Raw genomic sequence first — 50,550 nt, 5'->3', positions numbered from 1 at the left:
GCACGCCGTCCGGAATGCCGCTCTGCACCAGGATGGTGGTCGAGATCGCCGGATCGCCGCGGAACACCGGCGGGCCGACCGCGAGGTCGAAGGCGTGGTCGGTGTAGACCGCCTTGATGTGCGCGGCCGAGTCGTTGTTGACCAACTGTGCGTCGATGCCGATGGCGGCGAGTGCTTGGCGCAGATAGTCGCCGAACTGCTTGGTCTCGTTGAAATAGGGAGCGGGCAGCAGCTTGAGCGANNCTCGTCGAGCAGCGCGTTGGCCTTGGCGACGTCGAAGGCATAGGTCGGCACGTCGGCGGTGTAGAACTGCGGATCGTTCTTCGGCACCGGACCGGTGGCCGTCGCGGCATAGCCGAGGAACACCGTCTTGACGACGAAATCCTTGTCGATGGCATGCGCGATCGCCTGCCGCACTTTCACGTCGGCCAGCTCCTTGCGGCGATGGTTGATCTCGACGACGAGCTGATAGGTCAGCCCTTCGTAACCCTTGGAGATCACCTTCAGGCCCGGCACTTTCGAGATGCGGTCGAGATCGGCCAGCGGCACGGCGGAAAAGGCTGCCAGCTGGATCTCTTCAGCCTCGAGCGCGCTCGCCGCGGACGTGCGATCCGGCAGCACCTGATAGATGATCTCGTCGAGATAGGGCTCGTCCTTGCCCCAGTAATCCGTGTTCTTGGTCAGCCGGTAATATTGGCCGGCCTTGTACTCGCCAAATTTGAACGGCCCGGTGCCGATAGGCGCGTTGTTGGCCGGGTTGTCCTCGATCTTGCCCACCTTGTAGATGTGCTTCGGCACCACGCTGCTCAGCGCCGGCAGCGCGTTGCGGATCAGCTGGAACGGCGTCGGCTTGGCGAACTTGAACACGGCGGTGAGATCGTCAGGGGTGTCGACGCTGGCCAGATCCTTGAACACGGTGCGGCCGAGATTCTGCAGCGGCTTCCAGATCTGCAGTGCCGAGAAGGCGACGTCGGCCGAGGTGAACGGCTTGCCGTCATGCCATTTGACGCCGTCGCGCAGTTTGAACGTCACTGAGAGCCCGTCGGCAGCACCCTCCCAGCTCAGCGCCAGCCGTGGAGCGAGCCCGTCCTTGCCGTCGAAGGAGGCTTCGGCCAGCGTTTCGACGATCTTGCTGGAGATGAAGAACACGCCGTTGGAGGCGACGATCGCGGGGTTGAGGTTGCGTGGTTCGGAATCGGCGGCAAGCACCAGCCGGCCGCCCTTCTTCGGCGTCTGCGACCAGCCTGATGTCGGCATGGCGGTGGAGGCCAGCAGCATTGCCGAGCCTGCAAGCATCGTGCGTCTGGAAATCGTGAAACCTGACATGATCGAACTCCGTCCTCTCCGCGACCCGGTCGGGTGCGCCAATATCCCTCAGACGCCGGCAAGCCCGCCGGCATCCTTGCGGTGGCGATTATGAGCCTTGCCGAGGGTTTCGCCAGAGACGGAATTGGCGCATCCTCGCTTGGCTTTGAAATTTTCGTTCGCTGGACCAGTTTGGAGGGAGCGGCTCAATTCGAGGTAATTTGGTCGGACCAGATTGCCCCGGTATGCGGCGGATGACGATATGATGACATCAAACGGCGTTGTTTTTCCTATTTCTGGCTAGACCAGAGCGGGCAAAATGGTGCAGATTTGAGCCATAGCTAGGGGATCGGGAGCAGAACGGCCGGCGATCCCAGGCAATTCAGGGAGAGAGAGATGAACATTGCTCCGGGCAAGAATGCCGTCGGCAATATCCCGTTCGACCAGGCGCGGGTCGACCGGCTGATGGAGGAGGCCGGCATCGATGTGCTGCTCGCCACCTCCAAGCACAACACGCAATATCTGCTGGGCGGCTACAAGTTCATCTTTTTTGCTGCCATGGATGCGATCGGCCACAGCCGTTACCTGCCGATCGTCGTGTACGAAAAGGGCGGGCCGGACCATGCCGCCTATATCGGCAACCGCATGGAAGGTGGCGAGCATCAGAACAACCCGTTCTGGACGCCGACGCTGCACGCCGCCTGCTGGGGCACGCTCGATGCCGCCAATCTCGCCGTCGAGCACCTGCAGAAGATCGGCAAGGGCAATGCCCGCATCGGCATCGAGCCCGGCTTCCTGCCGTCGGACGCCTATACGCTGATCCGCAAGACGTTGCCGGACGCCAGACTGATCGATGCGACCGACATGCTGGAGCGCATGCGCGCCATCAAGACCGATGCCGAGCTGGAGAAGCTGCGCACGGCCTCCGAACTGATCACCGATTCCATGCTGGCAACCATTGCCTGGGCGCGCGAAGGCACGACCAAGAGCGAGATCATCGAGCAGCTGCGGCGCGAGGAAACCAATCGCGGCATCCATTTCGAATATTGCCTGCTGACGCTGGGCTCCAGCCACAACCGCGCCGCCTCACCGCAGGCGTGGAAGCAAGGCGAGGTGCTGTCGATCGATTCCGGCGGCAACTATCACGGCTATATCGGCGACCTCTGCCGGATGGGCATTCTCGGCGAGCCGGATGCCGAACTCGAAGACCTGCTGGCCGAGGTCGAAACAGTGCAGCAGGCAGCCTTCTCCAAGGTCAAGGCGGGCACGCTGGGCGGCGACATGATTTCCCACGCCGAGGGCGTGCTGAAGGCCTCGAAGGTCGCGGCCTATACGGATTTCTTCGCCCACGGCATGGGGCTGATCACGCATGAAGCACCGTTCCTGATGACCAACCACCCGGTGACCTATGAGGGCACCTATGCGGCAAAGCCGCTGGAGAAGAACATGGTGCTGTCGGTGGAGACAACCATGCTTCACCCGACGCGCGGCTTCATCAAGCTGGAGGACACGCTGGCGGTTACCGAAACCGGCTATGTGATGTTCGGTGATCGGGGCAGGGGGTGGAACAGGGGTGCAACCGCCTAGCTGGTACTGAAGGGCGCTGCCCCCTCACCCGGATTGCCATCCGAATTGCGAAGGGCAATTCGGGGCAATCCGACCTCTCCCCGAGGGGAGAGGAGGGAGCCGGCGATGATGCTCGTCTCTTCTCCCCTCGGGGAGAAGGTGGCCGCGAAGCGGCCGGATGAGGGGGCCTCTCAGCAAACGCGGGAACGGAGGAAAGATCACTGCCCCGGCGGAATCAGCCTGAAATCCGGCAGCTCGCGCAGGACCAGTTCCGGGCCGGCCGGCGAATAGACGACGAAAAGCTGCATCGGCCCGTCACCGGTGTTGAGCGTCGAATGAAAGCGGCTTTCCGGCACATAGATGGTGCAGCCGGGGCCGACCTTCTCGACCGCCGGATTGCCCTTCTCGTCCTCAACCATCTGCTCGCCATGGCCCGAGATGACGAAGATGATTTCTTCCGCGCCCGGATGGTTGTGGCGCGTGTGGCCCTTGCCGGAAGGCAGGTCCACCACACCGCCGGAAAACCGGGTCGCGCCATTCACTTCAGGCGCCACCGTCAGCGCCAATTTTCCCCAGTCGAAGCCGAAGGCGCTGACGTCCTTCGGGTAGACAAACATTTTGCTCGTGTCGGTCATCGTCTCATCCCTTCCTTTTCTTCGTGGTCTTGTCGCTGCCAAGTGTCACGGCCTTGAAATCCGCCGTCTGCCGGGCGATCGCCGCCTCGGCCGGCAGCCGTTCCATCGAGCTGGCGCCATAGAAGCCGTGCAGGCCCTTGGCATGGGAGAGAATGTAGCGGGCGTCGTCCGGCATCGAGATCGGTCCGCCATGGCAAAGCAGGATGACATCCTTGCGCACCGAGCGGGCAGCATTGGCGATGGCGTCGATCTCGACGACGCAGTCGTCGAGCGACTTGGCTGACGTCGCACCGATCGAGCCGCCGGTGGTCACGCCCATATGGGCGACGACGATGTCGGCGCCGGCTTTGGTCATGGCGCGGGCCTCATCCGGGTTGAAGACGTAGGGCGTGGTCAACAGGTCGAGCTTGTGCGCCTCGGCGATCATGTCGACCTCGAGCCCGAAGCCCATGCCGGTCTCCTCAAAGCTCTGCCGCATCTGGCCGTCAAACAGGCCGATGGTGGGAAAATTCTGCACGCCGGAAAAGCCCATTGTCTTCAGCTCTGCCAGCAGCAGCGGCATGATGACGAAGGGGTCGGTGCCGTTGACGCCGGCCAGCACCGGCGTCTTCTTGACCACCGGCAGCACCTCGTAGGCCATCTCCTTGACGATCTCGTTGGCGTTGCCATAGGCGAGCAGGCCGGCGGCCGAGCCGCGCCCGGCCATGCGGTAGCGGCCGGAATTGTAGATGATGATGAGGTCGATGCCGCCGGCCTCTTCGGCCTTGGCCGACAGGCCGGTGCCGGCGCCGCCACCGACGATCGGCACCCCCTTGTCGATCATTCCCCTGAATTTCTTCAATATGTCCTTGCGCGGTATGGCGGGCATTTTTTTGGATCTCTCACTGTCTGGCGATGTCGAGGAAGGCCGATGTTGCAGCCTTTGCGAATTCCGGGTCGTTGATGTGCAGCGGCAGACGCGCCACGCGGCGCGTGCGGTTTGGCTTGATGGTGCGCTCGATGGCTTCGAACAGGACGGCGTCGGCTTCCGGGTCGAAGAAGGTGCCGCCCTCGATGTCGAGCGCAGAGACGCCCTTTTCCGGGATGAGAAAATGCACTGGCCCCTCGCAGCGGGCGAGCCTGGTGCCGATCCACTCGCCGATCGCACGGCATTCCTGCGCCGTGGTGCGCATCAGCGTGACGTTGGGGTTGTGCTCGTAGAACAACCGGCCGCGATAGCGTTCCGGGATGGTCGAAGGCGCCCAGAAGTTCACCATGTCCAGCGCGCCGACCGAACCGACATAGGGCAGCCTGGTGCTGGCGATCGCGCCGAAACGATCGTCTGTCGCCGGCAAGACACCGCCAAACAGCAAGTCGCAAACTTCGGTCGTGGTGATGTCGATGATCCCGGACAGCAGGCCGCTCTCGGCCAGCTTCTCCATGCTCCGGCCGCCGGTGCCGGTGGCGTGGAAGACCATGCAGTCATAGGTCGAACGGAGCTGGTCGGCGATGGCGGTCACGCAAGGCGTGGTGACGCCGAACATGGTGAGGCCGATCGACGGTCTGCCGTCGGGCGGCGGCGCCGGGCTGGCCGCCATGCCTGATATGGCTTGAGCCGCATTGTGCAGCACGACACGGGACAGCCGGTTCAGCCCGGCCATGTCGGTCACAGCAGGCATCATGATGATGTCGGAGACGTCGACATAAGGCGCGGTATCGCCGGAGGCGAGCGTCGAGACCATGATCTTGGGCAGGCCGAGCGGCAGGGCGCGCATGCCCGACGTGATGATCGATGTGCCGCCGCCGCCGCCAATGCCGATCATGGCGGCGATGTCGTTTCGCGATTGGGCAAAGCGGGCGAAGGCGGCGCCCATTGCGGCAACCGCGGTGCCGCGGTCGTCGATATCAAGCACGGCGCCGCGGCCATCGGGGTGGTGGCCGGCAATTTCCTTTGCGGTGATGTCGACGGGAATGGTTGCGTCGCGCGTTCCGACATCGACGCGGGACACCGCTGCGCCCGCAGCAGCGATCGCATTGGCCAGGAAGGCAAGCTCCTCGCCCTTGGTGTCGGCGGTGCCCACCACATAGATGCGCTTCATCGCGTTTCCCCGCCGGCTGTTTGCCCGGCCTTTCCGCAAGCGAAGGCCATTGCAATTTTTTGAGACGCGCGTATCGTATTGATATGGATGTCTCACGTCAACAATCCACGGCGAGCGACGACACTGAGCGGGGAAACGGCCAGGCGACAGAGCGCGGGCCGCGCGCGCGCACGAAACGGCTGATGCTGGAGACAGCAACAAGGCTGATGCAGGCGGGCGTCACGCCCTCGGTCAGCGAGGTCGCCGAGGCGGCACAGGTTTCCCGTGCCACTGCCTATCGTTATTTCCCGAGCCAGGCCGCACTGGTGCAAGCGGTGGTCGACGAGGGGCTGGGGCCAATCCTCACCTGGCAATCGACCTCCACCGATGCCGAGCGCCGGGTCGCCGAGCTGTTCGACACGGCCATGCCGCGCATCGAGGCCTTCGAAGCCACGTTCAAGGCAGCGCTGAAGCTGTCGCTCGATCAATGGGCGCGGCGTCAGGCCGGCACGCTGGGTGGCGAGCCGGCTTTCACGCGCGGCCACCGCATCGACTTGCTGAAAGAGGCGATCGCGCCGCTCAAGGGCCGTTTGCCGTCGCGCGACTTCAAGCGGCTGGCGCAGGCGCTGTCGCTGATGTTCGGCGTCGAGGTGCTGATCGTGCTCAAGGATATATGGGGGCTGGACAGTCGCGGGACGATGTCGGTCGCGCAATGGGCGGCCGGGGCGCTGGTGCGTGCGGCGGTTGCGGAATCGATCGGCGGCGGTGACAGCATCGATCCGGCGGCGGTCGCGAAATAGCGCTATCTGGTTCGACCAGATTTGCATGCCGACTACCGATCTTAACCGCAGTGCGGGGTGCCGGACAACACCCATGCGTATCACTGAGTAGGAAAATCTTGGTAAAACAGGCAGATAAAGCAGGAATCCGATAGCAACGGGCAAGTCGAGCTGCCAAGAAAGGGCTTGACGTGCATGCAGAATTGGTAATACCAGATCAGGTAAGAAAAGCGGATCGAAAGTGAGGGCTGCGATCCATTTTCCGGCAGGGCGAGGAGGCTCGGAACCGGAAAGGTGCGATCACGGGAGGAACTACCAGGGCCGGTCCCGTTGCCGGCTCGCATGACAAGGTAGAATGCGCACAAGGGAGGAAATCATTATGCGCAAGTTAGTGACCAGCGTACTTGCTGGTATCGGCTTAACGCTTGCCTGCGGAACGTCCGTTTACGCGCAGGAAAAGTCGCTCACCATCTTCTGGGCGGAATGGGATCCGGCCAACTATCTGCAGGAACTCGGCAACGAGTACGAGAAGGAAACCGGCGTCAAGATCACGGTGGAGACGACGCCCTGGTCCGACTTCCAGACCAAGGCCTTCACCGAGTTCAACGCCCATGGCGACGCCTATGATATGGTCGTCGGCGACTCGCAATGGCTCGGTGCCGGCTCGACCGGTGGCCACTATGTCGACCTCACCGACTTCTTCAACAAGCATAAGCTCGGCGAGGTGATGGCGCCGGCGACAGTAAAGTACTACGCCGAATATCCGGGCGGCAGCAGCAAGTACTGGGCCATCCCGCTTGAAGGCGACGCCGTCGGCTGGTCCTATCGCAAGGACTGGTTCGAGGATCCCAAGGAAAAGGAAGCGTTCAAGGCCAAGTACGGCTACGACCTCGACGTGCCGAAGGATTTCAAGGCGCTGCGCGACATCGCCGAATTCTTCTACCGGCCGGATCAGAAGCGTTACGGCATCGCCATCTACACCGACAATTCCTATGACGCGATGGCGATGGGCTTCGAGAACGCGCTGTTCTCCTATGGCGGCGAACTGGGTGACTATTCGACCTACAAGGTCGATGGCTTCATCAACTCCGACAAGGCGGTCGCAGCACTCGACGCCTACAAGGAACTCTACAAGTTCACGCCTCCAGGCTGGGCCAAGTCGTTCTTCGTCGAAGACAACCAGGCGATCACCGAAAACCTGGCCGCGATGAGCATGAACTACTTCGCGTTCTTCCCCTCGCTGATCAACGAGGCGTCGAACCCGAACGCCAAGAACACCGGCTTCTTCGCCAATCCTCCCGGCCCCGGTGGCGACCAGTTCGCCGCGCTTGGCGGGCAAGGCATCTCCATCGTTTCCTACTCGCAGAAGCAGGAAGAGGCGACGAAGTTCCTGGAATGGTTCATCAAGGACGAGACCCAGAAGAAGTGGGCGGCACTTGGCGGCTACACCTGCAGTGCGGCCGTGCTGAAGTCGCCTGAATTCCAGAACGCCACGCCCTACAACAAGGCCTTCTACGAGACCATGTTCAAGGTGAAGGATTTCTGGGCGGTGCCGGAATATGCCGAACTGCTGCAGCAGCTCAACCAGCGCGTCTATCCCTACATGATCGGCGGCGAAGGCACCGCCAAGGAAACGCTGGACGCACTGGCTGCCGACTGGAACGCGACCTTCAAGAAGTACGGCCGCGGCCAGTAACAATCGTGCTCACGGAGGGGGCGTTGGTGCCTCCTCCGTTTCTTTTTCTGCAAACGGGAGCAGGGTCTTGGCGACCACGATGATCACCACACTGGACAGGTCTTCAAGAGCGGCCGCGCGCGGCCTCAGCGACATTTCGATCCGCAACCTCTTCATCATTCCGACGGTCCTGTTCCTGATCGTCTTCAACATCTTTCCGCTGATCTATTCGCTCGGCTATTCCTTCACCGATTTTCGTGCGTCGACCAACGCGCCGGCGAATTTCGTCGGGCTGCAGAACTATCGTGACCTGCTCAACGACCCCTATGTCTGGTCCAACTTCGCCATCACTGCGAAGTACGTCATCATCTCGGTCGCCGGACAGTTGCTGGTCGGTTTCGGCGTCGCGATGCTGCTCAACCGCGACATCCCGCTGAAGGGTCTGCTGACAACGCTTCTCCTACTGCCGATGATGCTGTCGATGGCCGTCGTCGGCCTGTTCTGGAAGCTGCTCTACGATCCTTCCTTCGGCATCATCAACTATGCGCTCGGCCTCGGCACCTTCGAATGGCTGTCGGATCCGAAGATGGCGCTTTACGCCGTTGCGCTGACCGACATCTGGATGTGGTCGCCCTTCGTCATGCTGTTGTCGCTGGCCGGTCTGTCGGCGGTGCCGAAGCACCTCTACGAAGCCGCCGCGATCGATCGTGCCGGGCCGTTCTACACCTTCTTTCGCATCACGCTGCCGCTGGTCGCGCCGATCCTGATGATCGCCGTCATCTTTCGCACCATGGAAGCGTTCAAGACCTTCGATCTCGCCTACATCCTGACCAGCCAGCCGACCACCGAGCTGATCTCGATCCGGCTCTACAAGATGGCGTTCCAGGAGTGGCAGACGGGGCGCTCCTGCGCGCTCGCCTACATCGTGCTGATCATGGTGCTGGCCATCACCAACATCTACGTCAAATACCTCAACAAGGTGAAGGAGCGCTGAGATGGCTGCCGTCCGCACTTCTTCCGAAATCGGCTTCAACCGTGTCGCCATCGTCGCCATTCTGGTGGTGACGCTCATTTTCCTGGCACCGATTTACTGGATCGCCTCGACGGCGTTCAAGCCGCGCAACCTCGCCACCACCATCCCGCCGACGGTCGTCTTCCAGCCGGAAATTTCGCCTTTCGTGAAGCTGTTCACCAAGCGCTCGCAATTGCGCAGCCCGCCGACGCCGGAAGAATATGCTGCCGCCCCGTGGTGGGAGCGCGTCGTCTTCGACGGCGGCGAGAAGATCGTGCGCGACGGCAAGGGTCAGGTGCAGTGGTCGGGATATCCAAGCCGCTTCCTGAACTCGCTGATCATCGCCATCACCTCGACGGTGCTGGCGGTCGGCATGGGAACGTTCACCGCCTATGGCTTCTCGCGCTTCAAGGTGAAGGGGGAGGCGGATCTGCTCTTCTTCATCCTGTCGACGCGCATGCTGCCGCCGGTCGTGGTGGCGATCCCGATGTTCCTGATGTACCGGGCGGTCGGCCTCAACGATTCCCATATCGGCCTGATCATCCTCTACACCGCCTTCAACCTGTCCTTCTCGGTGTGGCTGATGAAGGGTTTCATGGACGAGATCCCGAAAGAGTATGAAGAGGCGGCCCTGGTCGACGGCTATACGCGCATGGAGGCCTTCTTCAAGATCGTGCTGCCCGAGGCGGCCACCGGCATCGCCGCCACTGCCGTGTTCTGCTTCATCACCGCGTGGAACGAATATGCCTTCGCGCTGATCATGACCAACCGCCGCGCCCAGACCGCGCCGCCGTTCATTCCCAGCCAGGTCGGCTCCGGCCTGCCGGACTGGACGGTGATCGCCGCCGGAACCTTCCTGTTCCTGCTGCCGGTCGCGATCTTCACCTTCCTGCTCCGTAACCATCTGTTGCGCGGCATGTCCTTCGGAGCGATCCGCAAATGAGCTTTCGCGCCATCAATCAGAAATATCTGGAGCCCGGCAGCCAGGTGCTGATGGTGCTCGGCATCATCGCGCTCTGCCAGCCCTGGAACCTGCTGTTGCACACCTACGGCCTGACCATCATCCTGATCGGGCTGATCGGCTTCAACATCACCTCGAAGATCGCGCCTGAGGAGAAGGCCGGCACCGGCCAGGTGCGAAATCCGGGAGCACAGCATTGACCCAGATCGAGCTTCGCGGCGTCCAGAAATTCTTCGGCGCCGTCCAGGTCATCAAGGACCTCAACCTGAAGATCTCCGACAACGAGTTCATCGTGCTGCTCGGCCAGTCGGGTTGCGGCAAGACGACGACGCTGCGCGCCATCGCCGGACTGGAGACGATCGACGAGGGCGACATCCTTATCGACGGCAAACCGATCCAGCATCTGAAGGCCGCCGACCGCGACATCGCCATGGTCTTCCAGTCGTTCTCGCTCTATCCGCATATGAGCGTCTACGAGAACATCGCCTTTCCCCTACGCGCCACACGCAAGAGCAAGGCCGAGATCGAACAGGAAGTGCGCTCGGTTGCCAAGACGCTGCAAATATTAGACCTGCTCGACAAGAAGCCGTCGGCGCTTTCAGGCGGCGACATGCAGCGTGTGGCCATCGGCCGGGCGCTGGTGCGGCGGCCGAAGGCGATGCTGATGGACGAGCCGATCGGCGCGCTCGACGCCAAGCTGCGCGAGGAGATGCGGGCCGAGATCAAGCGGCTGCACATCAAGCAGGGCTCGACCACCATCTATGTCACGCACGACCAGATCGAGGCGATGAGCCTCGCCGACCGCATCGTCATCATGCATGAAGGCGTGCTGCAGCAGGTCGGCTCGCCCGACGAGGTCTATTCGCACCCGGCAAACCTGTTCGTGGCACAGTTCGTCGGCAGTCCGGTGATGAATGTCGCCGATGCGGCGGTCGCCGAGACGGCGTCCTCGGTCTCGGTGACGGTCGGCGGGGCTGCCGCCGGCTTCGAGTTCCCGCGGGCGCTGCTGTCGAAGCTCAACGGCCATGCCGGCAGCCAGCTGGCGCTCGGCATCCGGCCGGAAGGCGTCCTCATCCGCCGCGATGCGGCCGAGGGGTTCCTGCCGGTCGAGACGCAGATCGTCGAGCCGCTCGGCTCCTTCGACATTGTCGACCTCAAAGTCGGCTCCAAGATGCTGCGCGCACGCACCAAGAGCGGGTTCGTCAGCGGTCCCGGCGAGAAGGTGTTCGCCAGGATCGATCCGGCCCAGGCGCATTTCTTCGACACGGCAAGCGGCAAGTCGCTGGAAGTGAGATTGTGATGGCCGAAGGGCACGAAAGGTCAACGATTTGGCCTTTCGAACAATCGAACGCCCGGAGCCATAGCGGAGGGCAGACGCCCTCGAAAAAGAAATTGAGACGGTAGACATGGCCCATATCCAGCTCAAGAACATCTCGAAGACCTTCGGCAACCACACCGCCTTGACCGGGCTCGATCTCGACATCGCCGACGGCGAATTCTTCGTGCTGCTGGGCGAGACGGGCGCCGGCAAGACGACGACGCTGCGGCTGATCGCCGGGCTGGAGAAGCCGAGCGAAGGCCAGGTCTTCATCGACGGCGTCGACGTTGCCGACTGGGGTGCGGCCGAGCGTGACGTGGCGCTGGTGCTGCAGCAATACTCGCTCTATCCGCGCTATACGGTGCGCGAAAATCTCGAGTTCCCGCTGAAGCCGAAGATCCGCCGGCTGCCCGACGCCGAGATCAAGGATCGCGTCGACCGCGCTGCCCGCACGCTGAGGATCGAACATCTGCTCGACCGCAAGACCGACAAGCTGTCGGGCGGCGAGATGCAGCGCGTCTCCATCGGCCGCGCCATCGTGCGCAAGCCGCGCGTATTCCTGATGGACGAGCCGCTGTCGGCGCTCGACGCCAAGCTGCGCGAGGCGCTGCGCACGGAACTGAAGAACCTGCAGATGCAGCTTGGCGCCACCTTCCTGTTCGTCACCCACGACCAGATCGAAGCGATGTCGATGGGCGACAAGGTCGGCGTGCTCAACCACGGCCGCATCGTCCAGACCGGCACACCGCACGAGATCTACAACAATCCGCGCGACACCTATGTGGCGAGCTTCGTCGGCTCGCCGCCGATGAACCTCATCGACGGCAAGCTAGTTAACGGCCGCGCGGTGATGGCACCGTTGAATTTCGAACTGCCTTTTTCAGGGGGAGCCAAGGCGAGTGCGGCGACCGATGGTCGCCCGCTCGTCTTCGGCATTCGTCCCGAGGATGTCTATCTCGAGAGCGGCGCCCCAGTCGAGGCGCGTGTCCACGACGTCGAGAACCATGGCGTCGAAAAGATCCTGACGCTGCGCGTCGGCGACGCGACGCTACGTGCCACCGTGCCGGCCAGGACCGATGTGGCCATCGAGCAGTCGGTGCGCTTTGCCTGGAATCCGGACAAGGTGGTGCTGTTCGACAAGGGCAGCGGCGTCAGCTTGCGGCACGCTGGATAGAGCGAGCTGCTTGCGTCCAGCCGTAGCGGGCGTGCACAACGCGGACAGAACCTCAACTGGCCTGGCGGATATCAGCCTGTTCCTCGGCGCGTAGGTGGCTGGGCGCCGAGCCGATGACGCGCTTGAAGGCGCGGCTGAAGGCGGCGTCCGATTCATAGCCGAGACGCGCGGCAACGACGGAGATCTTCATCCTGTCGCGGACCAGCCATTGTCGCGCCTGATGCATTCTGACCTGGGTGACATATTTTGCCGGCGTTTCACCAACGATGGTGGCGAAGCGCTCGGCAAATCCCGATCGTGAAGCGCCCATCATCCGGGCCAGCGACTCGACCGTCCAGTCGTGGTTCGGTTCGAGATGGATGGCGGCCAGCACGCGGCCGATTTCGCGGTCCCTGACCGCGGCGATCCAGCCGGACGAGTCGCCACAGCCGCGCTCGACCCATGAGCGGATGACGGTGGCGGCAAGCACGTCAGCGAGCCGCGCCAGGATGCCGCCGGAGCCGACGCGTTCCATCGTCACCTCACGCGCCATCGATTCCAAAAGATGCGGAATGCCGGGCTCGTAGGCTTCCAGCTCATGCGTGCGCATCACGTCCGGCATCATGCCGAGCAGGGGATGCAGGCCATCGAGATTGAAATACATACTGGCGCAGAACAGCAGCGTTCCCGGTTTGCAGTCCTTGCTGCACATCTCTTCGTTCGAAGTGCAGTAGACGTCCTTGCAGACTTCCTCGAGCTCGTAGCCGTGGATCGGCCAAGCCTGGGCGCCGGGTTCGCTGGCAAGCACATGGGCACCACCGCGCGGCAGCAGGATCGCATCGCCTGCATTGAGCTCCACCCATTCGCCGGAGGGCTGCTTCAGCCAGCAACCTCTACGGCCGATGAAATGAAACCGCGCTGCGGGTTGAGCCGGGAACTGGATGCCCCAGGGCTCCTTCATTTCGCAGCGGCCATATTCGACGCCATCGAGGCGCAAACCGCGCAATATGTCGGTAAGCGGGTCGCCAGTGATTGGAATTTTGGACGAATGATCAAACATGATGGTGTTTCTAGCATGGAAACTCCAGGTGGTCACTCCCTATGTTGCATTGCAGCCAAATGCTGCGCTGCAAACACATCGGAGACTGACCATGGCCGAACCCGCGACAGGCGTCATCGACGCTGCTCTTCTGAACCCTGCAGACTCCGACGAACGAACCGAACCGGCCTGGGGTGCCGTGGTTTCGCTGGCACTTGGGGTGTTTGGTCTGGTGACGGCTGAATTTCTGCCCGCCAGCCTGCTGACGCCGATGGCGCGCGATCTCGGCGTCAGCGAGGGCGTGGCCGGACAGGCAGTGACGGCAACCGCGATCGTCGGCGCCATCGCCGCACCCACCATGGCCATCATCACCAGGCGTATGGACCGCAGGCTGGTGATGTGGATGCTGACGGTGTTCCTGATCCTGTCCAACCTTCTGGCCACCTTTGCCTCATCGCTGCCCGTGCTTCTGCTTGCCCGTGTCGTGCTCGGCGTTGCGCTCGGCGGCTTCTGGGCGATGTCGGCGGCCATGGCGCTGCGGCTGGTGCCGATGCGGCTGATGCCGCGCGCCATGTCGATCATCCTCACCGGGGTTTCGCTGGCGACCGTCTGCGCGGCGCCGGTCGGCGCCTATGTCGGCGACATCTGGGGCTGGCGCACGGCCTTCATGATTGCCACTGTCGTTGCCGCCTTGGCGCTGCTGGTGCAACTGGCCACCATTCCGAAATTGCCGCCCGTGGGTGTGGCGAGCTTCCGCACCTTGCTCGATGTGCTGGAGCGTCCGTCGATCAGGGTCGCCCTGCTGGTCGTGCTGCTGGTCGCTTCGGGACACTTTGCCGGTTTCACCTATGTCCGCCCCTTCCTCGAGAAGGTGCCCGTGCTTGACATCGAGACGATCTCGCTGGTGCTGCTGGCCTATGGCATAGGCGGCTTCTTCGGCAATGTCGCCGGCGGCATCCTGGCCGAACGCAGCCTCAAGGCAGCGGTCGCTCTGGCACCCCTGCTGATTGCTCTGGCAGCCGCCTCGATGCTGGTTTTCGGCGCTTCGCCCACGGTCGCCGCTGCCGCGGTTGCGGTCTGGGGCTTTGCCTTCGGCGCGGTGCCGGTCGGGCTGCAGAGCTGGCTGGTGCGGGCCGCGCCCGATCAGGCAGAGAGCGCCGGCGGACTGATGGTGGCGACGTTCCAGGTGGCGATTGCGCTCGGTGCTGTCTTCGGCGGCTTGCTGGTCGACCATGCAGGCGTGGCCAGCGCCTTCGCCTATTGCGGCGCGGCGACATTGCTGGCGGCCATCGTGGTGTTCCTGCGCGGCCCGAAGCGGGCCGAGTAGCCTGGACGCAAATCAGGCTCCCCTGACACTGCGCGTCGGCCCGAGAACCATCACGGTTTTCGGGCCGCTGCCGTTGTGACGGCGGCGACAAAGCGGTTCAGGCTGTCCTCGACATAAGCGGCCACTTCGATCACCGGGTCAAAGCTCCACCACAGCAACGAGCCTTGCCAATGCGAGGCCATCAGCAGGCCGATGTCGCGTGGCGGGTCGGGCGTTTCAGCAAAACGAGCTGCAAGAGCGTCGCACAGGAACGCCTTCCAGGCCGCACCCCGCGCCCTGAGCACGGGATCGCGCAGATCCTCGCGCAGGACCAGCAGGCCTTCGGCATAGGATTCGATGCCGCCATAGAATTGCGACAGCGCCACCAGAAGCGCGACCGCGCCGGCTGGGGTTCTGGGAACGGTGGCTGCCAGCGTTCTGGTGTTCTCGTCGAGACTGTCCCAGGCGTGCAGCAAGGTTCGCTGTTTCAGTTGCGCCTTGTTCTTGAAGCGCTGCACCAGCGTTGCACCAGAGAGACCACAAGCCTTTGCCAGACGTTCGAAGGTGAGTGCTTCGGGACCATGCTCGTGGATCAGCCGGTGCGCGGTCTCCAGCACCTGCTCGTCGGACTGGGTTTTTGGCCGGGTCATCTTGACATCCTGATATAACCGAATGATCATTTATATATGCTGTGAACAGCACAGGCCAGCCCGTGTCTGATCGATGAGTCCGTTTTTGGGAGAGTTCAATGACGTTGCAAGGGAAAGTTGCCCTGGTCGCCGGCGGGACGCGCGGCGCCGGACGAGGCATAGCGGTCGAACTCGGCGCTGTCGGCGCCACCGTCTATGTCACCGGGCGCAGCACGCGCGCCCAACAATCCGAATATGCCCGGCCCGAAACCATCGAGGAGACGGCGGAAATGGTGACTGCGAACGGCGGCAGGGGCATCGCCGTGCAGGTGGATCATCTCATGGCTGACGATGTGCGCAGGCTGGTCGAGCGAATCCGCGCCGAACAAGGCCGTCTCGATATACTGGTCAACGATATCTGGGGCGGTGAAAAGCTGTTCGAATGGGACAAGCCGGTCTGGGAGCACAATCTGGACAACGGCTTGCGCATGCTGCGCCTGGCCATCGACACGCATCTGATCACCGCCCATCATGCGCTGCCCCTTATGATCGAACGGCCCGGCGGCCTGCTCGTCGAGATCACCGATGGCACTGCCGAATACAATGCCGAGCACTATCGCCTGTCGCCCTTCTACGATCTTGCCAAGGTTGCGGTGAACCGCATGGCATGGGTCCACGCCAAGGACCTTGCAAAACACGGCGCCACCTCGGTTTCGTTGACGCCCGGCTGGATGCGCTCGGAAATGATGCTGGAGATTTATGGCGTCGCCGAAAAAAACTGGCGCGATGCTACTGCCGCAGTGCCGCATATCGTCATTTCCGAGACGCCACGCTTCGTCGGCCGCGCCGTTGCCGCTTTGGCCGCGGATCCGGATCGCTCGCGCTGGAACGGGCAGTCGCTATCCAGCGGCGGGCTGGCGCGGGTCTATGGCTTTACCGATCTCGACGGTTCGCGGCCCGATGCCTGGCGCTATGTGCCGGAGATCCAGGATGCCGGCAAACCCGCCGATGCAACGGGTTACCGGTAAGGCGATCCGGAATCGCTCAGGCCGAACGTCCATCGAAATCGAAGACTGGCAAGGTGGACGGGTCGATATCGGCGACGCAGTTGAGGTTGACGTAGGCGCTTCGTTCGTTCCCTTCGCCGACGTCCTCCGCAAAGGGATGGATGCCGCAGGCCCGGCAGAACCGGTGCGCGATGGCATGGTTGCCGAATGTGTAGGTGCCGAGATCGTCGCCCCAGGCCAGGACCTGCAAGGTCCCGTGCGGAATGGCACACAACAGGGCGCCCTTGCGTGAGCAAATCGAGCAATTGCACCGCACGGCGCCGGTCAGTTCGGCCTTGAATTCGAAGGCGACCTTGCCGCAGTGGCAGCTGCCTTTATAGAGCATCGGATTTTTCCTCGTATTCGACAGGGTGCAAAACCGCCTGCGCCGGGTTAAGTCTCGGCAAGCCATGCCCCAAGGACGTTCAAGGCGTCTGGAGTCCGACACCGAAAATGCAATCAGTCCGTGATCACCTGGAAATCATCCTTGCGCGCCTTGCCGCCCGTGCCGGTGAAGAGCGCGTGTTCACGAAGCTCTATGCCGAAGCCGCACGAGCGGCGGCTGACGCCAGCGATGCCCGCAAGCGGGCAGGGGTGAAGCTCGGACCACTCGACGGCACCATTGTCTCGATCAAGGATCTGTTGGATGTCGCCGGCGAACCAACCACGGCCGGTTCGCTGATGCGCAAGACCGCCGCGCCCGCCTTGTGCGATGCCGCCATTGTCAGCCGGCTGCGGCAGGCCGGCGCGGTCATCATCGGCAAGACCAACATGACCGAATTCGCCTTTACCGCGATCGGCGACAATCAGCATTTTGGCACGCCCGGCAATGCCGTTGACGCCGGTCGCATTCCGGGCGGCTCTTCCTCGGGCGCCGGCGTTTCAGTCGGCGAGGGGACGAGCGAAGTATCGATCGGTTCCGACACCGGTGGTTCGATACGCATTCCGGCTTCACTCAACGGTGTTGTCGGCTTCAAGCCGACAGCGCGACGCGTGCCGCTCGCCGGCGCGTTCCCACTGTCGGCCACGCTGGACTCGATCGGGCCGCTGGCCCGAACCGTCGCTCAGTGTGCCGCCGCCGACGCCGTGATGGCTGGCGCGGAAGCGGCAGCGCTGGCGCCCATTGCCTTGGCTGGGCTTCGCATAGGCATCCCGCGTGGCGTCCTTTTCGAAGAGACGGATGGTGAGGTCGCGGCAGCGTTCGAGCGCTGTCTCGGCAAGGCCGAACGGGCCGGCGCACGGATCGCGGACCTGCCGATCGATGATCTGCTTGCCGACATGCGCGCGGCGACCAAGCGTGGTTCGATCGCTGCGATGGAAGGGGCCGAAGTGCATGCCGACTGGCTGGCGACAGGGGCATCGGTGCCGGTCGACCCGCATGTCAGCGGGCCTTTGTCGCGGGCGGCAATGCTGCCGACGCCTGTCTACATCAGGGCAATGCGCCGTCGTGCAGCGCTCGTCGCTGCCATGGACGAGCGGCTGGCATCGGTCGATGTGCTGGCTCTGCCGACCACACCGGTGACGGCGCCGACCATCATTTCGATGTCTGAGGATACCGAGCTGCGCGACCGCACCGAAGGCCTGCTGCTGCGCAACACGCAGGTCGCCAACCAGTTCGACCTTTGTGCGATCTCGCTGCCGATGCCAGGCACAGCACTGCCCGCCGGATTGATGCTGGTGGCACGCAATGGGCATGACCGGCGTCTGTTGCGGCTTGCTGCTGAAATAGAATCGCTGCTTGGCTCGTGACCAGGGCTGGACTGACTATCAGTGCGACGAACAGTGCTTGCGTTCGCTGTCCTTGGCGGTCCGTACGATGCGGGTCGCGACCAGCCAGGGCAGGCTGTAGTCCTTGCCGGTGATGGTCCGGGTGCGGTGCTCGATCGACCCCCTGACGACGATCTTTCCGCTGTAAAGCACGTCGGACTGATCGGTTATCGCCTTGTCGGCCTGCGGCAAGCCGCTGGTGTCGATCGACACGCCCTTGATGATCGTGCCGGTGGCAAGGTCGAGTGCGCTGTTCGACGGGCAGGGCGCCTGGAAGCAGCGCACCCCATTGTCGCAATAGACATAGCTGCTCTCGGCTGCGGCAAATGCCGGCAAGGTGCAGATGGACGAGGCAATCAGAAATGCGAGGCGAACACCGGACATGCCCGCAACGTCGCGGAGAATTGGGGCGAAACCGCGATGCGCTATATGTCGAGCGGAAACCGCCGCCGGTAGTGATCGACCACTTCGGGATTGCGCAGGTTGACCGGCAGCTTGCCAGCCAGCACCAGCAAGGCCTCGCCCGCCGCGCCGACGCCCATGCGCATCATCGATTCCTCGGTGATCCCCGCCATGTGCGGCGTGACGATGACATTGTCGAAGCCGAAATAGGGATGGTTCGACGGCAGTGGCTGCGTCGAAAACACGTCGAGCGCAGCGCCGCCGATGCCTCGCTTCTGCAAGGCCTCGATCAGCGCGTCGTCGTCGATGACCGGCCCGCGCGACACGTTGATCAGCAGCGCATGCGGCTTCATGCGGGCGATCCGCTCTCGGTTGATCAGGCCGCGCGTCTCCGGCGTCAGCGGACAGCACAGAACGATGATGTCGCTTTGCTCGACCAGGGCGTCGATTGACAGGAAGCCGACCTTCTCCGGCGCCGGCTGCATGCTGCGCGTCGTTGCCACCACCTTCAGGTCGAAGCCGTGCGCCGCGATATGGCCGACCGCCTGGCCGACGGCGCCGAGGCCGACGATGCCGATCGTCTTGCCGGCAAGCTCGCTGTTGGAATTGGCGTGCTCGCGGCCGGCAAGCCAGCCTTTGGCGCGCAGGTCGCGGTCGACGACACGGAAGTTGCGAAGCAAAGCGAGCGCCGCAAACATGACGTGTTCGGCAACCGAGCGGGCATTGACCGCCGGCACGTTGGCCACCAGCACGCCGGCGGCGGTCGCTGCTTCCATCGGAATCATGTCGAGCCCGGCGCCATGGCGGATTGCCGCCCTCAGCTGCTTGGCGTCGTCGAAAAGCTGAGGCGGCAGCGGAGCGCGCACGATGACGATGTCGGCGTTCTTCGCCTCGGAGGCCAGCGTGGCTGGATCGATGGCGGAGGCGACGACGAGCTCTCCGGCGCCGGCCAGCATGGCCGAGGCGCGCGGGTGCAGGGGGTGTGTCGTGAGGATACGGGCCATGTCGGTCAGGCTCTTTCGAGCGCCGGGCTTTGTGGTTCCTCGCCATGGCCCTCGATCAGGCCTTTCCAGTAGCTCTCAGCACCCTGCAGATGGGCGCTCATCAGCGCCTGGGCGAGATTGCCGTCGCGGCGCAGCAGCGCCTCATAGATCTGGATGTGCTCGGCATGCGAGCGCACGCTGCGCTCCGGGTCATTGAAATAGATCGGCAGGCGCTGCTCGCCCATCATGTAGTAGACGCTGCAGACATTGTGGAAGACGCTGTTCTTGGTGGCGCGCACGATCTCGAGGTGGAATTCGCGGTCTTCCCTGGCAAGGCCTTCGCCTGCGGCGATACGCTCTTCCGAAGCTTTCAGGATTTCGCGCAGCCGCTCGAAATTCTCCTCGGTGGCGCGCGAACAGGCAAGTTCGGCCGCCTTGATCTCGTGGATCTTGCGCAACTCGACCGTCTCGTAGATCTGGATCGGATCGAGCGGCAGGCCCGCGCGGGCAAAAAGCGCCATGGCTTCGACGCTGGCCTGCTTGGTGTCGATGTAGATACCGGACTTGGCGCGCCGCTCGACGATGCGCATGGCTTCGAGGATGGCGAGCGCCTCGCGGATCTGGCCGCGGCTGACAGCGAAATGCTCCGCCAGTTCGCGTTCCGACGGCGTTCGGCCGGTCTCCTTGTCCGAATGGGAGAACAGGTAGGCGGCGAGTTCCGCGAGAAGGTTCTTTTCTTTCATCGTCAACCGCGTTGCGCGTGCGCCTCCAGGAACCGCTCCGAAATGGTGAATCCCAGACCCGGCATTTCCGGGATCGCTATCATACCGTCACTGGCTTCGACAGTCTCTTCGATCAGATCATGGATCATCGGGTTGGCGCCGAGCGAATATTCGACTGTAAAACTAGACGGCGAGGCGGCGCAGACATGAAGCCCGGCGAAGAAGCAGGGTGCGCCGGCCCACAGATGCGGCGCAAAGCGCAAATTGAAGGCGCTGGCGATGGTGCCGATCTTCATCGCCTCGCTGATGCCGCCGCAGAAGGCGGGATCGGGCTGGAAGATGTCGGCGGCCTTGAGCACGGCGAGGTCGCGGAAGGCATAGCGTGTCGCCTCGCTCTCGCCGGTGGCAATCGGGACGGCGCCGGATGCCCGCACCTCGGCCATGCCGGACTTGTCGTCGGCGATGATAGGCTCCTCGAACCAGGCGAGATCCAGATCGTTGACGAGGTGGATGAAGCGCTTGGCTTCGGCCACCGTGTAGGTGCCGTGCGCGTCGACCATAAGCTCGACATTGGGGCCAAGCGCCTGCCGTGCGGCGCGCACGCGGGTGGCGGACACATGCGCTGCGCCGTCCATGGCGCCAACCCGCATCTTCAGCGCCTTGAAGCCGCCCTGGGCGATATAGGACTTCAACTGCTCGCCGATGGCGTCGGCGGCCGCCCAGCCGCCGGAGGCATAGGCCGGCATGCGATCGAGCTTGCGGCCGCCGAGCAGCCGCCAGACCGGCACGCCGAGTGATTTGCCCAGGATGTCCCACAGCGCGATGTCGACGGCGCTGATGGCGGCGATGCTCATGCCGCGCCGCGCCAGCTGCGGCATGGCGTGGCCGGCGCGCGCGGCGCTGTCGTGACGCACGCCATTGTAGAGCATCTCCCAGATGACGCCGATGTCGGCCGGATCGCGGCCGATCAGCTGCGGCCCGACCTCATGGTTCAGCATGTGGACGAGGGCGCCGTAGCTGCCGGCGCTGCCGGCGGCGTTCTTGCCTTCGCCCCAGCCGACCAGCCCGTCATCGGTCTCGATGCGCAGGATGGCGGCGTCGAAGGTCGTCACCTGGCCGAAGTCGCTGCGGTGTTGCCGAGCGGCTTCGATCGGGACGCGGACCCACCAGGCTTGGACGGTCTTGATGCGCATATTCTTCCCCAGCCCTGCCGCCGTCTGGCGGAAGGGCAAATTTCCCAACAGGCAGCCGGCTACTTGATCAGCGGCAGCAACGTTTCGGCGTTGATGCGCATCTGGTCGGTGTAGAATTTTTCCGTGAGCACGCTGGAGCCGTGGTCCTGGATGAACTTCAGCTGTTCGGGCGAGATGTCGACCGGATTGCGCTCGACCATGTCGGGATAGGGTGCCGCCGGCGTCCGGTCGACGGGCGCAACGAATTCGTTGGTCAGCGCGCCGTCGTAGCCGATCTCCCGCAAGGTGGCGACGATCTTCGGCCAGTCGATCTGGCCGAGGCCGGCGGCGAAGCGGTTGTTGTCGGCGACGTGGAAATCGAACAGGCGCTTTCCGGCCTGCCGGATCGCGTCATAGACGTTAAATTCTTCCATATGGATGTGGTAGGCATCGAGGCAGACGCCGCATTCGGGACTGACCGCGTCAGCCAGCGCCAGGGCCTGGGCGCCACGATTGAACAGATAGGTCTCGAAGCGGTTGAGCGGTTCGACCGCAATCTTGACGCCGACCTTCTTGGCATGGGTGAAGCATTCACGGGTCGCGTCGACAACCCACTTCCACTCCTCTTCCTCGGTGCCGTCAGGCACCACCTTGCCGACGGTCGCCGGAACCAGCGTGATGATCTCGCCATCGAGTTCGCTGACCATGGTCAGCACGTCCTTGACATACTGAACGGAGCGCTCGCGCTGGCCCTGGTTTTTGGCCGCCAGGTTGCGCTCACCCAGCATCAAGGTCACCGCGCCCCAGCAGCGGATGCCATGCTCCTTCAGCAGCGCGCGCGTCTCCTTGGTCTTGTATTGCTCGGGCTCGCCGGAAATCTCGATCGACTCATAGCCGAATTTCTTGATGCGCTTGAGCGTCGTCTCCAAGGGTTCCGCGCGCATCCAGTTGTGCGTCGAAAGATGCATGGTCTGTCCTTCCCAATTCGTCTCTATGGTTCGCCTGCGACATGCATCGCCAAAAGGCGACGCAAGGGTTCCTCCCCAAGGCATCCCCAGCCTTTTCTTGCAAACTGGTTCGACCAATTGGGCCTGAAGTGAGGTCTACAGCAAATTCTGCGGGACGGCAAGAAGTGCGGGAATGCAACTTTCTGCGCGAATTATTTCATTGATTATATTGAGATATATATCCCTATCCCGTGTGATCGCGGGACCTTGATGGCGTATCGCGAGGCTTGACCAAATTCGCATATTTGGTAATACCAGAATGGTGGTGCGTGCAAGCGCCCGTTGAGAAAAGACCAAAGTGGCTGGCCCTGCTTCCAATCGGCGCTATGCTCGGTCGCGAGAACAATGAGGGAGGATGCCGATGCCGACGACAATGAAGGGCCCTGGACTGTTTCTGGCGCAGTTCGCGGGCGACGCCGCGCCGTTCAACTCGCTTGCGTCGATCACCAAATGGGCGGCCGGTCTCGGCTACAAGGGCGTGCAGATTCCGACCTGGGACGCGCGGCTGTTCGATCTCAAGAAAGCGGCCTCTTCCAAGGCCTATTGCGACGAGGTGAAGGGCATCTGCGCGGACGCCGGCGTCGAGATCACCGAGCTGTCGACGCATCTGCAGGGGCAATTGGTGGCGGTGCATCCGGCCTATGATGCACAGTTCGACGGCTTTGCGCCGGCTTCGGTGCACAACAATCCGAAGGCGCGGCAGAAATGGGCGGTCGAGCAGATGAAGTTCGGCGCCAAGGCGTCGAAGAACCTTGGCCTGAAGGCCTCGGTGACCTTCTCTGGAGCCTTAGCCTTCCCTTACCTCTACCCGTGGCCGCAGCGGCCGGCCGGGCTGATCGAGGAAGCCTTCGCCGAACTCGGCAAGCGCTGGAAGCCGATCCTCGATGTCTATGAGGACAATGGCGTCGATGTCGGCTACGAGATCCATCCCGGCGAGGACGTGTTCGACGGTGCGACCTTCGAGATGTTCCTCGATGCGGTCGGCGGCCACAAGCGCTGCAACATCAACTACGATCCGTCGCACTTCCTGTTGCAGCAACTCGACTATCTCGAATTCATCGACATCTATCACGAACGCATCAAGGCGTTCCACGTCAAGGACGCCGAGTTCAACCCGACCGGCCGGCAAGGCGTCTATTCCGGCTATCAGAGCTGGACCAACCGCGCCGGCCGGTTCCGGTCGCTGGGCGACGGGCAGGTGGATTTCGGCGGCATCTTTTCCAAGCTGACGCAGTACAATTATGATTCCTGGGCGGTGCTGGAGTGGGAGTGCTGCCTGAAGCATCCGGAAGACGGCGCGGCCGAGGGCGCGCCCTTCATCCAGCACCACATCATCCGGGTGACGGAGAAGGCATTCGACGACTTCGCCGGTGGCGCTACGGACAAGAAAGTGCTGCGCGCCATGATGGGAATCTGACGCGGTCTTCCCTCCCCCTCGAGGGGAGGGTGGTCCGAAGGGCCGGGTGGGGTCGGTTCACGCCGCGCTCCACGCCCGGCAACCCCACCCGATCCGCTGCGCGGATCGACCTCCCCACAAGGCGGAGGTGAGCAACAGCTAAGGAGAAAAACATGGTCGGCGCATCGAAGTCGGAAACGGGAGGCGGCCCGATCCGCTACGGCATGGTCGGCGGCGGGCAAGGCGCCTTCATCGGCGCGGTGCACCGAATCGCGGCGCGCCTGGACAATGACTTCGTGCTGGTCGCCGGCGCTTTGTCATCCGACCCGGCTCGCGCAAAGGCCTCGGCCGCCGAGCTCGGGCTCGACCCCGATCGCAGCTACGCGTCCTATGCCGAGATGGCCAAGGCCGAGGCCAAGCGGCCCGACGGCATCGAGGCGGTGGCCATCGTCACGCCCAACAATGTGCATGTACCGGCGGCAAAGGCTTTCCTGGAGGCCGGCATTCACGTCATCTGCGACAAGCCGCTGGCAACCACACTGGCCGAGGCCAAGAAGCTGGCCGCCGTGGTCGAAAAGACCGGCAAGGTGTTCGTGCTGACGCACAACTACACAGCCTATCCTATGGTGCGGCAGGCGCGCGAAATGGTGGCCAAGGGCGTGCTCGGCGATATCCGCATCGTGCAGTCCGAATATCCGCAGGACTGGCTGACCGAGGATCTGGCCGCCACCGGCCAGAAACAGGCGGCGTGGCGCGGCGATCCGAAACAGGCAGGCGCCGGCGGCGCGCTGGGCGATATCGGCACGCATGCCTACAACCTCGCCCGCTTTGTCTCCGGGCTCGAACTCGATTCCCTTTCGGCCGATCTCGACGCCTTCGTGCCGGGACGGCTGCTCGATGACAACGTCAACGTCATGCTGCGCTTCAAGCCTGCGGGCAAGACGCATCCGGCCAAGGGCATGATCTGGGCAAGCCAGGTGGCGCCTGGCCACGAGAACGGGCTGAAGCTGCGCATCTATGGCTCGAAGGGTGGGCTGGAATGGGTGCAGGCCGACCCGAACTATCTCTGGTACACGCCGTTCGGCCAGCCCAAGCAATTGATCACTCGCAACGGTGCCGGCGCGCTGCCGGTGGCAGGCCGTGTCAGCCGCGTACCGTCAGGCCATCCCGAGGGCTATCTCGAAGGCTTCGCCAACATCTACCAGGAGGCCGCGCGCGCGATCCGTGCGGCGCGCAAGAAGGGCGGCAAGCCGGCAAAGGATGTCGTCTTCCCGACCATTCAAGACGGCGTCGAAGGCATGGCCTTCATCGAGGCCTGCGTGAAGTCTTCGAAGAAGAATGGGGCGTGGACCAAGCTCTAAAATAAAAGATCCGGGGGGATCCAAGGGGAGGGGCGTCGATGAAAATCGGCATGTGCATGTTCTTGTGGACGACGGCCGTGTCGAAGAAACACGAGCCGTTGCTGCGCGACATCAAGACGACCGGCTTCGATGGCGTCGAGATACCGATCTTCGCCGGCACGCCGGACGACTATAGAAAGCTCGGCGAGCTGCTCGACCGGATCGGGCTGGAGCGGACCGCGGTTTCAGCCATGGGCGATCCGGCGATGAACCTGATCTCGGCCGATGCGGCAACGCGCAAGGCCGGTGTCGACTATATGAAATGGGCGATCGACTGCGCCAATGCGCTTGGCGCCAGCACGCTGAGCGGCCCTCTGCATTCGACGCTCGGCGCCTTTTCCGGCGCTGGGCCAACGGCCGCCGAGAAAAAGCGCTCGGTCGCCTCGCAACGCGCCATCGGCGACCACGCCGGCAAGAGGAACGTCACCATCGGGCTCGAGGCGCTCAACCGCTTCGAATGCTATCTCCTCAACACGATGGCGGATTTGTCGGAGCATATCGACGCCATCGACCGGCCGCACATCAAGGCGATGTACGACACTTTCCACGCCAATATCGAGGAGGCCGACCCGATCGGCGCCTATACAAAACACCGCCGGAATGTCGTGCATATCCACATCTCGGAGAATGATCGCGGCGTGCCCGGGCGCGGCAACATTCCGTGGAAGGAGACATTCTCGGCCATCCGCAAGAGCGGCTACGACGACTGGCTGACGATCGAGGCGTTCGGGCGTTCGCTGAAGGATTTGGCGGCGGCGACCAAGGTGTGGCGCGACTTTTCCGAGAGCCCGGAAGCGGTTTATCGCGAGGGGTATAGGCATATCAAGAACGGGTGGAAGAAAGCGGCTTAGCATCTGATCGACGCAAAGACCTGTCGAGCGCAGCGCGACGAAGTGCGGGTCGACCCTTGGTGTGAGGCGCGATGATGATTGCGCCTGGTCCATTTTCTATCTGCGTTCGCGGCGGTTGCCAGGTGGTTCCCCCACTCCGTCTCGGCTTCGCCGAGCCACCTCTCCCCCCCTCCGGAGGGAGAGGAAAGGAAGCCTGGTGGCGCGGGGAGAGGAAGAAAGCCTCGGCCTTGGAGGACAGGCGCCGGCTCGGACAGCCTTGCGCCTTTCCTCTACCCCGTCGATCGGGGGAGAGGTGTCGAGCGAAGCTCGACGGAGTGGGGGTCGACCCTTTGGCGCCGGGCGAGGCGATGCGTGCGCTTCTGCGTCACAAGGCTAACCCTGCTCGGCCTGGATCCTGTTGTAATCGTGGATCGTCTGGCTCAGCCGGCGGCGCAGGAAATTGGAAATGTTGTCGAAAATGAACACGACGAGCAGGATCAGCAGCACCATGTAGAAGACGTTGGCCCAATTGGAGTTGGTGCGCATCGCTTCCCACAGTTTCAGGCCGATGCCACCGGCGCCGACGGCGCCGATGATGGTCGCGCCGCGGGTGTTGGATTCCCACTGATAGAGTGTCTGGCTGATGAAGACCGGCACCACTTCCGGCAGCACGCCGTAGCGCTGCACGAGGAGGCCGTTGGCTCCAGTCGAGGTGACACCCTCGCGGGGCTTGTCGTCGATGTTCTCCAGTGCCTCGGAATAGGTTTTGCCGAGCGTGCCGATCTCGGTGAAGAAGATGGCAGCGCTGCCCGCCAGCGGTCCCGGCCCGAAGGCGCGGGTGAAGAACAGCGCCCAGATCAGCATGTCGATGGAGCGCATGAAGTCGAAGAAGCGCTTGAGCACCTGGTTGACCAGCCGGCTGGGCGTGATGTTGCGGGCGGCGAAGAAGGCCAGCGGGAAGGCGACGATGCCGCCCAGCATGGTGCCGAGAAAGGCCATGACGATGGTCTGCAAGAGTTTCGTCCAGACATCGCCATGCTGCCACTGGGCGTTGTTCCAGATGTTGTCGCCGGCCAGCGCCAGATTGGACGTGCCCGGTTTCAGTTCCGGTCCGGAGACGATCAGCGAGGCCACTTCGCTTGCCGACTTGCCGAAGAAGGGCGAGCGCGTGTCGAAGACGAAGTTTGCCCAGCCGAGAAAACGCTTGCGTATCCTGACGCGGTCAACTGCGACGCGGGCCTCGCCGGCAAAGCCCATGTCGGCGACGACCTCATCTTCATGCGCGGTGATCCAACCGGGAACCGGTCCGGAGATCAGCGGCTTGCCGGTGCCTAACCCGACTGCAACGGTTTCACCGTTGGCAATTATCGTCGCTTGCGTCTTGTTGAAGGTGATCGACTTGGCTGTGCCGTCGATCAGGATCGTCACCGAACCATCGGCATTGGTCTTGACCCAGTCCGGGTTGGGATTCGGGCCAAGCACCGAGAAGCGTGGATATTTGGCGGTGATCTGGGGCTCATCGAGGCGGAAGATCGGCTGCACGTCGTAGCTGATCCACTGGGTCAGGAACAGCGGCAGCCGCTCCCAGTGCGATTCCCGCATGACTTGCGGCAGATTGAAGAACCACAGCGCATAGAGCAGGTAGAGAAAGGTGCCGCCAAGCAGCAGCAACGGCCCAAAACGCTTGTGGAACGGTCGGTGGAACACCTGAGGAAAGCGTTCCTCTATCGACTGGATTTGATCGGCGGTCATGGTGGCCATGGGTAGTCTTCCTGCTTTGCCATGATCTTTGGACAAAACGGGTTCCCGTTTGTCCGAGAAAACCGGATGCCACTTTTCGGGATCATGATCATGCTCCCATCACGAAGGCCTGCTCGCCGACCAGCTTGCGGCGCAGCCAGGCGGAGAACTGGTCGACGATGAAGATCGTCGTGAACAGGAGCAGCACGAGGGCTATCGTCTTGGCGCCGAAGCCGCGCGAGATGGACAGCTTCAGCTCCTCGCCGATGCCGCCGCCGCCGACCGCGCCCATGATGGTGGAGATGCGCACGTTGATCTCGATCCGCAGCAGTGTGTAGGACATGAAGTTGGGCAGCACCTGCGGCAAACCGGCAAAGCGCACCCGCTCGAACCAGTTGGCGCCGACCGCCCTCAGGCCTTCCTCGGCGCGCATGTCGATGTTCTCGTTGATCTCGTAGAAGAGCTTGCCCAGTGCGCCGATCGAATGCAGGCCGATGGCGATGATGGCGGCGATCGGGCCGATCGAGACGATGGCCGCGAACAGGCCGGCGATGACGATCTCGGGAAAGGCGCGCAGCAGTTCCATGAAGCGCTTGACGATCAGCCGCAGCACCGGATGCGGCGTCAAATTGCGCGCCGCGATGAAGGAAAACGGCACGGCAAAGACGAAGCCGATGAAGGTCGAGACCAGCGCCACGTTGAGCGTGGTCAGCATCAGCTCGAAATATTCAGGAATGTAGAAGCTGCCCCAGACATAGGCGCGGCCAAGCGGAAAGTTGAATTCCTGGGTACCGGTGTCATGCGGGGAAGCGACGTCGAACATCGCTCGCCAGACATCGTTCCAGTCCTTGGGGACGAGCCAGCTCAGGAAATCCAGCAAATGCGGCAGCCGGTCGAAGAAATGCCCGGCATTGGCCTCGTCGGCGAACCACATGGTGCTGCCGAGCGCGACAAGGAGCAGGCCGACACCGATGGCGGTGTAGAGCCGGCGCAAGGACGTCTGGCGACGCCAGGCGTCGGCCATCTGGTGAGTGGCGCCGGAAGGGGCTGTCACGGAAAGGGTCATGATCGGAGATGCAAAAAGGGCGGTGCTTTGAACACCGCCCTTCCTGATTTCGCCGTTAGCCGCCGATGGCTGCCTTACGGGCTTCGACGATGACGTTGTAGAAGTCCGGCTTCACCGGAACGTAGCCGGTAAAATCGCCGCCTTCGACGCCTTCGAAGCAAGCCTTGTCCTTCTTGGGCAGCTGCGTGAAGAAGTCGGCGAGCTTGGCGGTCATCTCGTCGCCGAGCGCGGTGCGCACGACAAGCGGGCCGTTCGGGATCAGGCCCGAGCGCCAGACTTCGACGAAGTCGTTGGGGTCGACGGCGCCCTTGGCGACTTCCTTGTGGAAGGTGCCGGAGGTGTAGCCGTCCTTGAAGTCACCGATGCCGGAGGAATCGTCCACCGCCACGTCGACCTTGCCGTCACGCACGGCCAGGACGTTGTTCTCGTGGCCGCCGTTGAACTGGGTCGAGGCGAAGAAGGTTTCGTTCGAAGCGCCGGTGTCCTTCGGGATCTGGGTCAGCGGGATCAGGTAGCCGGAGGTCGAATCCGGATCGGCGTAGCCGAGCTTCTTGCCCTTGGCCGACTTGATGTCGGTGATGCCGGAGGATTTCAGCGCCAGACCGATCGAATAATAGCCGGTCGCGCCGTCGGTCTGCTGGGTGGTGAGGATCGGAGTGACCGCCTTCGGGTCCTTGAGAACGACGCTGGCATAGCCGGAAGCGCCGAGTTCGGCGAAGTCGAGCGTGCCGCCGAGCAGGCCCTGAATGACGCCGTCATAGTCGGCGGCGGGGAACAGCGAGACCTTTTCGAAGCCGAATTCGGTCTTCAAATGGTCGGCGAGGCACTGGTAGTTGCGCAGCCGGTCGGTTTCGTTTTCACCGCCGAGAATGCCGACGCGAAATTCCTTCATATCGGCCGCGTGGGCCATGCTGGTCGCCATGGCGAGCACCGAAACGGCGCTGAAAACCATCTTCCTGAACATCTGCTATCTCTCCTGTAGGTTCCGGCCCCGCGCCGGCAGCGTTATCGATTTTGACAGGTGCCCTTGACGCGGGCTGGCGATCCAGGCCGCTCTCAGTACCCCGGGAATGCGGGCTCGAGCGGTCCGGCGGATGCGGCAATCTTTCGGCTGAAGGCAACGCTGGTCGAGGTGATGGCCTCGGAGATTTCCTGGCCATTGCTGTCGGCGCCATAGACGAGACGCACGGCCTCGCGGTTGAGCTCTTCCGGCGGGCCGTCGAAGACGACCTTGCCGGCGGCCATGCCGATGATGCGGTTGCAATAGGTGCGGGCAGTATCCAGCGTGTGCAGATTGGTGACGACGGTGATGCCTTCGCGCAAATTGATGTCCTGCAGCGAATCCATCACCACCTTGGCGTTGAGCGGGTCGAGCGACGCGATCGGCTCGTCGGCGAGGATCACTCTGGGCTGCTGCATCATGGCGCGGGCAATGGCGACGCGCTGCTGCTGGCCGCCCGACAAGGTGCCTGCGGGCTGCAGCGCGGTGCGCGCGATGTCGAGCCGTTCGAGTGCCGCGACCGCCTCGGCGCATTCTGCGCGAGAGAACATGCCGAACAGGTTGGTGATGGTCGAACGGTGGTTCAGCTTGCCGAGCAGCACGTTGGTCAGCACGTCGAGGCGCGGCACCAGGTTGAACTGCTGGAAGATCATGGCGCAGTCACGCTGCCAGCGCCGCAGCGGCGAGCCGCGCAACTGGGAGACCTCGGCGCCGTCAAAAAAAATCGACCCCTGGCTGGGATCGATGAGACGGTTGATCATGCGAAGAAGGGTTGATTTGCCGGCGCCCGAACGGCCGATAATGCCAACCATCTGACCCTGCGGGATCGCGATGTTGATGTCGCTGACGGCAGTGTTCTTGCCGAATCGTCGGGTGACACCGCGGATTTCGAGTGTGGCAGAGGTTGCTGGCATGGGGCAGGTTCCAGTCCGGACCATTGATCGTCAGGCTCTCGCCTAACGCAGCCACATGAACCTGCCGTGTCGCGATGATGTCAGTTTTGTTACGCTCCACAGGCGTGGAGTTACGGCCGGCCCAGGACCAGCAGTTCCTCGAAGTGCTCCATGTCCCTGAAGCTGCAGAAGGCGGGCGCCTTGATTTCGACTACGGGAGCCTGCTGCTCGAAAAGTGTCAGGCAATCGTCGAACAGGTCCTGCCATGCGTCGGTACGATCCTCCGCAAGACGCCGGATCTGGTAGGCGAAGGTGATGTGGAAGACGTAGGTATCGTGATCGGGATGCCGGTAACCGAACGGCACGGCCAGCGCGTCGCGCCAGGCGCGCATGATGCGCAAATCGTCGTCGGTCGCGCCGGCAACGGTGAGGCCGGTCGGCAGAACTTCGACGACCTTGATGTTGAACGGGCCGAAGCCCTCGAAGCCCTTCAGCCGCTCCAGATAGAGGCGGGTCATGGCGTCGATGCTGGTGTCGAGAGGCACGTCCTGCGGCCAGTAAGGCAGCCGGCGGCGATATTCGATGATGCCCTGGAACAACGTCATGTGTAGGCTGGAGACGGGCGTGAAGGCGAGTCGGTCGGCGTCAGGCATGGCCAGCATGCGGTCGCGCACCGCAAGCACCACAGCCTCGGACGGCGAACCGCTGACCAGATGACTGACGACCGTGTTGCCGGGCTCGATCAGGAAATTGCCTGACGTGTCGTAGCGCGTGCCGAGATGAACCGGCGGCTTCGGATTGGAGCCGGCAAAGAATGCGGCGAGCGACGGTCTGACAGAAACAGGCATTGCAATCTCCAAAGGGAAAGACCGCGTCCTGCCCCGACGATGTGTCAGGGATATGAAACAGGTTCGCCCATGACGATGATGTGATGGCTTATCCGCCGTATTTTTCCAGAAAAGCCTCAGCCTCAAGCGAACGAAAATCATCAAGGGCGGTGCGCAGTCTGGCATGGTCCCAGTCCCACCAGGCGAGTGCCTGATAGCGTTCGGCAGTGCGACGGTCGAAGCGCTCGCGGATCGGCTTTGCCGGCACGCCGCCGACGATGGTGTAGGGGGCAACATCCTTGGTGACCACCGCGCCGGCGCCGACCGCGGCGCCATCGCCGACGGTGACGCCGGGCAGGATGGTCGAGCCGTGGCCGAGCCAGGTGTCATGGCCGATGGTGACCCGCCTGGCGCGGCGCTGGGCGAAGAACTCGCTCTCGTGCTCGGCGTCGTCCCAATAATCCGAGGCGCGATAGGTGAAATGGTGCAGCGTCGGCCGCCAGGTCGGATGATTGGTGGCGTTGATGCGCACGCTGGCTGCAATGTTGGAAAACTTGCCGATCGTTGCGCACCAGACTGCGCAATCCTGCATCATGTAGGAATAGTCGCCGAGCTCGCTTTCCGACACCCGGCTGCGGTCGGCGATCTCGGTCCAGCGACCGAGCGTCGAGTTCTGCACGTCCGCTGTCGGATGGACCAGCGGTGTCTCCGACAACTTCCTGGTCATGCGGCGATTTTTCCGGGCGCGAAAGTGGTGACGTCGATGACGCGGTCGGCAACCGCCTCGCGCACGTCGTGGTCATGGAAGATGCCGAGCAGGGCGACACCAGCCGCTTTCTTGGCGGCGATGAGTTCGATCACGACGTCGCGGTTCTTGGCGTCGAGCGAAGCGGTGGGTTCGTCGAGCAGCAGGATCGGGTGCTCGGTGATGAAACCGCGCGCGATGTTGACACGCTGCTGCTCGCCGCCGGAGAAAGTCGCTGGCGGCAATGCCCAAAGCCTCTCCGGCAGGTTGAGCTGCGCCAGCAAGGCGCGTGCCTTGCCGCGTGCAATTTCGCGATCCTCGCCGCGCTCGACCAGCGGTTCGGCGACGACATCGAGCGCCGAGACGCGCGGCACGGTGCGCAGGAACTGGCTGACATAGCCGATCGTTTGCCGGCGTATGGCAAGCACGGTGCGCGGGCTGGCGGTGGCGAGGTCGATCAGCCCGTCATCGTGCGTGACGATGATCTGGCCTTCGTCGACGGCGTAGTTGCCGTAGAGCATCTTCAGGATCGAGCTCTTGCCGGCACCGGACGGGCCGCCGAGCACGGTGCATTCGCCGGCCCTGATCGAGAACGAGACACCGGCCATAACAGGCAATTTGATGCCGTCGCGCAGATGCATGGTGAAGCTCTTGGCGACGTCGGAGACAACGAGGGGGGTTGCCATCAGAAGGTTCTCCCATCTTCGGTCGCTTGCGGGCCAGCACCCCCCTCTGCCTTGCCAGGCATCTCCCCCGCAAGGGGGGAGATTGGCAGCCTCTTCGCCTCGCTTTTTCTGCAACGTTGGAGAGTGGCGAGACCGGGAGTGACATCCAATCTCCCCCCNNGGCAGGCCAGAGGGGGGTGTACAAGCGCCATCATCAAACCTGCAAGATCGAGGAAACAAGCAATTGCGTGTAAGGCGCGCGCGGGTCGTCGAGCACGCGGTCGGTGAGGCCGCTTTCGACGACGCGGCCATCCTTCATCACCATCATGCGCTGCGACAACAGCCGTGCCACGGCAAGGTCGTGGGTGACGACGATGGCCGCCAGGCCAAGGTCGGTGACCAGCCCGCGCAGCAGGTCGAGCAGGCGCGCCTGGACCGAGACGTCGAGGCCGCCTGTCGGCTCATCCATGAACACCAGCCGTGGGCCGGTGACGAGGTTGCGGGCAATCTGCAGGCGCTGACGCATGCCGCCGGAGAAGGCGCGCGGCTCGTCGTCGATGCGGTCCTCGTCGATCTCGACGCGCGACAGCCAGTCGACGGCGGTGGCGCGGATCTTGCCGTAGTGGCGGTCGCCGACCGCCATCAGCCGCTCGCCGACATTGGCGCCGGCCGATACCGTCATGCGCAGGCCGTCGGCCGGGTTCTGGTGAACAAAACCCCAGTCGGTGCGCATCAGGAAGCGGCGCTCGGCCTCGCTCATGCGGTAGAGCTCACGGAACTGTCCGTCGCGCATACGGTAGCTTGCGGTGCCGGAGGAGGGCATCAGCCGCGTCGACAGGCAGTTGAGCAGCGTCGTCTTGCCGGAGCCGGACTCACCGACGACAGCCAGAACCTCACCCGGCCATAGGTCGAAGGAGACGTTGTCGCAGCCGACGCGCGAGCCATAGAATTTGGAGAGCGCCGAGACGCGCAGCAACGGTTCGTCGGTCATTGCGCCGGCTCCATTGTTTCGGAGGCAGGATGGGTTTCCGAGGCAAGATGGGTTTCTGGTGCGAGGTGGCCGCGATGGCCGTCCGCCCGCCGCTTCTCGCAATGATCTGTGTCGGAGCAGACGAACATGTGGCCGCCATGGTCGTCGAGGATGACTTCGTCGAGATAGACATTCTCGGCCGCGCACAGCGCGCAGGGCTGGTCGAAGGTCTGCACCTCGAACGGATGATCCTCGAAGTCGAGGCTGACCACAGCGGTGAACGGTGGCACCGCATAGATGCGCTTTTCGCGGCCGGCGCCGAACAATTGCAGGGCCGGCGAGCGGTGCATCTTGGGATTGTCGAATTTCGGCGTCGGCGACGGGTCCATCACATAGCGGCCCTCGACCTTGACCGGATAGGCATAGGTGGTGGCGATGCGGCCGTGCTTGGCGATGTCCTCGTAGAGCTTCACATGCATGAGGCCGTATTCCTCCAGCGCATGCATCTTGCGCGTCTCGGTCTCGCGCGGTTCGAGGAAGCGCAAGGGTTCGGGGATCGGCACCTGGTAGACAAGCACCTGGCCCGCCGTCAGTGGATGCTCGGGGATGCGGTGGCGGGTCTGGATGATGGTGGCGCTGGCAGTGTCGGTCGTCACGGCGACATTGGCGACCTTCTTGAAGAAGGCGCGGATCGAGACCGCGTTGGTGGTGTCGTCGGCGCCCTGATCGATGACCTTCAGCACATCATCGGGGCCGATGATCGAGGCTGTGACCTGGACGCCGCCGGTGCCCCAGCCATAAGGCATAGGCATTTCGCGCGAGGCGAACGGCACCTGATAGCCGGGGATGGCGATGCCCTTGAGGATCGCGCGGCGGATCATCCGCTTGGTCTGCTCGTCGAGATAGGCGAAGTTGTAGGTGGCGATGTCGGTCATGATGCGACCTCAAGTCCCTTGGCGTAGCGTGCCAGCCGCTCAGCGAGCGTGCCGGTGTGCAGCTCGAACATGTGGTTGTCGTTGTCGTAGAAGTAGATCGAGCGGCCTTCGCCCTCGACGCGTGGTCGGGGCGGGCGCATGTCGAGGCCTAGCTTGCCGACCCGCTCGGCGTAGCGGTCGAAATCGGCGTCATCGATCTTGAAGGCGATGTGGTTGTAGCTGCGCTCGGGCAGTGGCTCGCCTTGCATGATGGCGATCCAGATATCGCCGATCAGGAAGAATCTTTCGCGCGACAGCGAGAACTGCTCGGCATCGCTGGCATAGACCTCGCGCGCTTCGAAAACTCCGGTCAGGATTTCGGTCATCCGGTCGAGGTCGCGGACGATGAAAGTCATGTGGGACAGGCCTTCGATCATTCCGCGGCCTCCCGCTTCTCTTCGACCTTCACTGGATTCTCGCGCGCGTCGTATTCGGCGCGCATGCGGCGCACGAGATCGAGTTCGGCCTGGAAGTCGACATAGTGCGGCAGCTTCAGATGTTCGACGAAGCCGGTCGCCTGGACGTTGTCGGAATGCGAGATGACGAACTCCTCGTCCTGGGCAGCGGCGACGACATCCTCGCCGAGTTCGGAAGCGCGCAGCGCCCGGTCGCAGAGCGCCATGGCCATCGCCTTGCGCTCGCTCTGGCCGAAGACGAGGCCGTAGCCGCGGGTGAATTGCGGCGGCGCCTTGGCCGAGCCTTTGAACTGGTTGACCATCTGGCACTCGGTGACCCGCACGGTGCCGAGCGGCACCGCGAAGGGCAGTTCGGGCACGTCGAGCTCCAGCTCGACCTCGCCGATGCGGATCTCGCCGACGAAGGGATGGTTGCGGGCATAGCCACGCTGGGTGGAATAGCCGAGCGCCAGCAGGAATCCTTCATCGCCGCGTGACAGCGCCTGCAGGCGGATGTCGCGCGCCATCGGGAATTCCAGCGGCTCGCGGGTGATGTCGCCGGGGACATGGTCTTGCGGCATGTCGCCGTCCGGCTCGATGAGGCCTTCGCGGGCAAGGATCGCCGAGACGCGCGGCATGGCTTGCGCTTCGGTCTCGCGCTGCAGCGGCTCGGCGACATCGGCGCCGGCGGCAAGCTCGGGATCGAGCAGTCTGTGCGTGTAGTCGAAGGTCGGGCCAAGCAGCTGGCCGCCGGGCAGGTCCTTGTAGGTCGCCGACACGCGCCGCTCGACCAGCATGTTGGCGGTGTCGATCGGCTTGGTGTAGCCAAAGCGCGGCAGCGTGGTGCGATAGGCGCGGACCAGGAAGATTGCCTCGATCATGTCGCCGCGTGCCTGGACGATGGCGAGTGCCGCCAGTTCCCGGTCGTAGAGCGAGCCTTCGCCCATCACCCGGTCGACGCCGAGCGCCAGCTGCTCGACGATCTGGTCGAGGCGAAGGGCCGGCACCGAACGGTCGCCACGCCGGCGGTCGGCAAGCAGGCTGTGGGCGTTGGCAATAGCCGCTTCGCCACCTTTTACCGCAACATACATCCTAGGCCTCCATCGTCTTGATGCGCGTCGTGCGCGGCAGGCAGGCAATGCCATCAGCGGTGGCGAGGATGATGTCGACGCCGCGCGGGAAGCGCTTGATATTCTGCTTCCACTGTTCGACGAAATGGCGCGGCATCTGCGCAGGCGCGATCGTGGCGCTGGTTTCGATGCCGGGACCTTCGAGCAGCAATGGCGTGCCGGAGACGAGATCGCTGACGTGCAGGATCAGCGTGGTCGAACGGTCGGGATAGTCCTGCGTGCCCTGCGAAAAACCATCGAGCGACATCATCTCGGCTGGCGTGGCGATCAGAGCGAAATGCGCATCGGCCGGCGTGTTGGCCAAGGGCGCGCCGGTGTGGAAACCAAGCCAGGATTTGATGGCAATGGAGGCCTGCAAAGCCGGGTCGAGCCACAACGGCGTGTCGTTGTCGCAAAGCGCCAGCGCTATGGCGCCGGCACTAGCCGACAGCGGCGCCGGCGGGCGCGCGAAGGCCGGCAAGGGTTGCACACTGCCCGGCCGTGCCATCGCATCCATGACCGCGCGGAACACGGTCTGGGCATTGAAGACCGGATCGGCGAAACCGCCTTCGATCGATTGCGCTGCAATGTCCATCAGTCTTCTCCGCGAACCATGGTGAAGAAATCCACCTTCGTTGCCGCCGTCTCGGCGCGGCGGCGTTCATGCGCCGTGGTCAGAGCCGACCGCAGAGGCGCTATCAGATTGGTCTCGACCTCATTGCGGCGGGCAGGGTCCTGCCACAGCGCGTCGGCGATGGCCGCCAGCTTCGCCTTCTGCTTGTCGCGGCCAAGCGCATAGCAATGGCCGACCTGTCCGGACGGCAGCCGGACCGTGGCGCGGGTGACGGTCGCCTCACCGACATTGAAGGGCGCGCCGCCACCGCCGATGCGGCCGCGCAGGGTGACCAGGCCGGTCTCGGGGCCGCGCAGCAACTCGGCTTCCGAAGGCAGCCCGGCCTCGTTCCAGAGCCGCACGATGTCATCGCCGTTGGATTGCGCCAGTGTCGCCATGGCGGCCTTGCGCTCGGCCTGGTCGCGGGCTTCCTGTCCTCGCATCAGCAACATTCCTCTTTGCTAAATTTGTCTATTGATATAGACAACTATACAAATTATACTTATTATCTAGCGCGAGTCCATGACGGGTGGATGACAGGGCTAAAAGGCTGGGGGCAATCAATGGTGGGGCGGCTGACGGCGGACAGCATCGAGCGGCGCAGCGGGGTTTCGCTGTGGCGGCAAATCGCCGACAAGATCCTGCATGCGATCGCCATCGGCGATTTCACGGAGAATGCCGCGCTGCCGCCGGAGGTGGCGCTGGCTGAGCGCTATGGCGTCAATCGCCACACGGTGCGCAGCGCCATATCAGCGCTGGTGCAGGAAGGCGTGCTGCGGGCCGAGCAGGGGCGCGGGACCTTCGTGTTGTCGCGCAAGCGGCTGTCCTATCCGATTGGCGCGCGCACACGCTTTTCGACAGGCTTGCAAGGGCAGACGACCGAACGGCACATCGTCCTGCTCGCCTCGTCGGTCGAGCCGGCCAGCCAGCGCGTCGCCGAGGGCCTTGGTCTTGCCAGGGGGGCTGAGGTGATCCGTCTGGAAACGCGCGGCGAAGCCGATGGACGACCGGTGTCGCGCGCTGCCGGCTGGTTCGATGCCAGGCGCTTTGCCGGCATCGATGCCGCCATGGCGGAGACCGGCTCGATCACCGCGTCACTGGCCCGTTTCGGCATCGACGATTATCTCAGGCAATCGACTGTGCTGTCGGCACGCCATGCCGATGCGGCGGACCTTGCCGATCTCGATCTGCAGCCGGGCGCCATCGTGCTGGTCACGGTCGCCGTCAACGTGACGCCGGACGGCCAGCCGATCCAGTTTTCCGAGTCGCGCTTCCCGGCCGAACGGGTCGAGCTCAAATTGTCGGCATTGTAGGGAGTGCCGGCCTTATACGAGACCGTGATTATCTGACTCGCGCTGATACCAGACCAGCTCGGTCGCGCTCACTTGTCAGCGGCTTGGCGTTTGAGGACCGCCTTCCCCCACTCCGTCTCGGCTTCGCCGAGCCACCTCTCCCCCCCTCCAGAGGGAGAGGAAGGGCGCCAAGGTCGGCGAACTCGCACCCTTCCTCTACCCCGTCGATCGGGGGAGAGGTGGCTCGGCGAAGCCGAGACGGAGTGGGGGTCGACTTGGCTCGGGCGTTGTCAATTCGGGCCGGGTTCACCGCCTGCCATGTTATAACCCTACCTCTATCACGGCCTTGATCAGGCCGGATTTTTCGTGTGCCCAGCGCGCCAGATCGCGTGGCGTGTCGGCCAGCGCGGTGCGGTGGGTCACCAGCTTGGCCAGCGGCACGGCGCCGTTGCGGATCGAGGCGGCGACATGATCGAAGTCGGCGCGCAATGCGTTGCGGCTGCCGATCAGCGTCATCTCGCGTTTGTGGAATTCCGGATCGGAAAAGCTGATGTCGTCCTTGACGACGCTGACCAGCACCAGCGTTCCGCCATGCGCGACATGGGCGAAGGCCGACTGCACCGACTGGGTGTTGCCGGTGGCGTCGAAGACCACATCGAAGCCTTCGCCTGATGTTGCCTCCCTGACCAGATCGGGCACCGCGCCGCGCGAGCCGTCGAGGGTCTGGAAACCAAGCTCGTTCGCGGCGAAGGCGAGCCTTTCGCTGCTCATGTCGAGCAGCGTCAAGTCGAGCCCGGCGATGCGGGCGAAGATGGCGGTGCCGAGCCCGATCGGGCCAGCGCCGATGACCAGCGTGCGGGCGCCGGGATCGGCGCGTGAGCGCCGCACGGCATGCGCGCCAATCGCCAGGAACTCGACGGCGGCGGCGTCGGCCAGCGACAGGCCGTTTGCCGGATAGAGATTTTGCGCCGGCACCAGGATGCGTTCGCACATGGCGCCGTCGCGATGCACGCCGAGCACCTCGATCCTGACGCAGCAATTCGGCTTGCCGTGCCGGCAGGCGATGCACTTGCCGCAGGAAAGATAGGGGTTGATGACGACGGGCTCGCCAACGGCAAGATCGATGCCTTCGCCGATCTCGACGATCGTTCCCGACACTTCATGGCCCATGATGCGGGGATAGGCGAGGAACGGGTGCTTGCCTTCGAAGATGTGGTAGTCGGTGCCGCAGATGCCGACATGGCTGACCGCCACCAGCGCCCAGCCGGCAGGTGGCGCACCGGGCGCGGGACGGTCTTCCAGGACAAGGTCGCCGGGCGAGCGGCAGACGACGGCTTTCATGTGCAATTCCAGTGTTCAAAAAGGGCGCCGGCCTGTTGTTTGAGCAGACCGGCGCATCAGTTCAGGGAGGATTCACTTGCCGCGGCGGCGCAGCCCATCGAAATAGACAATGATGATGATCAGCGCGCCGGTGATGATGCGCTGCCAGAACGAGTTGACGTTGAGCAGATTGGCGCCGTTGTTGATGGTGGCCAGGATGAAGGCGCCAAGCAACGGTCCGTGCACCGAGCCGACGGCGCCGAACAGCGAGGTGCCGCCGATGACCGACGAGGCGATCGCCTGCAGTTCCCAGCCCTCGGCCTGGGTCGGGTTGCCGATGCCGATGCGGGCGGCCAGCAACACGCCGACGAAGGCCGCGCACAGGCCCGACAGCGTGTAGGCCATGTAGATGGTGCGCTGGACGTTGACGCCGGACAGGCGCGAGGCCTCGGCGTTGGAGCCGACCGAGAACAGGTATCGGCCCCAGCGGCTGTGATGCAGGAAGACATAGGCCGGAATGCCGACCAGGATCACCATCCAGAACAAATTGGGGATGCCAATAAAGGAATTGCGCGAGAACGCGGTGAAGGTGTCGCTGTTGATGTTGATCGAATTGCCGTTGGTCATCAAAAGGCCGATACCGCGCAGCGAGGTCAGCGTCGCCAGCGTGATGATGAAGGGCGGCAGGCCCATCTTGACGATGCCGAAGCCGTGGAACATGCCGATGGCAACACCAACCAGCAGCGTCACCAGGATGGCGACCCAGATCGGGAAGCCGGCGTTGATCATCATGGCGACGACGACAGTGGCGAAGCCGACCACGGCGCCGACCGACAGGTCGATGCCGCCGGTGATGATGACGAAGGTCTGGCCGACCGCCATGATGGCGATCATCGAACCCTGACGCAGCAGATTGGCGATGTTGTTGCCCGACGCAAAACTCGGCGTCGCCACGGAAAGCACGATCCACAGCAGCACCAGCAGCGCCAAAAGCGTCAGCCCGAACAGGACGTTATAGTTGCGCTTCGGTTTTTCGACAGCAATCGCCTCGGTGCTCATATCTGTCCTCCCAGCTTTTCTTGTTTCTCGGCGAGCGCCTGCGTGAGAATGTCCTCGTGGCTGGCGGCGCGAAAGCCGTGGCTGGCCACCAGTTTGCCGCGCCGGAACACATGCAGCGTGTCGGCGAGTTCGTAGACTTCCGGCAGATAGGACGAGATCAGGATGATGCCGGCGCCCTTCGACAGCAGCGCGCCGAACAGACGGTAGATCTCGGCCTTGGTACCGACATCGACGCCGACCGTTGGCTCGTCGAAGATGAACAGCTTGGCGCCATGCGCCAGCCATTTGCCGATGACGATCTTCTGCTGGTTGCCGCCCGACAGGCTGGACGCCAGCGCGCCGCGCGTCGGCGTCTTGATGCGCAGATCGGCGATCTGGCGATCGGCTTGCGTCTTCTCCTGCGCGCCGGAAATCAGCAGATTGTTCGAAATGCGTTTGTAGATCGGCAGGTTGAGATTGAGGCCGACCGGCAGGTTGAGGCAAAGCCCCTGGTCGCGGCGGCTTTCCGGCGCCAGCGCCATGCCGAGCTTGATCGCGTCATGCTCGGAATTGACCTGAACTTCCTTGCCTTCCCACAGAATCTGGCCGGCCGATTTGCGGTGGCGGCCGTAAAGCGTGGTGACGAACTCGCTGCGCCCGGCGCCGATCAGGCCATAGAGGCCGACGATCTCGCCGGCGCGAACCGTCATCGAGACATCCTCGAAGCCCTTGCCGGACAGGTTCCTCGCCTCGATGATCGCGGCGCCCGGCGAGAAATGCTCCTTGTGGTAGACCTGCTCGATCGAGCGGTTGATCATCATCTTGACCAGCTCGGCATCGTTGGTCTCGGCTATGTTGCGTGTGCCGACCAGCGTGCCGTCGCGCAGCACGGAAACTCGGTCGGCGAGTTCGAACACCTCCTCCATGCGGTGGCTGATGTAGATGATCGTCACGCCTTCGCTCTTCAGCCGGCGGATCAGGGTGAAAAGCTGGTCGGCCTCCTTGCGGGTGAGGTAGGCGGTCGGCTCGTCGAAGATCAGGAACTTGGTGCCGCGCACAGTGGCGCGGGCCGCTGCAATCAACTGCTGCTGGCCGATGGTGAGGTCGCCCAACGTGACATGCGCCGGCAGGTCGAAGCCGAGATCGTCGATGATCTTCTGGGCTTCCTTGACCATGGCGCGCTGCTGCAGGATGCCGAAGCGCGAATTCTCCTCGCCGAGGAACATGTTGGCGGCGACCGTCAGGTGACGGCACAGCACGACTTCCTGGTGCACGGCGTTGATGCCGAGCGCCATCGCCTCATGCGGCGTCGCGAGCGCTGCCGGCTGGCCTTCCCAGACGACTTCTCCGGAGGTGCGCGGCATGACGCCGGTCAAAAGCTTGATGAGCGTGGATTTGCCGGCGCCGTTCTCGCCGACGATGGCGTGGATCTCGCCGGATTTGAAGGCGAGGTTGACCGGTTTCAGCGCGTGGGTGCCGGGATAGCGCTTCTCCAGCCCGCGCAATTCGAGGATGGTCCGCCCCGGTTCCAGCACGGGTGCGGGATGCAGTTCCTGCGCCGTCGAAATCATGACAATCCTCCCAGATTGGCCGCACGATTGGCACGCGGCGAGGCAAGGAAATGCCTCGAAAACAGCCTAGCTTAAGCTTGTGGATTGCCAAGCCGTTTGTGCCGGCAGCCTATATCTCCGGGGCGCGGCGCCCCGGAGACGATTTCGGATGCGACGGCTTAGAGCTTCGGGTTGAGCAACGCGTCGATCTTGGGGTCTTTCATGTTGTCCTTGGTCACCAGATTGGCGCCGGTGTCGACATTGGCCTCGACCTTTTCGCCCTTCGAGGCGGCAAGCGCGGTCTTGATGCCGTCATAGCCCATCCGGTAGGGATCCTGGACGACGAGGGCGGAAATGACGCCGTCGTTGAGGAACTTGATCAGCTTCTCGTCGCTGTCGAAACCGACCAACGCCAGCTTGCCGCCAAGGTTGTTTTCGGCGACAGCCTGACCGACGCCCTGCGCCATGATCAGGTTGGAGGCGAAGATGCCCTTGAGGTTCGGGTTGGCGGTGATCAGGTCGGTGGCGATGTTGAGGCCGGTGGTGGCCTGGCCGTCGGCATATTTGTCGGCGACCAGCTTGAGGCCCGGATATTTGGCGGCCAGCTGTTCGGTGAAGCCCTGCTTGCGCTGTTCGAGCGAGCCGGCGCCCGGTGCGTTGGTGATCAGGGCGACGTCGCCCTCGATCTTGCCGCCGTTGGCGGCGCCGATGGCGGCTGCGAGGCCGTCGGCAGCGACGCGGCCGCCCTGCACATTGTCGGTGGTCAGGAACGAGGTGAAGGCCTTGGAGTCGGCGCCGGAGTCGATGCCGATAACCTTGACCTTGGCAGCGGCTTCGTCGATCGGCTTGCCAAGCGCCTTGAACTCGGTCGGCGCAATGACGATGGCCGCCGGGTTGCTGGCAACGGCATTCTCGAGGATCGAGACCTGGCCGTTGACGTCGGTTTCAGCCTGGGCGCCGAGTTCCGGCACGTTGACGCCGAGATCCTTGCCGGCCTTGCGGGCGCCGGCCAGAACGATCTGCCAGTAGAAGGATGTGGTGTCCTTGACGATGATCGGAATGGTCACATCCGCCGCCGAAACCGGCGCCGAGTGCATGACGCCGGCGAGCATCGAAGCTGCTGCCAGCGCCATGACGGCGCGGCGGTTGAGAATGCTGGTCACGAATTTCATGAGGTTCCTCCCTAAGTCGCCCGGTGAACGTTACGGAAGCTCCGTCCGGATAGGCGTGGCCCAAACAGAACTTTATCAATAAAAAACAGTTGCCATGTTTTGATAGTGCATCGATCCAGCCGATGCAAGCGGCGTTTCACGCCAGTCCTGCCGAGGTCTGGCAGGGGCAGGTCGCGCGCCGCTCCTCCCTTGCCGTCGTCAAACGCTCCCGTTTCCGTTCCGCGAGTATATGGAATATTAATTCCACATATTCGTCAATATGGAATGTTCATTCTTTTTGTGGGATCGCAAGAATGTGAAGCCCGGATCACCGTTCACTGCGGATGGATGCGCGTTTCAGGCCAGCTCCTGCACCAGCGTATAGGGGCGATATTTGGCGTATTCCGTCTCCGGCACGTCGATGTCGAGCAAGTCGAGGTTGCGCGTCAGATTTGCCAGCTTGGCGGTGCCGGTCAGCACGGTGGCGACCGCGGGTTCATGCAAGGGGAACTGGAACGCGGCGGCGGCCAGCGGATAGCCGCCCTCGGCGGCGATCCGTTCCATCGCTCCGACGCGGTCGAGCACGTCATGGCTGGCAGGGCGGTAATCGAAATGCGCGCCTTGCACCGGTCCGGTCGCCAGGATGCCGGAGTTGAAGACGCCGCCGATGACCAGGGACGTCTGTTGCGCCCGGCAGAGCGGCAGCAACTCCGCTTCGGCGCTGCGGTCGAGCAGGGAATAGCGGCTGGCAAGCAGGATGCAGTCGAGCGGCGCCTCGCGCATCACGTCGAGACAGATCTGCACCTCGTTGACGCCGAGCCCATAAGCGGAAATGACGCCGGACCGTTTCAACTCTTCGAGCGCCTTGAGGCCGCCATCCATCAGCTCGCGAAAATGCAGCTTGGTCTTCTCGACACCGTGTGTGTAGACGCCGATGTCGTGGACAAACAGGATGTCTATCCTGTTTAGGCCAAGCCGCGCATAGCTGAACTCGACCGATCGCATGATGCCGTCATAGGAGTAGTCGTAGTCGAGCGCGAAGGGCAGCGGATCGACATAGGAGTGATCGGGAACCTGGTCTTCCGGCACCGGGCGGAACAGGCGGCCGACCTTGGTGGACAGCACATAGGAATCGCGCGGCTTGTAGCGCAGGAAGTCGCCGAAGCGGCGCTCCGACAGGCCGAAACCGTAGAAGGGTGCGGTGTCGAAATAGCGCAGGCCGGCTTCCCAGGCGCCCTGCAGCGTCTCCATCGCCGCTTCGCGCGAACAGGCGCGGTAGAGACCGCCGATCGCGGCACCACCGAAGCTGACCTCGGTGACCTCAAGCGCCGTCCTGCCAATGCGGCGTTTTTCCATGCAAACCTCCCCGGTGCCGGCCGTTGCTCGGCTCGGCAGTCTACTCGATATCAGTACAATCTAATCTAGAGCGTTGCGCCAAGATGCCAGGGCACGAACTCGTTGTCGCCGTAGCCGAAATCCTCGCTCTTGGTCTTGCGGCCGGAAGCCGTCTCGACGATCAGTTCGAAGATCTCGCGGCCCATGCCGGCGATGGTCTTTTCACCGGAGGCGATGACGCCGCAGTTGACGTCCATGTCCTCTTCCATCTGGTGATACATGGTCGAGTTGGTGGCGACCTTGATCGACGGCGTCGGGCGGCAGCCGAAGCAGGAGCCGCGGCCGGTGGTGAAGACGATGACATTGGCGCCGCCCGCCACCTGGCCAGTGGCCGAAACCGGGTCGTAGCCGGGTGTGTCCATGAACACCAAGCCACTGCCAGTGACTTTTTCGGCATAGCCGAAGACACCGTTGAGCGGCGTCTGGCCGCCCTTGGCGACCGCTCCCAGCGACTTTTCCAGGATGGTGGTGAGACCGCCGCGCTTGTTGCCGGGCGAGGGGTTGTTGTCGATCGAGGCGCCATGCTTGGCGACGTGATCCTCCCACCACTTCACGAAGCCGTCGAGCTTCTGCGCGATCTCCGGCGTTGCCGCGCGGTAGGCGAGCAGATGTTCGGCGCCGTAGATCTCCGTCGTCTCGGAGAGGATGCCGATGCCGCCGACGCCGGCCAGGATATCGACGGCCGCGCCCAGCGCCGGATTGGCCGTAATGCCCGACATGCCGTCGGAGCCGCCGCACTGCAGGCCGACGACAATCTCGCTGACCGGGATCGGCTCACGCTTCAGCTGACCGACTTCCTCGGCAATCTCGGCCAGCACGCCCATCGCCTTTTCCACCGATTTGCGCGAACCACCGGCGTCCTGGATGTTGAAATGGCGCTTGCCGGCAGCGACGCCCTTCTGGCCGTAGAGGGTGAGCTGATTGACCTCGCAGCCAAGGCCGACCATCAGCACCCCGCCGAAATTCGGGTGGCGGGCATAGCCGGCAAGCGTGCGGTGCAGCACCATCATGCCGTCGCCGGTGCCGCTCATGCCGCAGCCCTGGCCGTGGACGATCGGCACGAAGCCGTCGATGCCGGGATATTTAGGCAGCAGCGTCCGGTTGGCGGTGTCGGCGATGGAATGGCAGACGGTGGCCGAGCAATTGACGCTGGCGACGATGCCGATGAAGTTGCGCGTGCCGGCGCGGCCATCGGCGCGGCGATAGCCCATGAAGGTGCGGGCGCGGTCGGCCTCCGTCGCGTGCTCGGCCTCGCTCGGCGGCACGACCGGCAAGCGGCCGGATTCGAAAACCAGATTGTGCGAATGAACGTGCTCGCCCGCTGCAATATCCTGTGTCGCGCGACCGATCGCCTGGGCGTATTTCACCACGGCCTCGCCGGCGGCGATCGGCTTGATCGCCACCTTGTGACCGGGCTCGATCAGCGCACTGGCGACGGCGCCGCCCGGCAACGCGGTGCCGATCTCGATACGGCCGTTGGCGACTGCCACATTGTCGGCGGGGGACAGAAGAATGCAGTTGGAGGCGTTCACGGGCGGTTTCCTGGGTGATCCTGGGATGCGCGGGCGGATTGACACGCGTCTGTTTAGAGATAATGTCTTTTATCGTGAAAAAACAGTTTTGCGTCAATTGTTTTTTCACGGGGGAGTTCCGCATGTCCCTGGGTTGTTCCGGAAAGCGATTTCGCTTTTCAGGGTCATGGGAACGTCATATTGCGCTTCAAACCGGCCGCCGCAAGCGACGGCGTGCAACGGGTCAGGGATGTCGAAGAGCAACAACGTCTACAAGGATGCCTACAACAGGTGCCTCCGGCTGCTCGACGAAACGCGCAGCCTGCCTTCGGAGCCGGAACTGGGCACCTTGCTTGGCGTCAGCCGCACCACGGTGCGCACCATTCTTGCGCGCATGGAAGAGACCGGGCTGATTGCCTGGAACAAGCGCGCCAAGACGGTGCTGCGCGAACCGCGTCCCTATGATTTCTTCCCCGAGGAAGAGACCGACACCCTGGCCGAGATCATCGAGCGGTCGTTCATGCGCAGGCTGCTCGCCGGCGGCGCCGAGGCCGGCATGCAGATCAACGAACTCGAACTGGCGCGCGAGATCGGCGTCGGCACCACCAGCGTGCGCGAGTTCCTGATCCGCTTCTCCCGTTTCGGCCTGATCGAGAAGCGCCGCAACAGTCATTGGGTGCTGAAGGGCTTTACGCGAGCCTTCGCGCTGGAGCTGACCGAGATCCGCGAGATGTTCGAACTGCGCTCGGCGGCGGCCTTTGCCGCACTGCCGCAGGACAGCGCGGTCTGGGTCGATCTCGACCGTCTGGAAGACGAGCATCGCCAGCTGGCAAGCGAGATCGCCTCTCGCTTCAACGAATTCTCCGAGCTGGACGAGCGCTTCCACCGGCTCATCCACCGGGCATCGCATAACCGCTTCATCGTCGATTTCTACGATGTCATCGCCATGATCTTCCACTACCACTACCAGTGGAACAAGGCGCAGGAACGCGAGCGCAACGAAGTCGCGATCGGTGAACATCTGGTCTATATCGAGGCGCTGAAATCGCGCGACCTCGGCAAGGTCGATGCCGCCTGCCGCAAGCACCTGAAGTCGGCGCGCCAGACCTTGCTGACCTCGATCCCGGAGAGCCGGTCGCTACAAAAATCCTGAGCCGCGTCGCGGCTCAGAGTCTGTTTCATGCATGTCGTTGTCCCAAAACCGCCGCACACTTTTGGGCGACATGCATTGATATGCCGCGTTGCCGCAGCATCGAATTGGCGATTTTCCACCCGCTGGCCGCGTGCTAGGTATGTTGGGTTGCTGTGAAGAGGCAGGGCTTTGAACATACCGAGGAGACGATGGAGCATGCCGGTCGCGCTTGTCGCGGCCTATCTGCTGCTGCTTCAGTCGACGCTTGGTGCATTCGCCTTCGGCGCCGGTCCCAATGCATCGCAGCTCGATGCCTTCGGCAACGTCATCTGTACCCATGAGGGCGCAACCCAGCTTCCCGGCGGCAACCAGCCGCCATCCCATCTGCCCGCATGCTGCGTGCTCGGCTGCAGCATGTTTTCGTCGGCCTTTGCGCCGCCGCCCGATGCCGGCCTGGCGCTGGGCAGTCTTTCCTTTGAAGCGGTCGCCTTTGTCTTCCCTACGGCCATCCATCTCGACTTTGCGCGTGAGCGCTCGCCGTCGAACCCGCGCGCGCCGCCACTGACGGCTTGAGCCTGTTTGCCCGGCGGAACCTTTCGTGGGCGTACCCATCCAAAGATCAAACTGCTCGCGACCGGCAACGGCGCGACCATCACTTCATGGAGCAACCATGTCCTTTTTTCTCCCTGACGCCGCGCGTCCTATGCTCGGCAGCATTCTGCGCGGCATCGAAGAGCGTGTCGGCATTGCCGTGCTGGCTCTGGCGCTGTCGTTCGTCGGCGCCCAGTCCGTCTTTGCGCATGAGTTCAAGGTTGGCGATCTCGAGATCGGCCATCCCTGGTCGCGTGCCACGCCGGCCGGTGCCAAGGTGGCCGGCGGCTATTTCACCATCACCAACAACGGCAGTGCGCCGGACCGGCTGGTGTCGATTTCCTCGGATGTTTCTGAAAAGGCCGAGCTGCATGAGATGGGCGTCAAGGACGGCGTCATGACCATGCGGCCGGTCGCCGGCGGGCTGGAAATTCCGGCCGGCGGCAAGGTCGCCCTTGCGCCGGGCGGCTATCATCTGATGTTCATCGGCCTGAAGCGGCAACCCAAGCAGGGCGAAAAGTTTTCCGCCACGCTGACCTTCGAAAAGGCCGGCGCCGTCAGCGTCGATTTCGCCGTCGAAGGCATGGGTGGTGGCGCCATGGATGATCACGCCAATTGATCGCGCCAGTTAGACAATTTTGAAGATCTGAGGGACCATCATGAACAAGTATCTTTTGGCGGCCGGGGCGTTTCTCGTCCTGGGAACCAGCGCCGCCTTCGCGCATATCACGCTCGAAACCCAGGAAGCGGCCGTCGGCTCGACCTACAAGGCGGTGCTGCGCGTGCCGCATGGCTGCGACGGCAAGGCGACGACCGCCGTGCGTGTGCAGATCCCGGAAGGCGTGATCGCGGTGAAGCCTATGCCGAAGCCTGGCTGGACGCTGCAGACCAAGAAGGGCAAATACGACAAATCCTACCAGCTCTACGGTCAGGCGGTGACCGATGGGGTCAAGGAAGTCGACTGGAGCGGTGGCAGCCTGCCGGATGAATTCTACGACGAGTTCGTCTTCCGCGCGACGCTGACGGCGGACTTCCCGGTGGGCCAGAAGCTTTACTTCCCGGTGGTGCAGGAATGCGATGGCACTGCCGATCGCTGGATCGAGGTCCCGGCAGCCGGCCAGGATGAGGACGCGCTGGAAAACCCGGCACCCGGCATCAAGCTGTTGCCGAAGAAATGAATTTTCGGGCGGCGCGCTTTGAAGAGCGCGCCGCACTTTTTCGTGGCGGTGACATGAGCACGACCTCCTTCCTGCAGACGGCTTGCATGACCGGCAAACGCGCCGGCCGGCTTGTCGTCGGCCTGTTGGCCATGATCGTGTTTCTTGCCAGCCTTGCCGTGCCAAATCAGGCCTTTGCCCATGCCGCGCTGATCAAGACCGACCCGGCCGACGGTGTGGTGCTGGAACAGGAGCCGGCACAGTTCTCATTGACCTTCAGCGAGCCGGTGTCGCCATTGGTGCTGACCTTGGTGAAGCCCGACGGCACGCCGGTTCCGCTGACCGCTTTCCGCCTCAGCGATCAGACCGTCGAGATCGACAATCCGCAGCCGCTCAAGTCCGGAACACATGTCTTGAGCTGGCGCGTCATTTCCGCCGACGGTCATCCGGTCGGTGGCTCCCTGCTGTTTTCCATCGGCGCGCCAAGCGAGCCTCCTGTCGTCTCCGAAGCCGTCGACTGGCCGCTGCGGTCGGCGATCTGGGTCGGCAAGGTCTTTCTCTATATCGGCCTTTTCCTCGGCGTCGGCGGCGCCTTTGCCCTTGCCTGGCTTGCCCGAGATGCCCGCACCGGACAGCGCTTCGTTACGGCTGCAATCCTGGGCGGGCTGATCGCGGCATCGCTGTCGCTCGGCTTACAGGGGCTTGATGCGCTCGGGGCGCCGCTTTCGCATTTGGCGCAGCCGGTCATCTGGCGGACCGGGCTCGGCACCAGTTTCGGCTGGACGGTGCTGTTCGCGCTGATCGCGCTGGGGCTTGGCCTGCTGTCGCTGGCTGGCCCCCGCGCCACCACCAAACCATTGGCGCTGGCCGGCCTGGCCGGGGTGGGGATTGCCCTTGCCGCCAGCGGCCATGCCAGTGCCGCCGAACCGCAATGGCTGACGCGGCCGATGGTGTTCCTGCACGGCGTCGGCATTGCCTTCTGGGCCGGCGCGTTGATGCCGCTCGGCTTGGCGCTGAAGGGGCAATCGGCGGAGGCCGCGCCATTCCTGCGGCGGTTTTCTCGCCTGATCCTGCCTGTGGTGGCGGTGCTTGCCGCCGCCGGCATCGTTCTCGCCGTCATCCAGGTGCAGACACCCGCGGCATTGGTCAACACCGCCTATGGCCGGCTGCTGCTGATCAAGCTCGGGCTGCTGGTCTTTCTGTTCACGCTCGCCGCCGTCAATCGCTGGAAACTCACCGCCTCGGCCGAGGCGGGC

Annotated in this window: 50 protein-coding genes and 1 pseudogene; 20 read left to right on the top strand and 31 right to left on the bottom strand. The window is 63.4% G+C overall.

Annotation, left to right across the window (positions count from 1 at the left end; all coding sequences use genetic code 11):
* Positions 1 to 1,326 (bottom strand): annotated as a pseudogene (locus FCU66_RS03735) (ABC transporter substrate-binding protein); the annotation flags it as partial.
* A gap of 375 nt (positions 1,327 to 1,701) precedes the next feature.
* Between FCU66_RS03735 and FCU66_RS03730 the strand changes: the two are divergent.
* Positions 1,702 to 2,892 carry a M24 family metallopeptidase gene (locus FCU66_RS03730; RefSeq protein ID WP_136617207.1) on the top strand — a complete coding sequence of 397 codons (1,191 nt, stop codon included), beginning with the start codon at positions 1,702 to 1,704 and terminating at the stop codon, positions 2,890 to 2,892.
* A 197-nt stretch (positions 2,893 to 3,089) separates the two neighbouring features.
* Here FCU66_RS03730 and FCU66_RS03725 read toward each other — a convergent pair whose 3' ends face one another.
* The 3 genes from FCU66_RS03725 to FCU66_RS03715 are packed head-to-tail and all read right to left on the bottom strand — an operon-like array spanning position 3,090 to position 5,584.
* Positions 3,090 to 3,506, bottom strand: a complete 417-nt coding sequence (locus FCU66_RS03725; protein WP_136617208.1) for a cupin domain-containing protein — start codon at positions 3,504 to 3,506, stop codon at positions 3,090 to 3,092.
* 4 nt (positions 3,507 to 3,510) lie between these two features.
* The gene (locus FCU66_RS03720) at positions 3,511 to 4,374 is read right to left on the bottom strand and encodes a phosphoenolpyruvate hydrolase family protein (RefSeq protein WP_136617209.1); all 864 of its coding nucleotides are present in this window, start codon (positions 4,372 to 4,374) and stop codon (positions 3,511 to 3,513) included.
* A 13-nt stretch (positions 4,375 to 4,387) separates the two neighbouring features.
* A complete protein-coding gene (locus FCU66_RS03715) occupies positions 4,388 to 5,584 on the bottom strand; it encodes a Tm-1-like ATP-binding domain-containing protein (protein WP_136617210.1) in 1,197 nt (398 codons plus the stop codon).
* A gap of 83 nt (positions 5,585 to 5,667) precedes the next feature.
* Between FCU66_RS03715 and FCU66_RS03710 the strand changes: the two genes are divergently transcribed.
* From FCU66_RS03710 to FCU66_RS03680, 7 genes are all read left to right on the top strand, one after another.
* On the top strand, positions 5,668 to 6,363 hold the full coding sequence (locus FCU66_RS03710; RefSeq protein WP_136617211.1) for a TetR/AcrR family transcriptional regulator: 696 nt from the start codon (positions 5,668 to 5,670) through the stop codon (positions 6,361 to 6,363).
* A gap of 358 nt (positions 6,364 to 6,721) precedes the next feature.
* The gene (locus FCU66_RS03705; RefSeq protein WP_136617212.1) at positions 6,722 to 8,038 is read left to right on the top strand and encodes an ABC transporter substrate-binding protein; all 1,317 of its coding nucleotides are present in this window, start codon (positions 6,722 to 6,724) and stop codon (positions 8,036 to 8,038) included.
* Positions 8,039 to 8,105: 67 nt separating this feature from the next.
* The gene (locus FCU66_RS03700) at positions 8,106 to 9,011 is read left to right on the top strand and encodes a carbohydrate ABC transporter permease (RefSeq protein WP_056594760.1); all 906 of its coding nucleotides are present in this window, start codon (positions 8,106 to 8,108) and stop codon (positions 9,009 to 9,011) included.
* A 1-nt stretch (position 9,012) separates the two neighbouring features.
* Positions 9,013 to 9,972 carry a carbohydrate ABC transporter permease gene (locus FCU66_RS03695; protein ID WP_136617213.1) on the top strand — a complete coding sequence of 320 codons (960 nt, stop codon included), beginning with the start codon at positions 9,013 to 9,015 and terminating at the stop codon, positions 9,970 to 9,972.
* Positions 9,969 to 10,190, top strand: coding sequence for a hypothetical protein (locus FCU66_RS03690; RefSeq protein WP_056594768.1), 222 nt, complete (start codon positions 9,969 to 9,971; stop codon positions 10,188 to 10,190). The genes FCU66_RS03695 and FCU66_RS03690 overlap by 4 nt, the downstream gene beginning before the upstream one ends.
* Complete coding sequence (locus FCU66_RS03685) at positions 10,187 to 11,290, top strand: ABC transporter ATP-binding protein (protein WP_136617214.1); 1,104 nt, start codon at positions 10,187 to 10,189, stop codon at positions 11,288 to 11,290. The genes FCU66_RS03690 and FCU66_RS03685 overlap by 4 nt, the downstream gene beginning before the upstream one ends.
* Before the next feature lie 106 nt (positions 11,291 to 11,396).
* The gene (locus tag FCU66_RS03680) at positions 11,397 to 12,482 is read left to right on the top strand and encodes an ABC transporter ATP-binding protein (RefSeq protein WP_136617215.1); all 1,086 of its coding nucleotides are present in this window, start codon (positions 11,397 to 11,399) and stop codon (positions 12,480 to 12,482) included.
* Between the two features lie 52 nt (positions 12,483 to 12,534).
* Here the strand turns inward: FCU66_RS03680 and FCU66_RS03675 are convergent, their stop codons facing one another.
* Positions 12,535 to 13,521, bottom strand: a complete 987-nt coding sequence (locus FCU66_RS03675) for an AraC family transcriptional regulator (RefSeq protein ID WP_136617216.1) — start codon at positions 13,519 to 13,521, stop codon at positions 12,535 to 12,537.
* A 91-nt stretch (positions 13,522 to 13,612) separates the two neighbouring features.
* On the opposite strand from FCU66_RS03675, the gene FCU66_RS03670 reads away from it, so the two are divergent.
* Complete coding sequence (locus FCU66_RS03670; protein ID WP_136617217.1) at positions 13,613 to 14,827, top strand: MFS transporter; 1,215 nt, start codon at positions 13,613 to 13,615, stop codon at positions 14,825 to 14,827.
* A 50-nt stretch (positions 14,828 to 14,877) separates the two neighbouring features.
* Here the strand turns inward: FCU66_RS03670 and FCU66_RS03665 are convergent, their stop codons facing one another.
* On the bottom strand, positions 14,878 to 15,456 hold the full coding sequence (locus FCU66_RS03665; protein WP_246093765.1) for a TetR/AcrR family transcriptional regulator: 579 nt from the start codon (positions 15,454 to 15,456) through the stop codon (positions 14,878 to 14,880).
* Between the two features lie 98 nt (positions 15,457 to 15,554).
* Between FCU66_RS03665 and FCU66_RS03660 the strand changes: the two genes are divergently transcribed.
* Positions 15,555 to 16,463 carry an SDR family oxidoreductase gene (locus tag FCU66_RS03660; RefSeq protein WP_136617219.1) on the top strand — a complete coding sequence of 303 codons (909 nt, stop codon included), beginning with the start codon at positions 15,555 to 15,557 and terminating at the stop codon, positions 16,461 to 16,463.
* Between the two features lie 16 nt (positions 16,464 to 16,479).
* On the opposite strand, the gene FCU66_RS03655 is transcribed toward FCU66_RS03660, so the two are convergent.
* Complete coding sequence (locus FCU66_RS03655; protein WP_136617220.1) at positions 16,480 to 16,827, bottom strand: GFA family protein; 348 nt, start codon at positions 16,825 to 16,827, stop codon at positions 16,480 to 16,482.
* A gap of 107 nt (positions 16,828 to 16,934) precedes the next feature.
* Between FCU66_RS03655 and FCU66_RS03650 the strand changes: the two genes are divergently transcribed.
* Positions 16,935 to 18,230 carry an amidase gene (locus FCU66_RS03650; protein WP_136617221.1) on the top strand — a complete coding sequence of 432 codons (1,296 nt, stop codon included), beginning with the start codon at positions 16,935 to 16,937 and terminating at the stop codon, positions 18,228 to 18,230.
* Positions 18,231 to 18,248: 18 nt separating this feature from the next.
* Here FCU66_RS03650 and FCU66_RS03645 read toward each other — a convergent pair whose 3' ends face one another.
* From FCU66_RS03645 to FCU66_RS03625, 5 genes are read right to left on the bottom strand one after another with little or no spacing between them, the layout of a single operon-like run.
* Positions 18,249 to 18,632, bottom strand: a complete 384-nt coding sequence (locus FCU66_RS03645) for a hypothetical protein (RefSeq protein ID WP_136617222.1) — start codon at positions 18,630 to 18,632, stop codon at positions 18,249 to 18,251.
* A 41-nt stretch (positions 18,633 to 18,673) separates the two neighbouring features.
* Positions 18,674 to 19,654 (bottom strand): hydroxyacid dehydrogenase, encoded by a 981-nt coding sequence (locus FCU66_RS03640; protein WP_136617223.1) that lies wholly within the window; start codon positions 19,652 to 19,654, stop codon positions 18,674 to 18,676.
* A gap of 5 nt (positions 19,655 to 19,659) precedes the next feature.
* The gene (locus FCU66_RS03635) at positions 19,660 to 20,376 is read right to left on the bottom strand and encodes a FadR/GntR family transcriptional regulator (RefSeq protein ID WP_136617224.1); all 717 of its coding nucleotides are present in this window, start codon (positions 20,374 to 20,376) and stop codon (positions 19,660 to 19,662) included.
* Between the two features lie 2 nt (positions 20,377 to 20,378).
* Entirely contained in the window at positions 20,379 to 21,548 is a 1,170-nt protein-coding gene (locus tag FCU66_RS03630) for a mandelate racemase/muconate lactonizing enzyme family protein (protein WP_136617225.1), read from the bottom strand.
* 59 nt (positions 21,549 to 21,607) lie between these two features.
* Positions 21,608 to 22,495: a sugar phosphate isomerase/epimerase family protein gene (locus tag FCU66_RS03625; protein ID WP_126070590.1), complete on the bottom strand. Its 888-nt coding sequence runs from the start codon at positions 22,493 to 22,495 to the stop codon at positions 21,608 to 21,610.
* A 400-nt stretch (positions 22,496 to 22,895) separates the two neighbouring features.
* Between FCU66_RS03625 and FCU66_RS03620 the strand changes: the two genes are divergently transcribed.
* From FCU66_RS03620 to FCU66_RS03610, 3 genes are all read left to right on the top strand, one after another.
* Complete coding sequence (locus tag FCU66_RS03620) at positions 22,896 to 23,951, top strand: sugar phosphate isomerase/epimerase family protein (protein WP_136617226.1); 1,056 nt, start codon at positions 22,896 to 22,898, stop codon at positions 23,949 to 23,951.
* Between the two features lie 152 nt (positions 23,952 to 24,103).
* The gene (locus FCU66_RS03615; protein ID WP_136617227.1) at positions 24,104 to 25,291 is read left to right on the top strand and encodes a Gfo/Idh/MocA family protein; all 1,188 of its coding nucleotides are present in this window, start codon (positions 24,104 to 24,106) and stop codon (positions 25,289 to 25,291) included.
* Between the two features lie 38 nt (positions 25,292 to 25,329).
* Positions 25,330 to 26,181, top strand: coding sequence for a sugar phosphate isomerase/epimerase family protein (locus FCU66_RS03610; RefSeq protein ID WP_136617228.1), 852 nt, complete (start codon positions 25,330 to 25,332; stop codon positions 26,179 to 26,181).
* Positions 26,182 to 26,553: 372 nt separating this feature from the next.
* On the opposite strand, the gene phnE (FCU66_RS03600) is transcribed toward FCU66_RS03610, so the two are convergent.
* The 13 genes from phnE (FCU66_RS03600) to phnG form a co-directional block, all read right to left on the bottom strand.
* A complete protein-coding gene (phnE, locus tag FCU66_RS03600) occupies positions 26,554 to 27,921 on the bottom strand; it encodes a phosphonate ABC transporter, permease protein PhnE (protein ID WP_136617229.1) in 1,368 nt (455 codons plus the stop codon).
* Positions 27,922 to 28,009: 88 nt separating this feature from the next.
* Positions 28,010 to 28,966, bottom strand: coding sequence for a phosphonate ABC transporter, permease protein PhnE (phnE, locus tag FCU66_RS03595; protein WP_136617230.1), 957 nt, complete (start codon positions 28,964 to 28,966; stop codon positions 28,010 to 28,012).
* A 55-nt stretch (positions 28,967 to 29,021) separates the two neighbouring features.
* Complete coding sequence (gene phnD / locus FCU66_RS03590) at positions 29,022 to 29,930, bottom strand: phosphonate ABC transporter substrate-binding protein (protein ID WP_136617231.1); 909 nt, start codon at positions 29,928 to 29,930, stop codon at positions 29,022 to 29,024.
* Positions 29,931 to 30,022: 92 nt separating this feature from the next.
* Positions 30,023 to 30,880, bottom strand: coding sequence for a phosphonate ABC transporter ATP-binding protein (gene phnC, locus FCU66_RS03585; RefSeq protein ID WP_136617232.1), 858 nt, complete (start codon positions 30,878 to 30,880; stop codon positions 30,023 to 30,025).
* A gap of 110 nt (positions 30,881 to 30,990) precedes the next feature.
* A complete protein-coding gene (locus FCU66_RS03580; RefSeq protein WP_136617233.1) occupies positions 30,991 to 31,707 on the bottom strand; it encodes a DUF1868 domain-containing protein in 717 nt (238 codons plus the stop codon).
* Between the two features lie 88 nt (positions 31,708 to 31,795).
* Positions 31,796 to 32,413, bottom strand: coding sequence for a DapH/DapD/GlmU-related protein (locus FCU66_RS03575; RefSeq protein ID WP_136617234.1), 618 nt, complete (start codon positions 32,411 to 32,413; stop codon positions 31,796 to 31,798).
* Positions 32,410 to 33,117, bottom strand: coding sequence for a phosphonate C-P lyase system protein PhnL (gene phnL / locus FCU66_RS03570; RefSeq protein WP_136617235.1), 708 nt, complete (start codon positions 33,115 to 33,117; stop codon positions 32,410 to 32,412). Before phnL ends, FCU66_RS03575 begins: the two co-directional genes overlap by 4 nt.
* A 193-nt stretch (positions 33,118 to 33,310) precedes the next feature.
* Positions 33,311 to 34,087, bottom strand: coding sequence for a phosphonate C-P lyase system protein PhnK (gene phnK / locus FCU66_RS03560; protein WP_136617236.1), 777 nt, complete (start codon positions 34,085 to 34,087; stop codon positions 33,311 to 33,313).
* Positions 34,084 to 35,001 carry an alpha-D-ribose 1-methylphosphonate 5-phosphate C-P-lyase PhnJ gene (locus FCU66_RS03555; RefSeq protein ID WP_136617237.1) on the bottom strand — a complete coding sequence of 306 codons (918 nt, stop codon included), beginning with the start codon at positions 34,999 to 35,001 and terminating at the stop codon, positions 34,084 to 34,086. Before FCU66_RS03555 ends, phnK begins: the two co-directional genes overlap by 4 nt.
* The gene (fosX, locus tag FCU66_RS03550) at positions 34,998 to 35,417 is read right to left on the bottom strand and encodes a FosX/FosE/FosI family fosfomycin resistance hydrolase (RefSeq protein ID WP_136617238.1); all 420 of its coding nucleotides are present in this window, start codon (positions 35,415 to 35,417) and stop codon (positions 34,998 to 35,000) included. Before fosX ends, FCU66_RS03555 begins: the two co-directional genes overlap by 4 nt.
* Positions 35,414 to 36,526 carry a carbon-phosphorus lyase complex subunit gene (locus FCU66_RS03545; RefSeq protein WP_136617239.1) on the bottom strand — a complete coding sequence of 371 codons (1,113 nt, stop codon included), beginning with the start codon at positions 36,524 to 36,526 and terminating at the stop codon, positions 35,414 to 35,416. The genes fosX and FCU66_RS03545 overlap by 4 nt, the downstream gene beginning before the upstream one ends.
* A gap of 1 nt (position 36,527) precedes the next feature.
* Positions 36,528 to 37,139, bottom strand: coding sequence for a phosphonate C-P lyase system protein PhnH (gene phnH / locus FCU66_RS03540; protein WP_136617240.1), 612 nt, complete (start codon positions 37,137 to 37,139; stop codon positions 36,528 to 36,530).
* Positions 37,139 to 37,600 (bottom strand): phosphonate C-P lyase system protein PhnG, encoded by a 462-nt coding sequence (phnG, locus tag FCU66_RS03535; RefSeq protein WP_136617241.1) that lies wholly within the window; start codon positions 37,598 to 37,600, stop codon positions 37,139 to 37,141. The genes phnH and phnG overlap by 1 nt, the downstream gene beginning before the upstream one ends.
* A 120-nt stretch (positions 37,601 to 37,720) precedes the next feature.
* Here phnG and phnF point away from each other — a divergent pair, with 120 nt between their 5' ends.
* Positions 37,721 to 38,470: a phosphonate metabolism transcriptional regulator PhnF gene (phnF, locus tag FCU66_RS03530; RefSeq protein ID WP_136617262.1), complete on the top strand. Its 750-nt coding sequence runs from the start codon at positions 37,721 to 37,723 to the stop codon at positions 38,468 to 38,470.
* A gap of 300 nt (positions 38,471 to 38,770) precedes the next feature.
* On the opposite strand, the gene FCU66_RS03525 is transcribed toward phnF, so the two are convergent.
* The 6 genes from FCU66_RS03525 to FCU66_RS03500 all read right to left on the bottom strand — a co-directional run bounded on the left by FCU66_RS03525 (position 38,771) and on the right by FCU66_RS03500 (position 46,435).
* The gene (locus FCU66_RS03525; RefSeq protein WP_136617242.1) at positions 38,771 to 39,790 is read right to left on the bottom strand and encodes a zinc-binding alcohol dehydrogenase family protein; all 1,020 of its coding nucleotides are present in this window, start codon (positions 39,788 to 39,790) and stop codon (positions 38,771 to 38,773) included.
* A 72-nt stretch (positions 39,791 to 39,862) separates the two neighbouring features.
* A complete protein-coding gene (locus tag FCU66_RS03520) occupies positions 39,863 to 40,828 on the bottom strand; it encodes an ABC transporter permease (RefSeq protein ID WP_136617243.1) in 966 nt (321 codons plus the stop codon).
* Entirely contained in the window at positions 40,825 to 42,378 is a 1,554-nt protein-coding gene (locus FCU66_RS03515) for a sugar ABC transporter ATP-binding protein (protein WP_136617244.1), read from the bottom strand. Before FCU66_RS03515 ends, FCU66_RS03520 begins: the two co-directional genes overlap by 4 nt.
* A 158-nt stretch (positions 42,379 to 42,536) precedes the next feature.
* Complete coding sequence (locus FCU66_RS03510) at positions 42,537 to 43,529, bottom strand: ABC transporter substrate-binding protein (RefSeq protein WP_013529529.1); 993 nt, start codon at positions 43,527 to 43,529, stop codon at positions 42,537 to 42,539.
* A gap of 336 nt (positions 43,530 to 43,865) precedes the next feature.
* Positions 43,866 to 44,864, bottom strand: coding sequence for an aldo/keto reductase (locus FCU66_RS03505; protein WP_136617245.1), 999 nt, complete (start codon positions 44,862 to 44,864; stop codon positions 43,866 to 43,868).
* 65 nt (positions 44,865 to 44,929) lie between these two features.
* Entirely contained in the window at positions 44,930 to 46,435 is a 1,506-nt protein-coding gene (locus tag FCU66_RS03500; protein ID WP_013529531.1) for a UxaA family hydrolase, read from the bottom strand.
* 229 nt (positions 46,436 to 46,664) lie between these two features.
* On the opposite strand from FCU66_RS03500, the gene FCU66_RS03495 reads away from it, so the two are divergent.
* From FCU66_RS03495 to FCU66_RS03475, 5 genes are all read left to right on the top strand, one after another.
* Entirely contained in the window at positions 46,665 to 47,567 is a 903-nt protein-coding gene (locus tag FCU66_RS03495) for a GntR family transcriptional regulator (protein ID WP_136617246.1), read from the top strand.
* A 195-nt stretch (positions 47,568 to 47,762) separates the two neighbouring features.
* Positions 47,763 to 48,119 carry a DUF2946 family protein gene (locus tag FCU66_RS03490; protein ID WP_136617247.1) on the top strand — a complete coding sequence of 119 codons (357 nt, stop codon included), beginning with the start codon at positions 47,763 to 47,765 and terminating at the stop codon, positions 48,117 to 48,119.
* 97 nt (positions 48,120 to 48,216) lie between these two features.
* Positions 48,217 to 48,756 carry a copper chaperone PCu(A)C gene (locus FCU66_RS03485; RefSeq protein ID WP_136617248.1) on the top strand — a complete coding sequence of 180 codons (540 nt, stop codon included), beginning with the start codon at positions 48,217 to 48,219 and terminating at the stop codon, positions 48,754 to 48,756.
* A gap of 40 nt (positions 48,757 to 48,796) precedes the next feature.
* Positions 48,797 to 49,315, top strand: a complete 519-nt coding sequence (locus FCU66_RS03480) for a YcnI family copper-binding membrane protein (RefSeq protein ID WP_136617249.1) — start codon at positions 48,797 to 48,799, stop codon at positions 49,313 to 49,315.
* 53 nt (positions 49,316 to 49,368) lie between these two features.
* A partial coding sequence (locus FCU66_RS03475; RefSeq protein ID WP_136625393.1) for a copper resistance CopC/CopD family protein occupies positions 49,369 to 50,550 on the top strand: 1,182 nt, incomplete at its 3' end.

It is taken from the genome of Mesorhizobium norvegicum (assembly GCF_004919685.1).
GTDB classification, from domain to species: domain Bacteria; phylum Pseudomonadota; class Alphaproteobacteria; order Rhizobiales; family Rhizobiaceae; genus Mesorhizobium; species Mesorhizobium norvegicum.
This window is presented reverse-complemented; position numbering and strand designations above follow the sequence as displayed.

Coding starts and splice junctions, on each gene's coding strand:
- FCU66_RS03730 (WP_136617207.1), top strand. CDS start 1,702: ATGAACATTGCTCCGGGCAAGAATGCCGTCGGCAATATCCCGTTCGAC.
- FCU66_RS03725 (WP_136617208.1), bottom strand. CDS start 3,506: ATGACCGACACGAGCAAAATGTTTGTCTACCCGAAGGACGTCAGCGCC.
- FCU66_RS03720 (WP_136617209.1), bottom strand. CDS start 4,374: ATGCCCGCCATACCGCGCAAGGACATATTGAAGAAATTCAGGGGAATG.
- FCU66_RS03715 (WP_136617210.1), bottom strand. CDS start 5,584: ATGAAGCGCATCTATGTGGTGGGCACCGCCGACACCAAGGGCGAGGAG.
- FCU66_RS03710 (WP_136617211.1), top strand. CDS start 5,668: ATGGATGTCTCACGTCAACAATCCACGGCGAGCGACGACACTGAGCGG.
- FCU66_RS03705 (WP_136617212.1), top strand. CDS start 6,722: ATGCGCAAGTTAGTGACCAGCGTACTTGCTGGTATCGGCTTAACGCTT.
- FCU66_RS03695 (WP_136617213.1), top strand. CDS start 9,013: ATGGCTGCCGTCCGCACTTCTTCCGAAATCGGCTTCAACCGTGTCGCC.
- FCU66_RS03690 (WP_056594768.1), top strand. CDS start 9,969: ATGAGCTTTCGCGCCATCAATCAGAAATATCTGGAGCCCGGCAGCCAG.
- FCU66_RS03680 (WP_136617215.1), top strand. CDS start 11,397: ATGGCCCATATCCAGCTCAAGAACATCTCGAAGACCTTCGGCAACCAC.
- FCU66_RS03675 (WP_136617216.1), bottom strand. CDS start 13,521: ATGTTTGATCATTCGTCCAAAATTCCAATCACTGGCGACCCGCTTACC.
- FCU66_RS03670 (WP_136617217.1), top strand. CDS start 13,613: ATGGCCGAACCCGCGACAGGCGTCATCGACGCTGCTCTTCTGAACCCT.
- FCU66_RS03665 (WP_246093765.1), bottom strand. CDS start 15,456: ATGACCCGGCCAAAAACCCAGTCCGACGAGCAGGTGCTGGAGACCGCG.
- FCU66_RS03660 (WP_136617219.1), top strand. CDS start 15,555: ATGACGTTGCAAGGGAAAGTTGCCCTGGTCGCCGGCGGGACGCGCGGC.
- FCU66_RS03655 (WP_136617220.1), bottom strand. CDS start 16,827: ATGCTCTATAAAGGCAGCTGCCACTGCGGCAAGGTCGCCTTCGAATTC.
- FCU66_RS03650 (WP_136617221.1), top strand. CDS start 16,935: ATGCAATCAGTCCGTGATCACCTGGAAATCATCCTTGCGCGCCTTGCC.
- FCU66_RS03645 (WP_136617222.1), bottom strand. CDS start 18,632: ATGTCCGGTGTTCGCCTCGCATTTCTGATTGCCTCGTCCATCTGCACC.
- FCU66_RS03640 (WP_136617223.1), bottom strand. CDS start 19,654: ATGGCCCGTATCCTCACGACACACCCCCTGCACCCGCGCGCCTCGGCC.
- FCU66_RS03635 (WP_136617224.1), bottom strand. CDS start 20,376: ATGAAAGAAAAGAACCTTCTCGCGGAACTCGCCGCCTACCTGTTCTCC.
- FCU66_RS03630 (WP_136617225.1), bottom strand. CDS start 21,548: ATGCGCATCAAGACCGTCCAAGCCTGGTGGGTCCGCGTCCCGATCGAA.
- FCU66_RS03625 (WP_126070590.1), bottom strand. CDS start 22,495: ATGCATCTTTCGACGCACAACTGGATGCGCGCGGAACCCTTGGAGACG.
- FCU66_RS03620 (WP_136617226.1), top strand. CDS start 22,896: ATGCCGACGACAATGAAGGGCCCTGGACTGTTTCTGGCGCAGTTCGCG.
- FCU66_RS03615 (WP_136617227.1), top strand. CDS start 24,104: ATGGTCGGCGCATCGAAGTCGGAAACGGGAGGCGGCCCGATCCGCTAC.
- FCU66_RS03610 (WP_136617228.1), top strand. CDS start 25,330: ATGAAAATCGGCATGTGCATGTTCTTGTGGACGACGGCCGTGTCGAAG.
- phnE (WP_136617229.1), bottom strand. CDS start 27,921: ATGGCCACCATGACCGCCGATCAAATCCAGTCGATAGAGGAACGCTTT.
- phnE (WP_136617230.1), bottom strand. CDS start 28,966: ATGACCCTTTCCGTGACAGCCCCTTCCGGCGCCACTCACCAGATGGCC.
- phnD (WP_136617231.1), bottom strand. CDS start 29,930: ATGTTCAGGAAGATGGTTTTCAGCGCCGTTTCGGTGCTCGCCATGGCG.
- phnC (WP_136617232.1), bottom strand. CDS start 30,880: ATGCCAGCAACCTCTGCCACACTCGAAATCCGCGGTGTCACCCGACGA.
- FCU66_RS03580 (WP_136617233.1), bottom strand. CDS start 31,707: ATGCCTGTTTCTGTCAGACCGTCGCTCGCCGCATTCTTTGCCGGCTCC.
- FCU66_RS03575 (WP_136617234.1), bottom strand. CDS start 32,413: ATGACCAGGAAGTTGTCGGAGACACCGCTGGTCCATCCGACAGCGGAC.
- phnL (WP_136617235.1), bottom strand. CDS start 33,117: ATGGCAACCCCCCTCGTTGTCTCCGACGTCGCCAAGAGCTTCACCATG.
- phnK (WP_136617236.1), bottom strand. CDS start 34,087: ATGACCGACGAACCGTTGCTGCGCGTCTCGGCGCTCTCCAAATTCTAT.
- FCU66_RS03555 (WP_136617237.1), bottom strand. CDS start 35,001: ATGACCGACATCGCCACCTACAACTTCGCCTATCTCGACGAGCAGACC.
- fosX (WP_136617238.1), bottom strand. CDS start 35,417: ATGATCGAAGGCCTGTCCCACATGACTTTCATCGTCCGCGACCTCGAC.
- FCU66_RS03545 (WP_136617239.1), bottom strand. CDS start 36,526: ATGTATGTTGCGGTAAAAGGTGGCGAAGCGGCTATTGCCAACGCCCAC.
- phnH (WP_136617240.1), bottom strand. CDS start 37,139: ATGGACATTGCAGCGCAATCGATCGAAGGCGGTTTCGCCGATCCGGTC.
- phnG (WP_136617241.1), bottom strand. CDS start 37,600: ATGCGAGGACAGGAAGCCCGCGACCAGGCCGAGCGCAAGGCCGCCATG.
- phnF (WP_136617262.1), top strand. CDS start 37,721: ATGGTGGGGCGGCTGACGGCGGACAGCATCGAGCGGCGCAGCGGGGTT.
- FCU66_RS03525 (WP_136617242.1), bottom strand. CDS start 39,790: ATGAAAGCCGTCGTCTGCCGCTCGCCCGGCGACCTTGTCCTGGAAGAC.
- FCU66_RS03520 (WP_136617243.1), bottom strand. CDS start 40,828: ATGAGCACCGAGGCGATTGCTGTCGAAAAACCGAAGCGCAACTATAAC.
- FCU66_RS03515 (WP_136617244.1), bottom strand. CDS start 42,378: ATGATTTCGACGGCGCAGGAACTGCATCCCGCACCCGTGCTGGAACCG.
- FCU66_RS03510 (WP_013529529.1), bottom strand. CDS start 43,529: ATGAAATTCGTGACCAGCATTCTCAACCGCCGCGCCGTCATGGCGCTG.
- FCU66_RS03505 (WP_136617245.1), bottom strand. CDS start 44,864: ATGGAAAAACGCCGCATTGGCAGGACGGCGCTTGAGGTCACCGAGGTC.
- FCU66_RS03495 (WP_136617246.1), top strand. CDS start 46,665: ATGTCGAAGAGCAACAACGTCTACAAGGATGCCTACAACAGGTGCCTC.
- FCU66_RS03490 (WP_136617247.1), top strand. CDS start 47,763: ATGCCGGTCGCGCTTGTCGCGGCCTATCTGCTGCTGCTTCAGTCGACG.
- FCU66_RS03485 (WP_136617248.1), top strand. CDS start 48,217: ATGTCCTTTTTTCTCCCTGACGCCGCGCGTCCTATGCTCGGCAGCATT.
- FCU66_RS03480 (WP_136617249.1), top strand. CDS start 48,797: ATGAACAAGTATCTTTTGGCGGCCGGGGCGTTTCTCGTCCTGGGAACC.